This window comes from Mucilaginibacter sp. McL0603, from assembly GCF_049992945.1.
GTDB lineage: Bacteria > Bacteroidota > Bacteroidia > Sphingobacteriales > Sphingobacteriaceae > Mucilaginibacter.
Window position 1 is genome coordinate 4,665,781 of the sequence record NZ_CP188251.1, and the last position, 57,671, is coordinate 4,723,451.

At 40.4% G+C, this 57,671-nt stretch carries 56 protein-coding genes and 1 riboswitch (2 of these 57 only partly in view); of the genes, 26 read left to right on the plus strand and 30 right to left on the minus strand.

Annotation, left to right across the window (positions count from 1 at the left end; all coding sequences use genetic code 11):
• The 9 genes from carA to ACPPVU_RS21400 form a co-directional block, all read left to right on the plus strand.
• Positions 1–959, plus strand: partial view of a glutamine-hydrolyzing carbamoyl-phosphate synthase small subunit gene (gene carA / locus ACPPVU_RS21360; protein WP_426668768.1) — the 3' portion only. It extends 151 nt beyond the left edge of the window; the window shows 959 of its 1,110 coding nt (coding positions 152–1,110); the start codon falls outside the window, past its left edge; the stop codon is at positions 957–959.
• 17 nt (positions 960–976) lie between these two features.
• Positions 977–1,774 (plus strand): carbon-nitrogen hydrolase family protein, encoded by a 798-nt coding sequence (locus tag ACPPVU_RS21365; protein WP_426668769.1) that lies wholly within the window; start codon positions 977–979, stop codon positions 1,772–1,774.
• Positions 1,775–2,350: 576 nt separating this feature from the next.
• Positions 2,351–3,115, plus strand: a complete 765-nt coding sequence (locus ACPPVU_RS21370) for an ABC transporter ATP-binding protein (RefSeq protein ID WP_426668770.1) — start codon at positions 2,351–2,353, stop codon at positions 3,113–3,115.
• Positions 3,116–3,195: 80 nt separating this feature from the next.
• On the plus strand, positions 3,196–4,350 hold the full coding sequence (locus ACPPVU_RS21375; RefSeq protein ID WP_426668771.1) for an ABC transporter permease: 1,155 nt from the start codon (positions 3,196–3,198) through the stop codon (positions 4,348–4,350).
• Between the two features lie 229 nt (positions 4,351–4,579).
• The gene (gene eno / locus ACPPVU_RS21380; RefSeq protein WP_426668772.1) at positions 4,580–5,875 is read left to right on the plus strand and encodes a phosphopyruvate hydratase; all 1,296 of its coding nucleotides are present in this window, start codon (positions 4,580–4,582) and stop codon (positions 5,873–5,875) included.
• A 121-nt stretch (positions 5,876–5,996) separates the two neighbouring features.
• On the plus strand, positions 5,997–6,308 hold the full coding sequence (locus ACPPVU_RS21385) for a hypothetical protein (protein WP_426668773.1): 312 nt from the start codon (positions 5,997–5,999) through the stop codon (positions 6,306–6,308).
• Positions 6,309–6,586: 278 nt separating this feature from the next.
• Positions 6,587–7,900, plus strand: a complete 1,314-nt coding sequence (locus ACPPVU_RS21390; RefSeq protein WP_426668774.1) for a DEAD/DEAH box helicase — start codon at positions 6,587–6,589, stop codon at positions 7,898–7,900.
• Between the two features lie 189 nt (positions 7,901–8,089).
• Positions 8,090–8,386 (plus strand): FtsB family cell division protein, encoded by a 297-nt coding sequence (locus tag ACPPVU_RS21395; RefSeq protein WP_426668775.1) that lies wholly within the window; start codon positions 8,090–8,092, stop codon positions 8,384–8,386.
• Positions 8,387–8,463: 77 nt separating this feature from the next.
• Positions 8,464–8,886: an endonuclease domain-containing protein gene (locus ACPPVU_RS21400; RefSeq protein WP_426668776.1), complete on the plus strand. Its 423-nt coding sequence runs from the start codon at positions 8,464–8,466 to the stop codon at positions 8,884–8,886.
• A gap of 86 nt (positions 8,887–8,972) precedes the next feature.
• Here the strand turns inward: ACPPVU_RS21400 and ACPPVU_RS21405 are convergent, their stop codons facing one another.
• From ACPPVU_RS21405 to ACPPVU_RS21440, 8 genes are all read right to left on the minus strand, one after another.
• Positions 8,973–10,151, minus strand: coding sequence for an acyltransferase family protein (locus ACPPVU_RS21405; protein WP_426668777.1), 1,179 nt, complete (start codon positions 10,149–10,151; stop codon positions 8,973–8,975).
• A 93-nt stretch (positions 10,152–10,244) separates the two neighbouring features.
• Positions 10,245–12,344 (minus strand): hypothetical protein, encoded by a 2,100-nt coding sequence (locus ACPPVU_RS21410; protein WP_426668778.1) that lies wholly within the window; start codon positions 12,342–12,344, stop codon positions 10,245–10,247.
• Positions 12,345–12,436: 92 nt separating this feature from the next.
• Positions 12,437–13,033, minus strand: a complete 597-nt coding sequence (locus tag ACPPVU_RS21415) for a hypothetical protein (protein WP_426668779.1) — start codon at positions 13,031–13,033, stop codon at positions 12,437–12,439.
• Between the two features lie 161 nt (positions 13,034–13,194).
• Complete coding sequence (fabG, locus tag ACPPVU_RS21420) at positions 13,195–13,938, minus strand: 3-oxoacyl-[acyl-carrier-protein] reductase (protein WP_426668780.1); 744 nt, start codon at positions 13,936–13,938, stop codon at positions 13,195–13,197.
• Positions 13,939–14,076: 138 nt separating this feature from the next.
• A complete protein-coding gene (locus ACPPVU_RS21425; protein ID WP_426668781.1) occupies positions 14,077–14,478 on the minus strand; it encodes a hypothetical protein in 402 nt (133 codons plus the stop codon).
• 101 nt (positions 14,479–14,579) lie between these two features.
• Positions 14,580–14,795 (minus strand): cysteine-rich CWC family protein, encoded by a 216-nt coding sequence (locus tag ACPPVU_RS21430; protein ID WP_426668782.1) that lies wholly within the window; start codon positions 14,793–14,795, stop codon positions 14,580–14,582.
• A gap of 97 nt (positions 14,796–14,892) precedes the next feature.
• Positions 14,893–17,271 (minus strand): ribonucleoside-diphosphate reductase subunit alpha, encoded by a 2,379-nt coding sequence (locus ACPPVU_RS21435; RefSeq protein WP_426668783.1) that lies wholly within the window; start codon positions 17,269–17,271, stop codon positions 14,893–14,895.
• A gap of 37 nt (positions 17,272–17,308) precedes the next feature.
• Complete coding sequence (locus ACPPVU_RS21440) at positions 17,309–18,283, minus strand: ribonucleoside-diphosphate reductase small subunit (RefSeq protein WP_426668784.1); 975 nt, start codon at positions 18,281–18,283, stop codon at positions 17,309–17,311.
• 101 nt (positions 18,284–18,384) lie between these two features.
• A riboswitch (cobalamin riboswitch) is annotated at positions 18,385–18,645 on the minus strand.
• Between the two features lie 207 nt (positions 18,646–18,852).
• Between ACPPVU_RS21440 and aqpZ the strand changes: the two genes are divergently transcribed.
• Positions 18,853–19,602: an aquaporin Z gene (gene aqpZ / locus ACPPVU_RS21445; RefSeq protein ID WP_426672215.1), complete on the plus strand. Its 750-nt coding sequence runs from the start codon at positions 18,853–18,855 to the stop codon at positions 19,600–19,602.
• 97 nt (positions 19,603–19,699) lie between these two features.
• On the opposite strand, the gene ACPPVU_RS21450 is transcribed toward aqpZ, so the two are convergent.
• The 6 genes from ACPPVU_RS21450 to ACPPVU_RS21475 form a co-directional block, all read right to left on the minus strand.
• Entirely contained in the window at positions 19,700–20,065 is a 366-nt protein-coding gene (locus ACPPVU_RS21450) for a methionine-R-sulfoxide reductase (RefSeq protein ID WP_426668785.1), read from the minus strand.
• A 315-nt stretch (positions 20,066–20,380) separates the two neighbouring features.
• Positions 20,381–20,788, minus strand: coding sequence for a hypothetical protein (locus ACPPVU_RS21455; RefSeq protein ID WP_426668786.1), 408 nt, complete (start codon positions 20,786–20,788; stop codon positions 20,381–20,383).
• Between the two features lie 399 nt (positions 20,789–21,187).
• Positions 21,188–22,075, minus strand: a complete 888-nt coding sequence (sucD, locus tag ACPPVU_RS21460; protein WP_426668787.1) for a succinate--CoA ligase subunit alpha — start codon at positions 22,073–22,075, stop codon at positions 21,188–21,190.
• A 99-nt stretch (positions 22,076–22,174) separates the two neighbouring features.
• Positions 22,175–22,753 carry a PPC domain-containing DNA-binding protein gene (locus tag ACPPVU_RS21465; RefSeq protein ID WP_426668788.1) on the minus strand — a complete coding sequence of 193 codons (579 nt, stop codon included), beginning with the start codon at positions 22,751–22,753 and terminating at the stop codon, positions 22,175–22,177.
• Between the two features lie 193 nt (positions 22,754–22,946).
• Positions 22,947–24,191: a C4-dicarboxylate transporter DctA gene (gene dctA / locus ACPPVU_RS21470; protein ID WP_426668789.1), complete on the minus strand. Its 1,245-nt coding sequence runs from the start codon at positions 24,189–24,191 to the stop codon at positions 22,947–22,949.
• Positions 24,192–24,285: 94 nt separating this feature from the next.
• A complete protein-coding gene (locus tag ACPPVU_RS21475; RefSeq protein ID WP_426668790.1) occupies positions 24,286–25,080 on the minus strand; it encodes a hypothetical protein in 795 nt (264 codons plus the stop codon).
• A gap of 241 nt (positions 25,081–25,321) precedes the next feature.
• Here ACPPVU_RS21475 and ACPPVU_RS21480 point away from each other — a divergent pair, with 241 nt between their 5' ends.
• The 3 genes from ACPPVU_RS21480 (at position 25,322) to ACPPVU_RS21490 (ending at position 31,775) form a co-directional block, all read left to right on the plus strand.
• The gene (locus ACPPVU_RS21480; protein WP_426668791.1) at positions 25,322–25,771 is read left to right on the plus strand and encodes a protein tyrosine phosphatase family protein; all 450 of its coding nucleotides are present in this window, start codon (positions 25,322–25,324) and stop codon (positions 25,769–25,771) included.
• A 295-nt stretch (positions 25,772–26,066) separates the two neighbouring features.
• The gene (gene leuS / locus ACPPVU_RS21485; RefSeq protein WP_426668792.1) at positions 26,067–28,952 is read left to right on the plus strand and encodes a leucine--tRNA ligase; all 2,886 of its coding nucleotides are present in this window, start codon (positions 26,067–26,069) and stop codon (positions 28,950–28,952) included.
• Positions 28,953–29,252: 300 nt separating this feature from the next.
• Entirely contained in the window at positions 29,253–31,775 is a 2,523-nt protein-coding gene (locus ACPPVU_RS21490) for a TonB-dependent receptor domain-containing protein (RefSeq protein ID WP_426668793.1), read from the plus strand.
• Positions 31,776–31,885: 110 nt separating this feature from the next.
• Here the strand turns inward: ACPPVU_RS21490 and ACPPVU_RS21495 are convergent, their stop codons facing one another.
• Positions 31,886–33,700: a MutS-related protein gene (locus tag ACPPVU_RS21495; RefSeq protein ID WP_426668794.1), complete on the minus strand. Its 1,815-nt coding sequence runs from the start codon at positions 33,698–33,700 to the stop codon at positions 31,886–31,888.
• A 75-nt stretch (positions 33,701–33,775) separates the two neighbouring features.
• Here ACPPVU_RS21495 and rlmH point away from each other — a divergent pair, with 75 nt between their 5' ends.
• From rlmH to ACPPVU_RS21510, 3 genes are all read left to right on the plus strand, one after another.
• On the plus strand, positions 33,776–34,249 hold the full coding sequence (rlmH, locus tag ACPPVU_RS21500) for a 23S rRNA (pseudouridine(1915)-N(3))-methyltransferase RlmH (RefSeq protein WP_426668795.1): 474 nt from the start codon (positions 33,776–33,778) through the stop codon (positions 34,247–34,249).
• A gap of 108 nt (positions 34,250–34,357) precedes the next feature.
• Complete coding sequence (locus tag ACPPVU_RS21505) at positions 34,358–35,314, plus strand: aspartyl/asparaginyl beta-hydroxylase domain-containing protein (RefSeq protein ID WP_426668796.1); 957 nt, start codon at positions 34,358–34,360, stop codon at positions 35,312–35,314.
• 9 nt (positions 35,315–35,323) lie between these two features.
• Positions 35,324–36,271, plus strand: coding sequence for a cation diffusion facilitator family transporter (locus ACPPVU_RS21510; protein WP_426668797.1), 948 nt, complete (start codon positions 35,324–35,326; stop codon positions 36,269–36,271).
• 71 nt (positions 36,272–36,342) lie between these two features.
• Here the strand turns inward: ACPPVU_RS21510 and ACPPVU_RS21515 are convergent, their stop codons facing one another.
• The gene (locus ACPPVU_RS21515; protein WP_426668798.1) at positions 36,343–36,879 is read right to left on the minus strand and encodes a DUF5606 domain-containing protein; all 537 of its coding nucleotides are present in this window, start codon (positions 36,877–36,879) and stop codon (positions 36,343–36,345) included.
• Between the two features lie 103 nt (positions 36,880–36,982).
• Entirely contained in the window at positions 36,983–37,420 is a 438-nt protein-coding gene (locus tag ACPPVU_RS21520) for a peptidylprolyl isomerase (RefSeq protein ID WP_426668799.1), read from the minus strand.
• A 153-nt stretch (positions 37,421–37,573) separates the two neighbouring features.
• Between ACPPVU_RS21520 and ACPPVU_RS21525 the strand changes: the two genes are divergently transcribed.
• Positions 37,574–38,320, plus strand: coding sequence for a hypothetical protein (locus ACPPVU_RS21525; protein ID WP_426668800.1), 747 nt, complete (start codon positions 37,574–37,576; stop codon positions 38,318–38,320).
• Between the two features lie 150 nt (positions 38,321–38,470).
• Positions 38,471–39,652 (plus strand): asparagine synthetase B, encoded by a 1,182-nt coding sequence (locus tag ACPPVU_RS21530; protein ID WP_426672216.1) that lies wholly within the window; start codon positions 38,471–38,473, stop codon positions 39,650–39,652.
• A gap of 85 nt (positions 39,653–39,737) precedes the next feature.
• Here the strand turns inward: ACPPVU_RS21530 and ACPPVU_RS21535 are convergent, their stop codons facing one another.
• Genes ACPPVU_RS21535 through ACPPVU_RS21555 form a run of 5 tightly spaced genes read right to left on the minus strand, consistent with a single transcriptional unit; the run spans position 39,738 to position 44,301 of the window.
• Positions 39,738–41,837, minus strand: coding sequence for a putative porin (locus tag ACPPVU_RS21535; RefSeq protein ID WP_426668801.1), 2,100 nt, complete (start codon positions 41,835–41,837; stop codon positions 39,738–39,740).
• Positions 41,837–42,652: a purine-nucleoside phosphorylase gene (locus ACPPVU_RS21540; protein ID WP_426668802.1), complete on the minus strand. Its 816-nt coding sequence runs from the start codon at positions 42,650–42,652 to the stop codon at positions 41,837–41,839. The genes ACPPVU_RS21535 and ACPPVU_RS21540 overlap by 1 nt, the downstream gene beginning before the upstream one ends.
• A complete protein-coding gene (gene lpxK, locus ACPPVU_RS21545; RefSeq protein ID WP_426668803.1) occupies positions 42,615–43,679 on the minus strand; it encodes a tetraacyldisaccharide 4'-kinase in 1,065 nt (354 codons plus the stop codon). Before lpxK ends, ACPPVU_RS21540 begins: the two co-directional genes overlap by 38 nt.
• Before the next feature lie 20 nt (positions 43,680–43,699).
• Positions 43,700–44,089, minus strand: a complete 390-nt coding sequence (locus tag ACPPVU_RS21550; protein WP_426668804.1) for a type II toxin-antitoxin system VapC family toxin — start codon at positions 44,087–44,089, stop codon at positions 43,700–43,702.
• The gene (locus ACPPVU_RS21555) at positions 44,074–44,301 is read right to left on the minus strand and encodes a hypothetical protein (protein ID WP_426668805.1); all 228 of its coding nucleotides are present in this window, start codon (positions 44,299–44,301) and stop codon (positions 44,074–44,076) included. Before ACPPVU_RS21555 ends, ACPPVU_RS21550 begins: the two co-directional genes overlap by 16 nt.
• Before the next feature lie 71 nt (positions 44,302–44,372).
• Here ACPPVU_RS21555 and ACPPVU_RS21560 point away from each other — a divergent pair, with 71 nt between their 5' ends.
• Positions 44,373–45,281: a serine hydrolase gene (locus tag ACPPVU_RS21560; RefSeq protein WP_426668806.1), complete on the plus strand. Its 909-nt coding sequence runs from the start codon at positions 44,373–44,375 to the stop codon at positions 45,279–45,281.
• Between the two features lie 110 nt (positions 45,282–45,391).
• Here the strand turns inward: ACPPVU_RS21560 and ACPPVU_RS21565 are convergent, their stop codons facing one another.
• The 4 genes from ACPPVU_RS21565 to ACPPVU_RS21580 form a co-directional block, all read right to left on the minus strand.
• Entirely contained in the window at positions 45,392–45,763 is a 372-nt protein-coding gene (locus tag ACPPVU_RS21565) for a glyoxalase superfamily protein (RefSeq protein WP_426668807.1), read from the minus strand.
• A 13-nt stretch (positions 45,764–45,776) separates the two neighbouring features.
• A complete protein-coding gene (locus tag ACPPVU_RS21570; protein ID WP_426668808.1) occupies positions 45,777–46,229 on the minus strand; it encodes a hypothetical protein in 453 nt (150 codons plus the stop codon).
• A gap of 105 nt (positions 46,230–46,334) precedes the next feature.
• Entirely contained in the window at positions 46,335–46,778 is a 444-nt protein-coding gene (locus ACPPVU_RS21575) for a hypothetical protein (protein WP_426668809.1), read from the minus strand.
• A 201-nt stretch (positions 46,779–46,979) separates the two neighbouring features.
• On the minus strand, positions 46,980–47,303 hold the full coding sequence (locus tag ACPPVU_RS21580) for a hypothetical protein (protein WP_426668810.1): 324 nt from the start codon (positions 47,301–47,303) through the stop codon (positions 46,980–46,982).
• A gap of 325 nt (positions 47,304–47,628) precedes the next feature.
• Here ACPPVU_RS21580 and ACPPVU_RS21585 point away from each other — a divergent pair, with 325 nt between their 5' ends.
• Positions 47,629–48,060: a hypothetical protein gene (locus tag ACPPVU_RS21585; protein WP_426668811.1), complete on the plus strand. Its 432-nt coding sequence runs from the start codon at positions 47,629–47,631 to the stop codon at positions 48,058–48,060.
• 60 nt (positions 48,061–48,120) lie between these two features.
• On the opposite strand, the gene ACPPVU_RS21590 is transcribed toward ACPPVU_RS21585, so the two are convergent.
• Complete coding sequence (locus ACPPVU_RS21590; RefSeq protein ID WP_426668812.1) at positions 48,121–48,477, minus strand: MmcQ/YjbR family DNA-binding protein; 357 nt, start codon at positions 48,475–48,477, stop codon at positions 48,121–48,123.
• A gap of 265 nt (positions 48,478–48,742) precedes the next feature.
• Between ACPPVU_RS21590 and pruA the strand changes: the two genes are divergently transcribed.
• Positions 48,743–50,380: an L-glutamate gamma-semialdehyde dehydrogenase gene (pruA, locus tag ACPPVU_RS21595; protein ID WP_426668813.1), complete on the plus strand. Its 1,638-nt coding sequence runs from the start codon at positions 48,743–48,745 to the stop codon at positions 50,378–50,380.
• 118 nt (positions 50,381–50,498) lie between these two features.
• Here pruA and can read toward each other — a convergent pair whose 3' ends face one another.
• A complete protein-coding gene (can, locus tag ACPPVU_RS21600) occupies positions 50,499–51,164 on the minus strand; it encodes a carbonate dehydratase (RefSeq protein WP_426668814.1) in 666 nt (221 codons plus the stop codon).
• 39 nt (positions 51,165–51,203) lie between these two features.
• Positions 51,204–51,944, minus strand: coding sequence for a YoaK family protein (locus ACPPVU_RS21605; protein WP_426668815.1), 741 nt, complete (start codon positions 51,942–51,944; stop codon positions 51,204–51,206).
• 141 nt (positions 51,945–52,085) lie between these two features.
• Between ACPPVU_RS21605 and ACPPVU_RS21610 the strand changes: the two genes are divergently transcribed.
• From ACPPVU_RS21610 to ACPPVU_RS21625, 4 genes are all read left to right on the plus strand, one after another.
• Positions 52,086–53,627, plus strand: coding sequence for an acyl-CoA carboxylase subunit beta (locus tag ACPPVU_RS21610; RefSeq protein ID WP_426668816.1), 1,542 nt, complete (start codon positions 52,086–52,088; stop codon positions 53,625–53,627).
• A 42-nt stretch (positions 53,628–53,669) separates the two neighbouring features.
• Positions 53,670–54,092 (plus strand): GNAT family N-acetyltransferase, encoded by a 423-nt coding sequence (locus ACPPVU_RS21615; RefSeq protein WP_426668817.1) that lies wholly within the window; start codon positions 53,670–53,672, stop codon positions 54,090–54,092.
• A 200-nt stretch (positions 54,093–54,292) separates the two neighbouring features.
• Positions 54,293–55,405: a M42 family metallopeptidase gene (locus ACPPVU_RS21620; RefSeq protein ID WP_426668818.1), complete on the plus strand. Its 1,113-nt coding sequence runs from the start codon at positions 54,293–54,295 to the stop codon at positions 55,403–55,405.
• Positions 55,406–55,512: 107 nt separating this feature from the next.
• On the plus strand, positions 55,513–56,415 hold the full coding sequence (locus ACPPVU_RS21625) for a nucleotidyltransferase family protein (RefSeq protein WP_426668819.1): 903 nt from the start codon (positions 55,513–55,515) through the stop codon (positions 56,413–56,415).
• A gap of 63 nt (positions 56,416–56,478) precedes the next feature.
• Here the strand turns inward: ACPPVU_RS21625 and ACPPVU_RS21630 are convergent, their stop codons facing one another.
• Positions 56,479–57,396 (minus strand): carboxypeptidase-like regulatory domain-containing protein, encoded by a 918-nt coding sequence (locus tag ACPPVU_RS21630; RefSeq protein WP_426668820.1) that lies wholly within the window; start codon positions 57,394–57,396, stop codon positions 56,479–56,481.
• A 48-nt stretch (positions 57,397–57,444) separates the two neighbouring features.
• Here ACPPVU_RS21630 and tnpA point away from each other — a divergent pair, with 48 nt between their 5' ends.
• Positions 57,445–57,671 carry the start of an IS200/IS605 family transposase gene (gene tnpA, locus ACPPVU_RS21635; protein WP_426668821.1) on the plus strand. The gene runs 235 nt beyond the window's last position, so 227 of the gene's 462 nt are visible here — the first part of the coding sequence; it begins with the start codon at positions 57,445–57,447; the stop codon falls past the right edge of the window.

Here is a 57,671-nt window from a genome sequence, read left to right on the forward strand (position 1 = left end):
CATCCTATTTCGGGCAGATCATGGTAACCACTAATGCGCATATCGGTAATTACGGTATTGCTAAAGAAGAAGTTGAATCAGGAAATATACAGATAGCCGGTTTGGTTTGTAAAAACTATAACATCTATTATACCCGCAAACAGGCACAAGAATCTATACAGGATTATTTCCAGGAGCAAAACATCGTATCTATTTCTGATATCGATACCCGTCAGCTGGTAAGGCATATTCGCGACAAAGGTGCGATGAATGCGATCATTTCATCCGAGATATTAGATATTGATGCTTTGAAAAAGCAACTGGACCAGGTTCCTTCTATGGATGGACTGGAGCTTTCATCAAAGGTTTCTACTACCGAGACTTATACTTTCGGAGAAGAAAATGCGACCTACCGTGTAGCAGTGCTTGACCTTGGTGTAAAGAAAAATATCCTCCGCAATTTCCACGACAGGGACGTATATGCTAAAGTTTATCCAGCCAAAACCTCTTTTGCAGAAATGGAAAAGGATTTTGCGCCGAATGGTTACTTCATCTCAAACGGCCCTGGTGATCCTTCGGCTATGCCTTATGCGGTTGAAACTGTAAAAGATATTTTGAAAGCAAATAAGCCGATGTTTGGCATTTGTCTGGGTCATCAGTTACTGGCACTGGCCAACGATATCCCTACTATAAAAATGTTCAATGGTCACCGCGGGTTAAATCACCCGGTAAAAAATGTGATCATCGACCATTGCGAGGTAACTTCTCAAAATCATGGTTTTGGTGTGGTGCCGGAAGCAGTAAGAGCATCTGACAAAGTAGAGATCACTCACGTCAACCTGAATGATAAATCAATCGAAGGTATCCGCGTAAAAGGTAAAAAAGCATTTTCAGTACAATATCACCCGGAATCATCACCAGGTCCGCACGACTCAAGGTATCTGTTTGATGACTTTGTGAAGATGATGCAAAAGAATTAAGTTTTCAAGGTTCCGTTATGAAAATAGCTTTAGCCTCGCCCCCGTTTCCAAAATCAATAGAAGATGGTTTATACTGGTTTGAGAAATTGCTAAAGGAAGCCGCGGCTCAAAAGGCGGAGATCGTCTGCTTTCCCGAATCCTATATCCCCGGTTTGCGTGGGATGGGATTTGAGGTTGAGGTGCATTCTCCTCAAAAATTGGAAGCTGCATTGCAAAAGGTTTGCACAATGGCAAAAGAAAATTCCATCGCAGTTATTTTACCAATGGATTGGGACCATCCTGATGGTGTATTAAATGTAGCCTACGTAATTTCAAATACAGGTGAAGTATTAGGCCGTCAAACCAAAAACCAGTTATCCCCCCCAACTGAAGACGAGCTATTTATCCCCGGTACCGAGAGAAGTATATTTGAAGTAAATGGGATTAAGTTTGGTATCACTATTTGCCACGAAGGCTTCCGGTATCCCGAATCGGTAAGATGGGCCGCCCGCAGGGATGCTAAAATTGTATTCCACCCACACTGCACAGGTAGCGATACCGAAGGTAAAAAGCTTACTGAATGGGGGCATAAGGACAGTCCTTATTACGAAAAGGCCATCATGATGCGGGCGATAGAAAACACCATTTACTTTGCAAGCTGCAATTATACCATGAAATACCCTGAATCAGCCACTTCTATTATAGATCCTGAGGGTAATTGCATAGCGCATCAGCCATATTCTGAAGTTGGCGTACTGGTTGCAGATATTGATCCTGGTAAGGCTACCGGTCTATTAGCCAAAAGGTTCAGGGCTGATCTTTATACTGATTATTAAAAACTTACGAAGTTTTGAAAACTTCGTAAGTTTCCTGCTCAAAGCACCCGGAAAATTCACCGATTCATCCAATTGCCCCCCTCATTCACCGAGAATTTACCGATGTTCGCCTAAAAGCAATAACGGTTTTTTGTGGGCGAGTACATATTTGTGGTATTAAAACGAAACAATATCATGAAAACCATTCTTCTAATCCACATTATTCACCTGGCTGCAAACGCTGCTCAACACATCAGTGCGGTTATACATTCAATAGGCCACTTGATAAAATAAAACTTAACATAAATAAACAATTATTTAACACAAACAGGTATTCCACTTAATACCTGTTTTGTTTTTTTGCATAATTAGTATACAATGAAAACATTAGTACAATTTCATAATTTCCTGTTCGAAAGACTGGAGACATTTACCCGTTCATTTGCTAATCTATTAAGTTAGCATAAAAGTTTTCTCAATAGCAAAAACGTAATACGTAAAACGTCACACGTATAACGTATCCCCCTTCACCGTAAAAATTCTGCCATTTACCGAGAATCTCATTGAAATATCAGTAATCTGCTGCACTTTTACAGCATGGCAAGACAACCGATCATCACTGTAAAAAACCTGGTTAAAAATTACGGCGATTTTACAGCCGTTAAGGATATCAGTTTTGAAGTATACGAGGGTGAAATATTCGGCTTACTCGGCCCGAATGGTGCAGGCAAAACAACTACTCTCGAAATCATTGAAACGCTACGGGATAAAACCTCGGGCGAGATCATGGTGGATGGCTTCTCTATAGATAAAGATGCCGACAGTATTAAAAAACGCATCGGTGTGCAGTTACAAGCGGCAGGCTATTACCCCAACCTGAATTTATCAGAATTGATCGTACTGTTCTCCGGCTTATACGGTATCGACAAAAAGCCCATGGAAATGCTCGAAAAAGTAGCATTAACAGATAAGGCCAAGGCCAAATACAAAGATCTTTCGGGTGGACAAAAGCAGCGTTTTTCTATTGCCACTACCCTTATTAATGATCCCCGTATCATTTTCCTGGATGAACCTACTACAGGCCTCGACCCGCAGGCGCGCCGTAACCTCTGGGACCTGATCCGTGAGATACGTAATAATGGAACTACCGTTGTAATTACAACACATTATATGGACGAAGCCGAAGTACTTTGCGACCGTGTCGCATTTATTGATGGCGGGCGCATTATAGACATTGATACTCCCGACAATTTTATTGACAAGCTGGTATCAAGCGGTTTCGAACGACCGAAACAAGTTAAGCTTGCCAATCTGGAAGATGTTTTCATCAACATGACCGGGAAGGAATGGCGGGAAGAGTAGTTTGCAGTTTCGGGTTTGCAGTTAGCAAATTTCCAATACTTACCACTCACTATTCACCAATGACTAATGACAATTGACCAATGACAAATAATAATAAACCTTACAGCAATACACGAGCCACTCTTGCCATAGCGAAAGCCAGTTTCAGATCGATATTACGCAGCCCTTCGGCGGTGGTGTTCAGCCTGGTTTTTCCGTTGATATTTATTGTGGTGTTTGCCAATATCGGGGGCAGCGGCGTTACGGTGGATGTAGGCGTTGCCAAAACTTGTGATACCACCAACGCGATCTATAAGATTTTGCAGAAGGACAAAATGATGAACCTCATCAAAGATCAATCGGCTGATGAGATGAATAAAAACCTCTCAAAAGGGTCTATCGATGCTATTTTGGACATAAAGGCAAATCACACAGGTGGCTGGACCATCTATCCCCCATTATCTGCTTTACGAAACAAAATACCGCAAAAACCCCCTTTTACGGTTGATGTGCAATACACCAAGGCATCATCCAAAGGCGCTATTCTGAAATCAGCTTTAAATAATATCCTGTTTCAAATAAACGCTGCACTCAATAAGGATCAGCCTAAACTGGCAGAGGTTAACGAAACTACCATACAAGGCCGCGAATATAAATACATCGACTTTATATTACCCGGCATGCTCGGCTTTTCGCTACTAAGCAGCGGAGTTTTTGGTACGGCATTCGTATTCCTTAGTCTGCGGTTAACCCTGGTGATCAAACGCTTTTTTGCCACGCCGGTAAAACGTTTCAGCATTGTTTTGGGCGAGGCATTGGCACGTATCGTATTTGCTTTGTTAGGGGCATTGTTTATCATTTGTGTTGGGCATTTCGTATTTAGCTTCACGCTGATACATGGTTTTATCACGGTATTAAATATGCTGCTGCTATCGGCTATCGGTCTCATTATATTTATGGGCTTTGGTTTTATTATCTCAGGCGTAGCCAAAAACGAAAGTTCAGTGCCACCGTTTTCGAACATCATTACACTGCCGCAATTCCTGTTATCAGGTACATTCTTTTCAACTACGGCATTCCCCAAATGGCTGCAAACCATCAGCAGGGTATTACCGCTAACCCACCTCAACGAAGCCATGCGAAAAGTAGCATTTGAAGGCGCTTCGCTTGTAGATGTGTCACATCAATTGCTGATACTGAGCATTTGGTTTGTCGGTATTTATGTAGTAGCGGTGAAGACGTTTAAGTGGGAGTGATTTTGTCGTACGTTTGACGTTATACGTTATACGTGTTGTATGGAAATAGAAAAACGTACTACGTAAAACTTATCACGTACAACCCTCCCCAATGTAATCCCAACATTAAATCGTCGTAATCATTAATTTTATTTTACCCGAAGTTAATATGATTTGTATATTTGAAAAATATATGTTTATAGTGTACCTTTGACACTAAGTAAATTCGAATACCTAAAAATCATACAAGATGAGCTTAATTATTGATGTTCACGCCCGCCAGATACTCGACTCGCGTGGTAACCCTACTATCGAAGTAGATGTTTTAACCGAAAATGGTGCTTTAGGCCGTGCGGCTGTACCGTCGGGTGCTTCAACCGGTGCGCATGAAGCTGTTGAACTTCGTGATAACGACAAATCCGTATACATGGGCAAAGGCGTTTTAAAAGCCGTGGCCAATGTAAATGACATTATAGCCAAAGAACTGCAGGGTGTTGATGTGTTTGAGCAAAATTCGATCGATGCTTTAATGATCGAACTTGACGGCACAGAAAACAAAGGCAAATTAGGTGCTAACGCTATCTTGGGCGTTTCTTTAGCTGTTGCTAAAGCTGCGGCACAGGAAAGCCGTCAGCCATTATACCGCTACATTGGTGGTGTTAATGCAAATACATTGCCTATCCCGATGATGAATATCATTAACGGTGGCTCTCACTCTGATGCACCTATCGCATTCCAGGAGTTTATGATCATGCCGGTTGGTGCTCCTTCTTTTTCTGAGGCATTGCGTTGGGGAAGCGAAGTATTCCACAACCTGAAAAAAATATTACACGACCGCGGTCTTTCAACTGCTGTAGGTGACGAGGGCGGTTTTGCCCCAACTTTTGACGGTACCGAAGATGCTGCCGAAACTATTTTGAAAGCAATAGCAAAAGCAGGTTACAAAGCAGGCGAACAAATATGCCTTGCGCTTGATTGTGCTGCGTCTGAGTTCTACGTAAACGGCAAATACGATTACACCAAATTTGAAGGCGAAAAAGGTGCTATCCGTACCAGTGCCCAACAGGCAGATTACCTTGCTGAATTAGCGGCAAAATACCCTATCATTTCTATCGAAGATGGTATGGCAGAAGATGATTGGGATGGATGGAAATTGCTGACCGATAAAATTGGCGACAAAATTCAATTAGTTGGTGATGATTTGTTTGTAACCAACGTAAAACGTTTACAAAGAGGCATCGACGAGCATATTGGCAACTCTATCCTGGTAAAAGTAAACCAGATCGGTTCATTAACAGAAACCATCAACGCGGTATCGTTGGCACAAACTAATGGCTATACTTCGGTAATGAGCCACCGCTCTGGCGAAACTGAAGATTCTACCATTGCTGATTTGGCAGTAGCATTGAATTGCGGTCAGATCAAAACCGGTTCAGCTTCCCGTTCAGACAGGATCGCTAAATATAACCAGTTACTACGCATTGAAGAAGAACTGGGCGAAAGCGCTAAGTTTATCGGTAAGAATTTTAAATACGCTAAGAAATAAGGTAAAAGGTTAAAGGCGAAAGCTGAAAGGTAAAAGCTTTTATAATTATTGGTAAAGCCTCGATTATGTCGGGGCTTTTTGTTTATTGGAAATTGAAGTATCTTGCTTTAAACTGTATAAAATGAAAGGATCTATTTACATAGATGAAAATATAATTGGAGGAGCTGATTTTCAAATAATTGATGAAAGTATGGGAGTAATTGGTGGGGTACTGATTCCTAACGCTTCTTATATGAAATACGAGAATCTAATACAAGGTCATTACCAGCAAAAAGGAGTTGCCAATTCAGAAGATTTCAATTTTAAGATTGTTTTGAATGACGCCATTCTTGAACCTGAAGGGGGTATCAGTATAACTGATTCAGATGAATTCGATGAGGTATACGTTGAGGCGGCCGGATTAAGTTTAGAGATTCTCAATAACTTAAAATGAAATTGCTTTTGTGCGTTACCCTTTGGGCTGGGCTTTCATTCATTCGGCATAAAGCATTAGCCACAGGCCAGTATCCGTTGCATCCAAAACGCTATTAACCCACTGATTACTTTATCATTACAGCATCCTATTTTTTTGATAAGCATATCCTCAATATTACTTACCAATAAAAAGAGTACCTTTGCAAAATAATTACCCGTTCGCTTAAGGTTGATCGCCGAAAAACACTACAGATCTGCTTATGCATTCGCGTTGGCACTATACATTAGATACATTACATGTCATTCGAAAATTTAAAACTGATTGAGCCCATCCTCAGGGCCTTAAAAACAGAGGGCTATACCACCCCTACTCCTATACAGGAACAAGCCATCCCTATTATACTAGAACATAAAGACCTTTTAGGCTGCGCCCAAACCGGCACCGGTAAAACGGCGGCCTTCGCTATACCTATTCTACAGCTTTTATACCAGGACAGGCTGCAGCACAAAGAGCAGAAGACCATAAAAGCCATTATATTAACCCCAACCCGCGAACTGGCTATCCAGATTGGCGAAAGCTTTGCCGCTTATGGCAAACATACAGGTTTAAAACACCTGGTGATATTTGGTGGTGTATCGCAAAATCCACAAACTGATGCTTTGCGTCGTGGTGTGGATATTCTGGTAGCAACGCCAGGCAGGTTACTTGATTTGATGAACCAGCGCTTTGTTCACCTGGAGCATATTAAAATGCTGGTGTTAGATGAAGCCGACCGTATGCTGGATATGGGTTTTGTGCATGATGTAAAAAAGGTCATCGCCAAAGTTCCTGCTAAAAGGCAGACGCTGTTCTTCTCGGCTACCATGCCAAATGAAATTCAGCAATTAGCCAATTCTATATTAAGAAATCCGGAGAAAGTAGAAGTTACCCCGGTATCGTCTACTGCGGATACTATACAGCAGTCATTGTTTTATGTAGAAAAATCGGATAAGCGCTCATTGCTGATCCACCTGTTAAAAGACAGAACCATAAAAACAGCCCTGGTATTTACCCGCACCAAACACGGTGCTGATAAAGTGGTTAAAGACCTTACCCGCGTTGGCATCACTGCTGAAGCGATACATGGCAACAAATCGCAAAATGCCAGGCAGCGTGCGCTAACCAATTTCAAGAACCGTACTACAAGGGTACTCATCGCTACAGACATTGCAGCTCGCGGTATTGATATAGACGAGTTGACCCACGTGATCAATTACGAATTACCAAATATACCTGAGACTTATGTACACAGGATCGGTCGTACCGGTCGTGCAGGTGCAAGCGGTATCGCTTTCTCGTTTTGTGATGAGGAAGAAATTGACTTTCTGAAAGATATTCATAAACTGATAGCCAAAGCTATCCCGGTGAATGAGGAACATCCTTACCCAATGAGCCCTACCCTTGTGGCTAAAAAGATGGAACCGGGAAAAAATGGTTCAGCTCAGCAACGCCCTCCACGGTCATCCGGCCACAGAGATGGTAAAAGGCGTTTCGGTGGGAATAGAACTGGCGGAAACCCATCCGGTGGCAATAGATCCGGTGGAAATAGATCTGATGGGAATAGGCGGTAGTTTTTAAGTTGATTAGGTTGATTGAGTTAAGTAGTTGATTAGGTTATCAACTGCATAACATAGAAGTTAATCCAACCCCATCAACTTAATAAAACCCAATCAACCTAGTCAACCCAATCAACCTAATCAACCAACACTTGCACCATTCAAAATAATTAGATAGCTTTAGCCTAAAATTACTAATCGGCAATGATGCGCCTGCTTAACCTTTTCAAGAACAAATATTTTTTAGTTAGCACTGCCTTTTTAGTATGGATGGTATTCTTTGACAGGAACGACCTGTTCTCGCAATACGAATACCATCAGCAGGTTAGCAAATTAGAGCAGGAACGCGATTTCTACCAAAAAGAAAATGCCAAAGTTCACCAGGACCTGGATGAACTAACCACCAACAAAGAAAAACTCGAAAAATTCGCCCGCGAAAAGTACCTCATGAAAAAAGATAATGAGGATGTTTTTGTTATAGTCAAGGAGAAGAAGGATTGACTTTCTTAGAGAAATAGCAGTGGCCTCGCGCGATTCCCTCCTCGGGGAGGGTAGGGAGGGGTTAACAGATTTTGTTCATGCCCAAAATAATTCCATATAACAAAAATTTAAAAGCCTTAGCACGAAAACTTCGTAAAGATATGACTTTCGGAGAGGTACTATTATGGAATGAATTGAAGGATGATCAATTCTGGGGTTTTGATTTTGACAGACAACGGTGTATAGATAATTACATCGTTGATTTTTATTGCAAAGATTTGATGCTGGCTATAGAAATTGATGGCATGAGCCATAATTATGAGGAAGCCTTTGTGAAAGATGAAATAAGACAGCGTAGACTAGAAAGCCTGGGTGTAGGCTTTATTCGTTTTACTGAAACGGAGATGAAGAAAGATATGCAAAACGTAATCAGAGCCTTAGAAAGTAAAATTATTGAAATTGTTAAATCTGATAAAACCATTAGGTTACCAAAGGAATTTGATCTGAGTTTGTTGGATTGAATAATTAATATATTGTTCTTAACTTGAATAGTTCAAGAAACCCCTCCCTACCCTCCCCAAGGAGGGAATCGCACGGCCCTTATTTTCTAAATCTTGATAGGAACTCTCTCCTCTGATTTCTGACTTCTGATATCTGACTTCAAAAGTCTATCCCGCGCGTACATAGCTGGTTTTTCAATTAAATATCTTGATAACAAAGCACCCGCTATAATCCCCACTAGACATATAAGCATAGTAAGATTACTGTTTTTATCCATGCCTGCTTTTTCTATAAGGTTTTGAACTACATGAATAACTATCTTATGCGTAAGGTACATGGAATAGGAAAGTGTGGCGATCTGCGCTGTGACATATGATTTGAAACGATAAACCGGGCTTGCAGGACAAACAACTGCCGCAAGGATCAGTCCATAAGATACTGCTATTAAAGGGAAGCCCCACATGGTTGTATTATAGGTAGAATACCCCCTGCAAACCAGGTAGCTTATCACCCACAAAATAATACCAAAAAGCATCACCAGGTTACAATACTTATTCACCATTGCTTTTACTGATGGATAAAAAGTGTAAAGGCCAGCTATGCTTACGCCAACCAACAAGCTATCGAGCCGGTTATAGGTTGGGTAGTAGATATATTCATTCCAGCATGCACCATAATTGTCTGTTGACAGGACAGGTTCTATAAAATGGTTCCAACTCCAAAACCGGATAATAAATCCGCCAATGAATAATGCTACCAGCAGGTAAATCGCTTTACTACCTATCTTAAAATAGCTGAACAATACAAATAAAAGCGGCAGGAAAAAGTAGAATTGTTCTTCCACACACAAAGACCAGGCGTGTGAGAAGGTTCCGTATCTTCTTAAGTCAAGCCCGAAGTTCAGGGTGAAAGTGAGATATCTCCAGATAGGTGACAGATGCCCCCATTCGCGCAAAGCCGGGAATGAGGCATATAAGATAACGACAAATAGGAAAGGCGGAATTATTCTGAAAAACCTTTTTATAAAGAATTCACTTAAGGATATCTGTTTGCCTTTTGCAATTGTTCCAAACAATTGTCCGGATATCAGAAAGCCGCTTAATACGAAAAATAGATCAACCCCTGACCAGCCAAAGCCGGCGATTGTTTTTACCCAGGCAGGGTGTCCAAAAAATTGGTAGTGGAACAGTATAACATATAATATCGCGAATGCCCTCAGATGATCTAACCCTAATAATTTATGATGTTCCTTATCTCCAATACTGGGGACCTTAGCAATGGGCATTAATCAATTCGATTTAAAATGTGTCCCGTAATTTACTTCAAATTGAAAATACGGGTGAATTTATTTGGTAATAAATTCGTTATGAAATGAGAATTAAATCTCACCCTCCCGTTTACGAATAAACCACTCAAGGCTTAGTAATCCCAGTATCAACACAAATATCCATTTCAAATCTATCAGATCGCTATAGTGTTTATCTTCATAAACCACTGTTTTGATATTCTCATTTTTACGGATCAGGTCAGCAAGCTGGTTTATTTGTGAAGGCTGCAACATCTGTCCGCCCGATTGTTTAGCCAGATCAAAAAGCAAACGGTGATCGGCTGCGCTTTGGCGTGTTTCCAGGTTCAACGGCTTAATGGTTAGTTGCCCCGTTGCAGTAAATGCCTGTTCTCCTAATTTTGTGGATGCAGTATAGCTATATTCATCAACAGGTAGAGCACCGGCATCCAACTGGTAACTTTGCCCATTCCTTGTAAACAGAAAACTATAGTTTTTACCCGACCTGCTTTTTAATTCGATCCTGATATCAGGTGTGTTGACTAGTTCCAATGCCTCATTATACAATTCTGCATTCAATATCACGTTTTCTCCTTCATCAAATACATTCTTAGCCGGATATACCCTGAAGCGCTGATGATTGTTATTTGCTGTAAGGTATTGTACACTTTGACCTAACAATTCTTCTAAAGCGTTATGATTGCCGTAAGTATTATATTCGGCCAAAGACCAACGCCATAAACCTTCGCCTGTTAAGACAGCTATCCGGCTACCATTCTCATCAGCGAATGCTAACAAATTGTAAGGTGTAGTCACCTCTCCTATTTTTTGCTTGAACAATACCTGTCCCGCGCCATTACTACTGTAATTGCCAAAAGGAGTTAGCAAAGGTGGTAGCCTACTTAATTTTGTACGGGTCGAATCGGATAAGGTAAATAATGAAAATTCTGCTACCGGCTGCGCAAAAACCTCCTGCATATCGCTTCTGGCCGAATTGATCTGCACCAGCTTTTGCTCGCTATTTAACCTCGGCAGATCTGTTTGTGCACCAACCATATACCAAACCGGCAACTTGCTTTTCGTAATAAAACTTTGCAATGTACCAGAACTACCCGCCGAAACCTGGTATAAAATAACAAGGCTGTAATCACTTAACTTTAACTGAGGCAGATCACTAAGCAGGCTTGTTTTTACTTCATAATTACGGTTACTTTCTATTGATTGTTTAATGACACTGATATCCGGATGCGGACTATTGTAGAGCAATAATATCTTTTGCCTGGCATCCAACACCTCTACATAAATAGTTTCTGTATTATTTTGTACCGATAATTCGTTTTTAACCGGGGCTATGTTGAACACAAACTTGCGTACACCCTTTTTATCCGCATTTAATTTGAGGGGAATAACTTTTCTGAAATTATCTGATGTAGCCTGATTGATTTGTGTAAATACTTGTTTGCCATCTTCAGAAACCGTCAGGCGCAGATTCTCACCTTTGGATTGGTAAGCCTCTGCCAAAACTTCCACCTCAAAATCATTGCCTAAATAGGCTGTTTTATTATAGTTGACATTACCTATCAGCAGATCACGTTTTGCAACTGTATCACCTAAAGCGATAGTGTAAATGCTGGTTTTTAGATTTTTCGCTTCATACCTTGGATCACTCCCCTGGTTATACAAGCCATCAGTGGCCAGTACCAGTGCGCCGATATTCTGATTTACAAAACGCTCGTTTAACTGACGTATAGCTGATGAGATATTGGTCTGCTTACCATTAAATTTATTAGACAGACCCTCTTTGAGATCACCACTAAAGTTGAACTCCCGTACATCGTACTGGTCGCCTAATTGTTGTTTTAATTGGGAAAGATCAGCTTTTAAGTTCCTCTCCTTTGGAGAGGGGTTTGGGGTGAGGCCAAATAGCCTAATAGATTCTGAATTATCCTGCGCGATCAGTATCAATGGCTTCTGCGGATTATAAGCCACAGACCTGATGAGAGGAGCAATCAGTAAAAATGAAAGGATAAATACAGCTACAGCTCTTGCAGCAAATAATGCATAACAGGCAGTCTTACCCAGGTTGACAGGCTGACGATACATCAACCACCCATACAGTAAACCAAGCAACAGGCAAACAGGTGTCCACCACCCCGAAACTGTTCCCCATGTTACTGAAAATAAAAGCTGCATATTTTTTACGTTGTACGTATTACGTGATACGTTTTACGTTTACTCGCAAAATGCGAAATTATTGTGAGATGTCGCAAATTCTGTTGATAAACCTATTCTTCACGTTCTGGAAGTATTGTTCCGTATTTGATACCTTGCATCAGGAAAAAGCTTTTAAGCAAATCGTATTTTTGTTCGCAGTATACGGTATATTTTATCTTTTTTGAACTCAGGTAATAGCCATGGCAGGTAAAACACAGTTCAATATATTGTGTAACCTTTCCATCACCATCCATAAACAATATGGCATTCCTGGGTTCATAACACATTGCAACTCCCAAAGGTAGTTTTCCCTTAATAGGTGTAAAACCTACATTGTATAAGAGATCGGTTAGCGAGTCGATACCAGCACCTGATAATATTTTAGTCTCACGTACTTTATTGTAATCGATTAAAAAATTATTCACGGCGATAGGAGTATATACAACATCCCTATAAGTAAATGATATTAGTTTAACAGTCGTTGCAGCATTAAACGGGAAAAATGCACGTCGCTGCTTAGCATTATACTGGCCACTATTTAAACATTGATTAGGCTTTTCTGCTATTTTTGTATCCTCCTGCGTTGGAGGTGGTGGAGGAAGCTCCTTTTTCTTTTGTCCAAAAACAATACAAGGAATTAGAATAAGCAAAAAGGTTAGGTTTTTCATGCCATTAAGTTAGGTTATTATTCGGAATTTGTATTTGTTCCGAAATAAATTCTTCCTTCATGAAAAAACATCGCCCAGTTCAGATTTTGATCCTCCAAAATCAAAATTCCACATTATAAGAAATAAAAAAATCCGAAATCGAACTTCCGAAATCCGAAATCCTACAACATTCCCCCATCAACAGGAATTACCTGCCCAGTAATATAAGACGCCATATCTGATGCCAGAAAAACACAAGCATTGGCTACATCCTCAGTTTCGCCGCCACGTTTAAGCGGAATAGCAGCAGCCCAGCCCTCAACTACTTTAGGATCTAACACTTCAGTCATTTCAGTCTTGATAAAACCCGGGGCTACTACGTTAGTACGTATGTTTCTTGAGCCTAATTCCTTTGCTATAGATTTGGAAAAACCAATGATACCAGCCTTGGAAGCCGCATAATTGGCCTGCCCGGCATTACCTTGTACGCCCACTACCGAGCTCATGTTAATAAACACGCCAAAGCGGTTTTTCATCATAATTTTTGAAGCAGCTTTGGTCACATTAAAGATCGATTTCAGGTTCACGTCCAGCACCTCATCCCAATTCTCTTCGGTCATGCGCATTAACAGGCCGTCTTTGGTGATGCCCGCGTTATTCACTACAATATGCAGTGTACCGAAATCAGCAACTATATCATTTATTAGTTTTTCGGCCTCATCAAATTTAGAAGCATCAGAGCGGTAGCCCTTTACCTTAGTGCCAAAGCTTTGCAATTCCTGCTCTAAAGCCTGTCCTTTTTCAACAGACGACAGATAAGTAAATGCCACATTGGCGCCATGTTCAGCAAATTTTTCAGCTATTTTACGACCTATACCTTTTGATGCACCAGTAATGAGTGCGGTTTTTCCTTCTAATAATTTCATTTGAGTTCAGAATGATTTCGGGGGTCGAAGATAGGTATTTAGTCGGAAAGTCGGAAAAGTCCGGAAGCTGGAAAGAAACAATTAATGGCTTCGAATCTATTTCGATTATATAGCATGAGATGTACTGCTTTTGTTTAATTAATAGATCAATGCCAGCGGGCCATCTTTTACCACCAATACCGACCAACCAGGCTTGGAACCCGATGTGATAGAAGCGATAAATTTGTCGTGGATGTAAATACCAACCTCTATCAATCCATCATCTTTGGATTCAGTCCATTCACACCTTACTTCATTTTCATTTATTATGGGCTTTATGGCAGCATCTTGAGTTAGGTATTCCGTTGGATTTAAAAAGGGCATATCTTCTGCTCGCCAGAAAGAAGTAGTGGGTGCTTGCTGCTGGTTATAGAGCCAAACATCCCCTATGATGTCCTCCCCCTCATATAAATAAGCGTAAGAAACACGACCATCATCTTCTATCACGGTAGAATAATAGTTATCAAACTCGCAATGTATTTGTAAAAAAAATGTCGACATATTATTACGTAAAAGGATGTTAATGCTGAAACTCTCGAAGTATGAGAGCGGTCTTTATGCTCACTCTTCGACAGGCTCTGAATTATGCTCTGATTTGTTGTTTACCCATTTATCCCCATCTCTTTACTATATTCCCTTTGCAATTCCAGCAAACACCCTGCACACAAACATCCATCATACATTTCGCTGATGTATTGCGTTTCATTCAGTGTCAGCTGCACTTTTGTGCACTGGCATTTGGTGAATGAATTGGCTTTACATTCAAATGGCGACTGGCAGCGTTCGCAACGAACTATTTCGTGCTTTGTATGAGTCATTTCATTAGTCAATAGTCCATGGTCGATAGTCCATAGTGTTACAGGCAAAATTACGTATTACCATCGACTATGGTCTATCGACAATCGACTAAAAAATTTATGCTGAACAAGTAACACAGCCTTCGTCCATTGAACAACTTGGGCCAACTGGTATCTCATCGGCCATTTGTTGTACATGTTCTGGGATTACTGGCTCCATATTCTTGCCACCCTGATTCTCTACCGTAAACTTAACCGCCTGCGATGCTGCTTGTGTACGCAGGTAATACATACCCGTTTTCAGGCCTTTCTTCCAGGCATAAAAATGCATAGATGTCAGTTTGGATGCATTAGGTGAATTGATGAACAGATTTAGTGACTGCGACTGGCAGATATAAGCGCCCCTATCGGCAGCCATATCGATGATATTACGCATCTTGATCTCCCATACAGTTTTGTACAGGCCCTTCAGTTCTTGTGGTATCTCAGCAATATCTTGTATAGAACCATTTGCAGTGATGATCTTATCCTTCATTCCATTATTCCATAAACCCAGGTTCACCAGGTCACGTAACAAGAATTTATTAACGATAATAAACTCACCGCTTAATACACGGCGGGTGTAGATATTAGAAGTATAAGGCTCAAAACACTCATTATTACCTAATATCTGCGAGGTAGATGCAGTTGGCATTGGGGCAACAAGCAACGAATTACGTACGCCATGATTCATCACATCCAAACGAAGGTTTTCCCAATCCCATCTGCCGCTGTCTGGTTTTACGCCCCACATATCAAATTGGAATTTACCTTTTGATAACGGTGAACCTTTGAAGGTTTCATAAGCCCCTTCTTGTATTGCAAGGTCTTTTGAAGCAGTCATGGCAGCGAAATAAATAGTCTCGAATATTTCTTTATTCAGTTGTTTGGCTTCGTCACTTTCAAATGGCAAACGCAACAGGATGAAGGCATCAGCCAAACCCTGTACTCCTAAACCAATCGGGCGATGACGCAGGTTGGAGTAACGCGCTTCTTCAACCGGGTAATAATTATTATCGATAATCCGATTCAGGTTCAAGGTAACCTGGTAAGTCACTTCATATAATCTCTGATGATCAAAAATCCCGTTAATCACATATCTTGGTAGAGCCAGGGATGCCAGGTTACAAACCGCTACTTCCTTATCGGATGTATATTCCATGATCTCGGTACATAGGTTGGAGCTTTTGATCGTACCTAAATTCTGCTGGTTCGATTTACTATTGGCGGCATCTTTATATAGCAGATAAGGCGTACCTGTTTCAACTTGTGCATCCAGTACAGCAAACCACAGATCCTGCGCTTTTACAGTTTTACGGGCACGGCCTTCACTTTCATATCTGGTATATAAAGCTTCAAACTCAGCTCCCCAGCAATCAGCCAATCCTGGTGCCTCGTGCGGGCAAAATAAGCTCCATTCCTCATTAGCCTCTACCCGCTGCATAAACAGGTCGGATACCCAAAGTGCGTAGAATAAATCACGGGCACGCATTTCTTCTTTACCATGATTCTTACGCAGATCTAAAAAATCAAAAATATCCGCATGCCATGGCTCTAAATAAATGGCGAATGCTCCTTTGCGCTTACCGCCGCCCTGGTCTACATAACGCGCAGTATCATTAAATACCTTCAGCATCGGGATAATACCGTTACTGGTGCCATTGGTACCACTGATATAGGAACCTGTAGCCCTCACATTATGAATACTTAAACCTATCCCACCTGCGCTTTGTGATATTTTGGCAGTTTGTTTTAGCGTGTCATAAATACCGTCGATGCTATCATCCTTCATCGTTAACAAAAAGCAGGATGACATTTGAGGTTTCGGTGTGCCCGCATTAAATAATGTAGGTGTAGCATGCGTGAACCAACGCTCGCTCATGAGGTTGTAGGTTTTGATGACGCTATCGATATCACCTTTATGGATACCTACCGATACCCTCATAAATAAATGCTGCGGCCGTTCAGCTATCTGACCATCAATTTTCAGCAAATATGATTTTTCTAATGTTTTAAATCCGAAGTAATCAAAGCCAAAATCACGGTCGTAAATAATAGTGCTATCCAGTAACTCAGCATTTTCTCTAATTACCTGCCAAACATCATCTGCTATCAGTGATGCCCTTTTACCGGCTTTTAGATCAATATAATCATGCAGCCTGCGCATGGTTTCCGAAAATGATTTAATGGTGTTTTTATGTAAGTTAGATACTGCGATTCTAGATGCCAGCAAGGCATAATCCGGATGTTTTGTGGTTAACGAAGCCGCTGTTTCTGCTGCCAGGTTATCCAGTTCAGAAGTGGTTACTCCATCATATAAACCCTCGATCACCTTTTTGGCAACATCAATCGGATCAACTAATGCTGGGTTTAAACCATAGCACAGCTTCTCGATGCGTGCTGTTATTTTATCAAACTTTACAGTTTCTTTTTTACCGTCTCTTTTTATTACGAACATGGGGGATAGTGATTAGTGAACAGAGATTAGTGATTAGTTAAAAGTCCTCATCGAGGGTGAATGATTTGGTTTCAGTAGCTGTATTTAAGATTCCGCTTTTCTGATAATCGCCTACGCGTTTTTCGAAAAAGTTAGTTTTTCCCTGCAGGGATATCATCTCCATAAAATCAAATGGATTGGTGGTATTATACACCCGGTCATAGCCTAATTCTACCAGCCATCTATCGGCCACGAATTCAATATACTGGCTCATTAGTTTCGCATTCATTCCGATTAGGTTGACAGGCAAGGCATCGGTCACAAATTCTTTTTCTATTTCTACTGCGTCGGTAATGATCTTTGTGGCTTCTTCCTTAGATAGTTTCTCGCTCAGCATACCGTACAGCAGACATGCAAATTCGCAGTGCATACCTTCATCACGCGAGATCAATTCATTACTAAATGTTAAACCCGGCATCAGACCACGTTTTTTAAGCCAGAAAATAGAGCAAAAACTACCCGAAAAGAAAATACCCTCAACCGCTGCAAAGGCAACCAAACGTTGTGCAAATGTTCCATTATTAATCCACTTGAGCGCCCATTCTGCTTTTTTCTGTACGGCAGGCACGGTATCAACAGCATGGAATAAGCGATCTTTTTCAGCCGGATCTTTTACATAAGTATCGATCAGTAAAGCATAAGTTTCAGAGTGAATATTCTCCATCATGATCTGGAAACCATAGAAACATCTTGCCTCCGGAACCTGCACCTCACTCATAAAATTTACTGCTAGGTTCTCATTCACAATACCATCGCTTGCGGCAAAAAAAGCCAGTATGTGCGATATAAAATGCCTTTCCCCATCGTTCAGATTTTCCCAATGTTTCAGGTCGTCAGACAGATCGATCTCTTCGGCAGTCCAGAAACTGGCCTCGTGTTTTTTGTACATTTCCCAGATGCGGGGATAATTGATGGGGAGGATCACAAACCGATCCTTGTTCTCCCGGAGTAATACTTCGTTTTCCTGTTTCATGCCTCGTCGTTTTATTTTTTAGGAGTCGACAAAAGACAATGAACCGGGTACTTATGGAAGTACTGGAGACAGGGCTTTCGCCAAAACCTTATTCGTGAAAGTTTTGACAAGCTATCCTGGCAGGTGTCTGGCTTTTTTAGTTTCGAGTGGTAAGTTGTAAGTTTTGAGTAGAAATACACATAACTTAATTAATAAAACCCCACTATTTCTGAGTAGTAAGTATCCGATTATGATGAAAAACTCATAACTCAATACTCAAAACTCATAACTAAATCCACAGTTGCACGTCAGCCCATGATTTACACATGGTTCCCTTTTAATGCCGGCTTTTAACCCGGCAACCTTTGATAGCGTTTGTTAAAGAACTTGTACTTCCAAAGATAGCGGATGATGATATTACGATGTTAGTCTTAGTTTTTAACATCATGTTTAGTTATGAACAACCATATTTAAAGTTTCAGATTTTAATGTGCAACTTCTATTCTGCAAGAAAAATAGAATCATTTAAAAAATCCAGTAAACTTTGTTTGTAATTTCATATCTGATAGCATTTTAACAAAATAAAAGCCATTCATAAACATTCAAAATCATCCACTATGAAAAAGTATTTAGCTGAACTTATCGGAACATTTGCCTTAGTGTTATTTGGTTGCGGTGCGGCGGTTGTCAACGGAAAAACAATCCCTGCTGAAATTCTTTCTGATGCCCCAAATGGCATTGGTATGTTAGGTATTGCGCTTGCATTCGGCTTGGCTGTTGTTGCAATGGCTTATGCCATCGGTCCAATTTCCGGCTGCCATATTAATCCTGCTATTACCATAGCTATGCTGGTAGCCGGCAAAATAAGCGGAAAAGATACCGTTGGATATATTGTGGCCCAACTTGTTGGCGCTACAATCGCATCAGCAATATTATATGCACTTATGAAAGGCAGTCCCGGATTTACTGCTGTTCCTGAATGGGGCCTTGGAGCAAACGGATGGGGGCCCGGGTATCTTGGAGGCTATTCCACAGCATCAGCATTCCTGGCCGAAGCGGTGCTTACTTTTCTATTCCTCTTCGTGATTTTCGGTACCAACTCACGCTTTGGTAATTCCTCAATGGCTGGATTAGCTATCGGACTTACCCTGGTACTTATACATTTGGTTGCTATACCAATTACAGGCACGTCAGTAAATCCGGCACGTAGCTTTGGTCCTGCAATATTTGCCGGTGGTAAAGCATTGGATCAGCTATGGCTTTTCATAGTTGCACCGATTGTTGGGGGGATATTATCTGCACTGGTGTGGATGAATGTGTTTGAAAAGGAAGCGAAATAAAATTGAATGGTTGATTAAGTTAGATTAGGTTGATTGAGTTAAATAGTTGCTAAAAAAACAACTTGATTAACTCAGTCAACCTAATCAACTACTTAACTTAATCTTCCAAAGGCACAAACTTCAGCGAAACTGAGTTTACACAGTGCCTGGTATTTTTGGGAGTCATGTATTCTCCTTCAAAAACGTGACCGAGGTGCGCACCGCAATTGGCACATACTATTTCTACACGGTGTCCGTCCGCATCCGGAACACGTTTTACTGCACCCGGTATCTCATCATCAAAACTTGGCCAGCCGCAATGTGATTCAAATTTGGTTTCTGAAGTATATAAAGGTGTATCGCATCTTTTACACACGTATAAGCCATGTGCATGATTATCTAATAAAGATCCGGTAAATGGTCTTTCAGTCCCTTTGTATAGTATTACCCGTTCTTCTTCGGGCGTTAATTTATTGTATTCCATGAATTTTAATTATTGAATTTTTCGTTAGTGATTTGTTTTTTTAAGGCACTCAAGAAGGCTTCGCCGTTATTGATTGAGTGAATTAGTGTTTGACTTTTCACTGATTATAACAAATATACGGCAGGAATGGCGTTTTGATTTGGAGGTAAGCGCTTGTTTACATAGGGTTGACGAAGGGTTGTTTTGTCCGTCCGTAACGGAGTAACTGTGCCATGAAACACTTGCGGACAATTTCTTTAACGCGTCTTTGCGAGGAACGAAGCAATCCCCGAATTATGCAAGTCAATGGATCGGGAAGGTTAATCAGGCTAATCTCTAGCCTTTTTTCTTATAAAATAAATTGTAAATGGTACTTTGATAAGTGCAGTATTCCCGCCAGTATTCCACACTGTCTAAATTTTTCTCGAGAAAATGCCCGTTCTCAGGTGTGTAGGATGTCCAGCCATTAACCTCACACAATTTCAAAACTAGTTTTATTGGGTCATCGCCGCCTGTTATTCTGAAATAAATAGCTTTCCTGTTATTGTCAAATAACAACTGTCCCTGGTGGCCTGAAGTATAAATCTGCCCAGTTTTTGCATCTAACCATTTAATGCCGGGAACTTGTTCTTCTACTTTTTTCTTTAAAATATCAAGATCAGGGAAGTCAGGTAGAGTCGCCTCATCGTAAATTTGTTCTTCAGTCACAATAGGCGCATTAAACACATATACTTCTAGGTACATAACAAAGATTAAAGTCCGTTAGCAAATATAATGGATCTAACCTCATTGTTTTATTTAAATGATATCGTATTTGCCCGGCATTAGTTTTCACGGGGGGCATATTGTCCGAATCATGATTCGCTTGATTATATGATTCCCATGATTTTTTGCAATCGTCTTTGCGAGGAACGAAGCAATCTCTACATAGGACATTCATGAACCATGGAGTACAAACTATACGTTCCTTAAGAAATCCGTTCTCCCTGATCTGCATAGTTTAGAGATTGCTTCGTTCCTCGCAAAGACGTAAAAATTGAGGCTCTGACACAAATAAAAAAATCCCGGCAATTTCTTACCGGGATTTAAATATTTATGAAGATAAAAACCTTTCGCCTTTTACCTTTAAGCTTTAACCTCTAATTATGCTTTCACTTTCAGCTTAGCTAATTCCTCAGCCATGGCAGCGCCTATATCAGCAGGTGATTTTACCACGCGGATACCGCACTCTTCCATGATCTTCATTTTAGCAGCAGCAGTATCATCAGCGCCACCAACAATTGCACCAGCGTGACCCATACGGCGTCCCGGAGGAGCTGTTTGGCCGGCGATAAAACCAACAACAGGCTTAGTACCATTTTCTTTTATCCAGCGTGCAGCTTCAGCTTCCATGCCTCCGCCTATCTCACCTATCATAATGATGCCGTGTGTATCAGGATCATTCATCAGCAATTCAACCGCTTCTTTGGTTGGTGTGCCGATAATCGGGTCGCCACCGATACCGATAGCTGTAGTAATACCCATACCTGCTTTCACTACCTGATCAACCGCTTCATAAGTTAAGGTACCTGATTTAGAAACCACACCTACATGACCTTTTCTGAAAATAAAGCCCGGCATAATACCGATCTTGCTTTCATCAGCAGTAATAATACCCGGACAGTTTGGCCCGATCAGGCGGGTATCCCTGCCTTTAATATATTCCTTCACCTGGATCATATCCTTTGTCGGGATACCTTCGGTGATACAAACAATCACTTTGATACCAGCCTCTGCTGCTTCCATAATCGCGTCAGCTGCAAATGGGGGTGGTACAAAGATGATGGATACGTCAGCGCCGGTTTTGGCAACTGCATCTGCTACTGTATTAAATACAGGCCTGTCAAGATGGGTCTGACCGCCTTTACCAGGGGTAACACCACCAACAAGCTGCGTTCCGTACTCGATCATTTGCGATGCGTGGTAGCTGCCTTCGTTGCCGGTAAAACCCTGAACTATAACTTTAGAATCTTTATTTACGAGAACGCTCATAGATTTTATTATGTAGGCGCAAAGCTAAAGTTATTGCACTTAATCTCAAATTAAATTTTGCTCAATCACTATGTTCTTTACAGTAGGCTTGCACTATAGTTATTGTTCTAAACCGGGATCTATAAGAGAGAGGTTAAATTCGGTACTCATCTGCTTATTAAGCTGCACAGGTTCAACTGTCATCATCACCTCCAGCGTGGGTGATATAAACGCTTCCAGCAGATGGCCGCCATGCACGGAGCCATCTTCTGCAGCAAGGTTGATATGGCCATGCACTACGGGGTTTCCATTAAAAATAGCAATATCACCTATTAATGAGGTGATCTCTGATGGATAATCAATGTTTATCACTTTAAACATTTTTCTTGACCTATCGTACCATCCGATTTTGGCCCTTTGCGCATCGCCAATAGCTGTGAAATGCGCACTTTTAACATTGTATTTCATGGCAAATTCTTTCAGTCCCGACATCACCTCGTCACCCGGCGCAAATATCAGCACATAGGTCCGTGTTGATCCGGCATTGCTGATCAGTTTTACTTTTACTCCCTGCGACCTGCCTGTTTCAGGCGGTTTTGTTGGCGCAACATATTCCTGCGCACTTGCTTTTATACCAAAGGTTATTAAACCTAAAAATACAATTAACCGAATTATTTTTTTTGAAAGTTCTGTTTTCATAATAGTGTGTTTTATATGATTTCGAACGTTTAAAACAACTATTTAATTACGATTGCGCCCGGCTTTTATCATGATCAGATTGTAAAAATGATATGCAGATTACCAGATTCACAATATCTAATGAGGGAATCTAAATTATGAATACCGAAGTTCAACTTCATCATTCGAAATTCAACATCCGATTTTCGATATTTCAACTCCCTTTAAGAATTTCTGCACTAACCGGATGAAACTCCTTCTCACTTTTTGCGATCACGATACAAGCTATACCATTACCAATCATATTGGTTAGCGCCCTTGCTGTCGACATAAACCTGTCGACCCCCAGCAATAGTGCCACCCCCTCCACCGGGATCACTTTAATGGCGGTTAATGTTGATGTTAGCACAATAAAACCGCTTCCTGTTACGCCTGCTGCACCTTTGGAGGTGACCATTAAGATGCCTATGATGACCAGTTGCTGTTCCAACGACAAGGGGATATTAAACACCTGCGCCAAAAATATCACCGACATAGAAAGGTAGATTGTAGTGCCATCCAGATTAAACGAATAGCCAGCCGGAATAACCAAACCTACTACCGACCTTGAACAGCCAAATTTTTCCATCTTCTCCATCATACTGGGCAGTACGGTTTCGGATGAGGCAGTGCCACCCACGATCAATATTTCCTCCTTGATGAACTTGAGGTATTTCCATAAGCTGAATTTGTAAATAAAGCTGATCACATTCAGCACAATAAAAATGAACAGCAGCATAGCTAAAAACACCGCGCCCAACAGCTTTAATAGTGGACCAAGCGTATCAATACCATAAGTAGCTACGGTATAAGCCATGCCCCCGAATGCACCAATAGGTGCCAGCCGCATCACAAAGCCCATGATATTAAAAAGCACCTTGTTCAGCTTCTCAAAAAGATCGACCACCGGCTTGCCCGTTTCCTTTAATAAGCTGAGACCATAGCCGAATAAGATAGCAAAGAATAATATTTGTAAAATATCGCCTTTGGCAAATGCATCAACTATGTTGGATGGGATGATATGAGCAAAAAACTCGCCCCATTTCATTTCGGCGGCAGCTTTTTGGTACACCTGTAGTTTGGCATTAGTCGCGCCATGCGGCGCAGGCAGCCCGCTACCCGGCTTAATGATATTAGCCAAAGCAACCCCCATAATAAGTGCAAAGGTGGTCACTATCTCAAAGTATAATATCGCTTTACCACCAACCCTACCCACTTTCTTCATATCGCCCATGCCGGCTATTCCCAAAACAATGGTGAAGAAGATGATAAATGGTATCAGCATCTTGATCATATCAATAAACTTATTGCTAATCAGCTGCGCTGTCGGGCCAAATTGTTTAAAATAAAGCCCCACAATAACGCCCAGCAATATGGCCACAATTACCTGGAAGGTAAGGTTGGATAGTAGTTTCTTCATGCGTTAACAATTATAAGAATTTGGATGACTAAAGCACAAATAAAAAAGCTCCCTTCCGCTAAGAAGAGAGCTCCTGATTAATGTTTTTATTTAATTAACTTCCCATTCCTGTTAACAGGTTGATGGTATGAGCTTCACCATTAATAGTGATTTTCACCACATGCTGGCCCAGGAAAACAACTGTACCAGTGTAATTCCATGTACCAGAAGAGTTAGTGCCTTTGGTTGAGAACGTAGCAGTACCGCTGGTAATATCACCCAAAGTTGGATCAAGCATAATCGATGTAAGCGTGTAATTGTACGACTCATTGGTTGTAGCTTTTGATCCTGTTTTATATTGCAGGTTATCACTCAGGCTCATTGTGCCGTTCAATGAGATCGGAGCATTGTCGTTACCTGGTTGTGTAGTTTGCACAGTAAAGTTTTCTGCAAAAATATAAGAACCCGATAGGTCTGGGGTTGATTCTGTAATGTTCAGGTTATCTGTGATATTAAAGCCTGATGCTACACCATTGGTACAGGTAAAAGTAAATTTGATATTACCCTTAATTGAAGCTGTGGTGTTATCTACAGTGGTAGTATAGTCCAGGGTAGTATCTGCAACTAAACCGCAAGTAGGGTCTTCAGTAACGGTATTGATGCCCATACGGCCCCTGGTCATGTTCAGCCTGATCTGGTTACGGCTCACGCCAACAGTTAAAGGTGCATTTAAACCTTGGGTAACATCAAATGCACCAAAACCACCATATAAGGTTTGGGCCAGATTTAAAGCCACCTGGGTGCTCACCGTTTGTGCACTTAAAGTAGGTGTAGTGCTTGATTTTTTACATGATGTGTAGCTCAAAGCTGCACAGGCTAACACCACGATCGAGATACGTTTTAATTTCATGATAAGGAATTGATTTTCTGGGTTTTTAAATTAAATGAATATCTGTTGTACGAAAAAAATATAAAATAGTTTCTTTATAAGCGAAAATATCAGCGTGTTTTTAATTTGATATATCTTAAGTAATAAATTATCTATCAGCACATTATGTCAAATTATCATTTCTTAAAAAGAAAAACCGGATACCTTAATTGATGCAGATAGTTGACTGGATGATACCGGCTTAAATAACTAATTTTGCTATATGAGTTCTATATATAATTTCCACCAGGTGTCAGATCGCCTGGCTTGTTCCGGACAGCCGGGAGAAGGGCAGTTACAATCCATTGCCGATGATGGTTACCAGGTAGTAGTCAATCTTGGTTTATCAAATGGCAAATATGCTTTGGCGGATGAAGCTTTGTCAGTAAAGAATCTGGGACTAGCTTACCATCATATCCCTGTAATATTTGAGAACCCACAGGTAGAGGAACTGGCAGAATTTATTGGGGTTATGAATAATCATAGTAAAGAAAAATTACTGGTTCACTGCGCAGCCAATTATCGTGCATCTGTATTTACAGGCTTATACTTATTTGCTATAAATGAATTAACCGAAACATCAATGCAGGATTTCATTGAAGATGTATGGCAACCAGATGGTATTTGGCAGCAATTTATTGAAGAAGGTGTTAAGTTTTTACGCGAAAGTTGATTGGTTGATTGAGTTAGATTAGGTTGATTGAGTTGATTTTGACGGATTTGATGCCGAGAGTCCTGGTCGGTTGGTGAATCATTATTCAAATCGTTTCTGTGTTATTTCAGCCTCTTTTCTAAAGGCAACAATTCTTTCATCCATAATAATATCCAATACAAAACAAAACTTTGCTCATAACCTAATCAACTCAATCAACCTAATCTAACCTAATCAACCACTTAACTCTATCAACTTACTCAACTAATCCGTCATTTTTCTTAATTTCGCAACCTCATACGCGGAAATTACGACAATGGATTACCAATTTAAAGATATAGAGCAAAAGTGGCAGCAGTTTTGGGCCGAGAATCAAACATTTAAGGCTGATAATAACTCTTCCAAACCCAAGTATTATGTGATGGATATGTTTCCCTATCCCTCAGGTGCGGGACTGCATGTCGGCCACCCGCTGGGTTATATTGCTTCTGATATTTTCGCGCGCTATAAACGTTTAAAAGGTTTTAACGTACTGCACCCAATGGGGTACGACAGCTTTGGCTTACCGGCTGAGCAATATGCCATACAAACCGGTCAGCATCCTGCTATTACTACCGAGGCTAATATCACTACCTATCGTCGTCAACTGGACCAGATCGGCTTTTCATTCGATTGGAGCCGCGAGGTACGCACCAGCTCTCCTGATTTTTATAAGTGGACACAGTGGATTTTCATGCAACTGTTCAACTCGTGGTATAATAAAGCTGCAGACAAGGCTGAATCAATTGAGAGGCTGGTTGCGCATTTTGAGCAGAACGGATCGACAGGCATAGATGCTGTATGCGATGAAGAAGTACTGACCTTTACCGCTAATGAATGGAAAGCATTTACTAAAGAAGAACAGCAAGCCGAGCTATTAAAATACCGCATTACCTACCTGCGCGAAAGCACCGTTAACTGGTGTGCCGCTTTAGGAACCGTATTGGCAAATGATGAAGTAAAAGACGGCTTTAGCGAGCGTGGCGGATACCCTGTTGAGCAAAAGAAAATGATGCAGTGGAGCATGCGCATCACCGCCTATGCCGAACGCTTATTGCAGGGACTTGACACCATAGATTGGCCGGAACCTTTAAAAGAAATGCAAAGGAACTGGATAGGCAAAAGTGTGGGCGCAAGTGTGAAGTTTCCGATTGAAGCCTCACCTAAATCCTCTCCAAAGGAGAGGACTTCAAATGAAGGAGGAGCCCCCCCCCTCTCCTTTGGAGAGGGTCGGGGTGAGGCTATCGAAGTATTTACTACGAGGGTAGATACCATCTTCGGAGTTACATTCATAGTATTGGCTCCTGAACATGAACTAGTACCTGCATTAACTACGCCCAAACAAAAAGCGGAAATTGATGCCTACATAGCACAAAGCAAAAAGAAATCTGAGCTTGACCGTATGGCAGATACCAAAACGGTATCGGGCGCATTTACGGGCAGCTATGTGATCAACCCGGCGAATAATAAAAAAGTGCCAATTTACATTGCTGATTATGTTTTGGCAGGATACGGTACAGGTGCTGTAATGGCCGTACCATCAGGCGACCAGCGTGATTACCTTTTTGCCAAACATTTTAATTTGCCCATAATCCCGATCATCGATATACAAAACATCGAAACTGAAGCCGACCCGACTAAGGAAGGAAAATACATCAATTCGGATTTCATGAATGGACTTGGTTATAAAGAAGCTACCGCCAAATTAATCGCCTTTTTAGAAGAAAAAGGTGCAGGCAAAGCCAAAGTAAACTTCAGAATGCGGGATGCTATATTTGGTCGCCAGCGTTATTGGGGTGAACCTGTACCTGTTTACTTTAAAGGCGACCTGCCTTATTTGATCGATGAAAAAGATCTGCCTTTAATATTACCGGAAGTTGATAAATATCTGCCTACTGAAACTGGTGAACCGCCACTGGCAAGGGCTAAGGATTGGAAATACGGAAGTCAGAAGACAAAAGATTTAGAGGGTGGCGAAAGTTATCCATACGAGCATTCAACCATGCCAGGCTGGGCTGGCTCAAGCTGGTACTGGTATCGTTATATGGATGCCCACAACGATAAAGAATTTGCATCGCCAAAAGCTATTGAATACTGGAAGAATGTGGATTTGTATATCGGTGGCTCAGAACATGCTACTGGTCACCTGCTGTACAGCCGTTTCTGGAACAAGTTTTTAAAGGATATGGGATTAGTGATTGAGGAAGAGCCATTTAAGAAACTAATCAACCAGGGGATGATCCAAGGGCGGTCGAGCTTTGTATATCGTTTAATTGATGAAATGGGACGCGGTACAAATACTTTTGTTTCCAAAGGACTAACAAAAGAATACAGCACTTCTCCATTGCACGTAGATGTGAATATTGTAGAGAATGATATACTTGATATAACCAAATTCAAAAAATGGCGGGATGATTTCGCTGATGCTGATTTCATTTTAGAAAATGGCAAATACGTCTGTGGTATTGAAGTCGAGAAGATGTCAAAATCCAAATTCAACGTCGTTAATCCCGATGACCTGATCGAGCGTTACGGAGCTGATACCTTGCGTATGTATGAAATGTTCTTGGGCCCATTGGAACAGAGCAAACCGTGGAACACGAACGGCATCGAGGGGGTATTTAAATTCCTGCGTAAATTCTGGAAGCTTTTCCATGATGAGCAATTTAATTTCCGTGTATCAGAAGATGCGGCTACCAAAGCCGAACTGAAGTCTTTACATAAGATTATTCGCAAGGTAGAGGAAGATGTTGAACGTTTTTCATTCAACACCTCTGTATCCAGTTTCATGATCGCAGTAAATGAGTTGACGGACCTGAAATGTAACAAACGAGCCATCTTGCAGGAGCTGGTAGTAGTACTATCATCCTATGCGCCGCATATTTGCGAGGAATTATGGGTATTATTAGGTAATCAGCCTGGCACCTTATCGTATGCACCTTATCCAAAATTCAATGCCGAATATTTGATCGAGGACGAGTTTGCCTACCCTATTTCTATAAACGGCAAAACAAAAATGAACCTCAATATATCCTTAAGTCTTGACCCGGCAGCTATTGAAAGTACTGTGGTTACCAATGCCGACGTACAAAAATATCTGGATGGAAGAACACCCAAAAAGGTAATCGTGGTAAAAGGCAGGATAGTGAATATTGTGCTTTAGAAAATGTAATAACATGGGCAAAGATACTTTCTGTCTTTGCCCATTTTTTTTGTTTATCCAAAACCTGCATCAGGGCCAATCAACAATTCTATAGATGTCCAATTCTGATCTGGTGAATTGTTATGTTTCCAAATTAAGATTTTAATTAACTAAATAACGGAGAGCGAATTAGGCGATATTGTACTTTAAACACTAAGCCGAGGTAACGAATAAGTGACAAACGGGCTTAATTGCAAAAAAAAGAGCTTTTGGCTGTAACATTTAATCTAATTTCACCTCCAATTACGAAAATGATTTAAAATGAAGCGTATACTTTTACTTTTAATAATATTCTGTTCAGTTCTTTCAGCCAGGGCGCAGCTTGGAGTTGGAGGTGGATCATCCATAGTAGGGAAAATCTCCGGTACTCTGGTTGACTCTATCAACAAACAACCGCTCAACTATGCTTCTGTCAGTGTTTTCAGGAGCACAGGAAAAGCCCCGATTAATGGTGTTTTGACTGACGAAAAAGGTAATTTTAAGATTGAGGGCCTCCACCCGGGTGCTTATAAGCTCAGGATAGCTTATGTTGGTTACCCTGATAAATTTGTTGACGGCATAGTCACCACTGATTCAAAACCAGACAAAAACGTAGGCATAATAAGGGTTGCGCCAAGTCAAAAATCATTAAAGGAAGTACAAATAACCGGTACAGCTGCCCTTGTTGAAAATAAGATTGATAGAATAGTCTATAACGCCGAAAAAGACCTAACGGCAGCAGGCGGCAACGCTTCGGACGTACTTCAGAAAGTGCCGTTGGTGTCTGTTGACATCAATGGTAACGTAGCAATAAGAGGCGACCAGAATGTACGTGTACTGATCAACGGAAAACCTACAGGAGCTTCATCAGCAAGCTTATCAGATGTATTGAAAACCATCCCTGCGGATCAGATCAAAACTATCGAAGTAATTACTTCACCATCGGCTAAATATGATGCAGAGGGTTCAGCAGGTATTATCAACATCATTACCAAGCAAAAGAATATGACTGGCATCAGCGGCTCGGTTAGCGGCGGTATCGGTACACGTCAAAACAACGGTAACTTTAACCTGAATTACAATAAAAACCGTTTTAGCTTAAGTATGAACGCAGGCGGCAACTTAACATGGCCACAAACTTCGCTGACAAGTTTTAATAACGATATTAAGGGATACAATGCAGCAGGGGACACACTTATTCGTCATACTGCTTCTGAATCAAATGGCACAACTTATTTAAAAAGGCATGGTGCTATCGGCAACGTATCGGCAACCTATGATTTCAACGCATTCAATAGTATACATAGTAACATACGTTTGAACCAGGGTGGGTTTGACCCAAATAGTACTACAAAATCTTCGCTGATAGATTCTATTCACCCTGCCTCTAGCTATGCCTATCAGAGCCATAACATAGGGCACAATACGTTTGGTGGGTTTGACTGGAACCTTGATTATACGCGTAAGTTTAAAAAAGAAGGTGAAGAACTGGATATCTCTACTCAATGGAGTCACAGCAAGATTGTAACAGACTATACAACGTTTTATACTTCACAGTATGCTAATCAAAAGAATAATATCGATGGTTTAAATAATGAATATACCTTGCAAATTGATTATACTTTACCCATTAATAAGGTATTTAAATTAGAGGCGGGCGGTAAAGAAATTATAAGGAAACTAAGCAGTAACTCAGATCTTTTTGCTCCGGACCCTGCAAATCCGGATGACTTTATATTCGATAATCTTAACTCAAGCACTTACGATTATAACCAGTATGTAACCGCAGGGTATTCAGTACTAACCATTACCCTGCCTAAAGGCTATTCAATACTTGCCGGGGCAAGAGACGAAATTACAAATATACATGGGGTACCACAGTCAGCTGGACAAACTGATTTGCAAGCTTTTAACAATGATTACAACACATTTATTCCAAGTTTAACAATCCAAAGACAGATCAGCTCAACGCAAACGATTAAATTATCGTACAGCAAACGTATTACCCGGCCAAGCTTGCAGTTTCTTAACCCGTATGTTAATACCAGCAATGTCCTGGCGCAAACACAAGGTAACCCACACTTAGCGCCGGAAATATCTCAAACTGTTGAGTTAGGCTACAATACTTTCATCAAGTCATCTGTTATCAATCTTTCGGTTTATTACAAGCATACAGGTAATATGATAGAAAGCATTGCTACGCCACTAGCCGACGAACCAGGTACAATAAGCACTTTTCAAAATGCTGCACTAAACAACTCATTTGGTGCAAGCTTCTTTGGATCGATCAACCCGATCAATATCCTGACCATACGCGGAAGCATCAATGCTTATACTTATAACCCAACTCCGTACCCTCAATATGTCGATGACTTTACACAAACCGGTACATATGTACAGTACAATGCCTTTTTAATGGCCGAAGTGGCTTTGAAAAGCGGCTTTATAGCCCAGGTTTTTGCAGTTGAAAATTCACCGCGCCGTACCATACAAGGTACCAATCCGTCATTCAGTATATTGGGTGCTGGTGTGCGTAAACAATTCCTCAAGAAAAAAGCGTCTTTGGGTATCAATACACTAGAACCGTTTAATAAATATAAACATTTCAACACCAATATTTCAAGTCCGGGCCTTTCTCAGAGCAGTACATTCGCATTTCCATTCCGTTCGGTTGGTTTAACGTTTAGCTACAGCTTTGGTAAAACAACCTTCAGTAACCCGCAACAGAAAAAAGGTGTTAATAATGATGATATGAAACAAGGAGACTCAAGTTCGCCTGGCAGCGGCGGCCCTGGTGGAAGATAATATTTGATTGTCAACCTATATTTGGATGTGCAGATGAGTGATCGTCTGCACATTTTTTGTTATATAATTACACCGATTTTTAATTGATTGCACTGATTGATGCCAATCTATTATGAGTTGACATCAATACCGATCTGTTTGAGTAATAATGAAGCGTTAAAGGTTTTACATTCGCCGTGTTTGATTTTATAGTCAAACAACATTTCGCCTTCCTTAACCTGTATATCGAAATAAAAGTTACGGATATAATCAGGATGCTTTTGTTCTAATTCGGCTATCTGCAGATCGTGCGTGGCAACCATCCCCACTCCTTTTTTGCTGATCAATTGCTCTATTACTGCTTTCGATCCTAAATACTTGTCAACTGAATTGGTTCCGCGCAGCATTTCATCTATCAGAAAGAAAATTTTGGTATCGCTGTCAACGGCAGCTAACAGCATTTGCAATCGATCGAGTTCGGCTTTAAAAGTAGATGTGCTTTCGTTCAGGGAATCCTTAATCCGCATGTAGCTTAAAATCGTAACTACAGATAACCGCATGGTATCTGCACAAACTGGCGCCCCACACAATGCCAATACAGTATTGATACCAATAGTGCGTAAAAAAGTACTTTTCCCGGCCATATTAGAGCCGGTGATGATATCGATATTAAAAGTATTCGTTAATTCATAATCATTGGCTACACGGCTGTTTATGTTAATTAGAGGGTGAGCAATCTGATTAGCTGTTAAAGTATAATTTCCTCCTTCTATGATCTCAGGTAAACACCAGTCCGGGTAGTTAATACGTAAACCCGCCATGCTGATGAGCGCCTCATATTCTGCGATCACATCAAACGCTTCTTCCAAACTTTGCTGATTATTACGCTTCCAGTCTTCAATGGCAATAACCTGGCGAATATCCCAAAGTAAAAAGGTGTTCAGAATAAAGCCAACAACCAGATTTAAACGGGCATTAAGCTTATTGATCAAACTGGAAAGCTCTGCTATTTTGTCAGAAACAGCCACGCTTTCTTCGCCTTTAATTCTCATTGATACTTTCTGCAAGTATTCCGACTGCCATTCTTCATTTTCAATACTCTTGAAAGCAAATACAAAATGAGCCAGTGTTGTTCCTATTCTTCCTGCGATCAAGTCAGTTTTCTTTACACTGTCTGACTTTGATGAAACAATGCGGTAATTGCTCAAAATAATTAGTCCAACAAAATACCGTGCCGGAGTATAAAAGACTGCTGCTATAATGGCTGACAATAATAAATAAGGAGCAACTTTACTATAGATGTTCAGCCATTTCTGATCTTCTAATTCAACTGGAATTTTTAAATATTCAAGTAAATTTTTTATCTGTTCTTTCTGTTGTTTCAGGGAGAATAAGAGGTGGGCCTGAAAATCGATCTTCCAATCATTTTTTTTAGCAATTTCCTCAACTGCTTGTTGGCGCAGTAAGATAACACTTTTAGACGCAGGTGCATTTAGCCATGTAGCCAGCTTAATCTCCCCCGGTAAAGTTGTCGCCCGGTTCATCAACTGAAATAAAGAACCCTTTCCAAATATGTCCAAATCAGATGTATAATAATGCTTATCATCAATAAACCATGAACCATTAGGGTAAATGTTTGATTTGCTGACAATACTATTTATCTCATTTTCATTTACTTTTTTAACATCCAGAAAGTAATTCTTTAATGCCTCAAAACGGTTTTGCCTTTTGATCAGCCAGCTAAACCATATGCTTAATATTAATGTGGCTATGACTATAATAATGATCTCATCAAAACTGATCGCTAAACAAACTGACAATATAAATACCCCAAATACGACCAATCTGTAAAGCGAATAAGTATTAGCCAGCTTCTGATATTTGCTCGCTTCTGTCTCCGCTATTACTGCTCTTTGCCTATAGTCATTAATGATATTCTGTTCCACTGATTTATTTTTAATTTTGGGATTGAATGTGCTAAACTTTGCAATAGTTCAACTTTACAACTTTACAACAAAAAAATGAAAATAACCCTTCTGATAGTTGGCAAAACCGAAGATGCTTATTTAAAGGAGGGGATTGATAAGTATCTGAAAAGATTGAAGCATTATACTAAAATAGAGGTTGCCGAAATAACAGAACTAAAGAACACCAAAGCACTTACCCAGGAACAACAAAAGGCCAAAGAAGCTGAGTTTATACTAAAAAAACTATCGGCTGTTGATTATGTAATTTTATTGGATGAGAAAGGCATGGAATTGTCCTCTTCCCAATTTGCAGCTTATATTGATAAAAAGGCAGTCGGTTCGGTTACTAACCTGGTTTTTATTGTCGGAGGCCCGTATGGCTTTGACCCATCCGTTTACCAACGAGCCAATGATAAATTATCACTTTCGCGGATGACATTTTCACACCAAATGGTACGTTTATTTTTTGCAGAACAGCTATATCGGGCATTTACTATCATTAAAGGAGAGCCCTATCATCACCCCTAGTCGTTTAACATAAATCGTCAGCATTCTGTAAAATAGCCTTTTAAATAGACAAATAAATGCATTTTAAGATTTGGACTTTCCTAACTTTGGGTGATACTCCCTGTCCATATGCATCAAATATTTACAGAACTGGTCTCAGTAAAATTCATCATCCTCTACATTTTGATCATCTCGACCATTATTGTACACTATAGAGGAAAGGTAAGATATAAGTTTTTCAGACAGCTTACAGATCATTCTACGTTCATGGCACCCATCAATATGCCGATGTATGCCTTGTCTGCAGTGGAAAATAAACCATACATCAGCTCTGCCAATTTTCCGCAGCTTAAGGTGTTAAAAGATAAATGGCAAATCATACGCGATGAAGCATTGCAGTTGGAACGTGAAGAACTGATAAAAGGATCGAATAAATATAATGATGTTGGTTTCAACTCATTCTTCAGGCGGGGATGGAAACGCTTTTATCTGAAATGGTATGATGATTTTCACGAATCAGCAAAAAAACATTGTCCGCAAACTATAGAATTGATAAAGGGTATTCCATCCATCAAAGCAGCCATGTTTGCTGTTTTGCCAGCCGGAAGTCAGCTGCTACAACACCGGGACCCTTATGCAGGTTCGTTGCGGTATCATTTAGGATTGATAACCCCAAACTCTGAAGATTGCTATATTGTAGTCGACGGGCAAAGCTATTTTTGGAAAGATGGTGACGATGTGATCTTTGATGAAACTTACATCCATCATGCTGAAAATAAAACAGATGTAGACCGCATTATACTGTTTTGTGATATTGAGCGACCAGTAAAAACCATGTTCGGGCGTGGATGGAACAAGTTTTTCGGGTGGTTCATAATGGCTGCCGCTGCATCGCCCAATATGGGTAATGATAAAACAGGCAATATCAATAAGGTATTCAAATATATCTATTCTATCAGGCTGCTTGGCAAACGCATCAAAGCGTATAACATCAAGCTGTATTATGCTGTAAAATATTTGTTATTACTTATCATATTATACTTCGCTTTTTTCAGGTGGATCATAAATCTGATTTTTAAACATTAAATTTGCTGAATGTCAGCAACACACGATCATGGTCATTCGCATGGCCACTCACATTCGCATGGTCATCACCACCATGATCATGCCCCTAAGCTTGATCATTTAAATACCGCATTTATTGTTGGTATTATTTTAAACTCCGCATTTGTTGTACTCGAGGTAGTGGCTGGTTTGTGGAGCCACTCGCTATCACTATTAACCGATGCAGGACATAACCTGAGTGATGTTGCTGGCCTTGCCCTTGCTTTATTAGCTTTTAAACTAACCAAAGTAAGCTCAAACAGTGAATATACTTATGGCTATAAAAGATCAACCATTATTGTATCCTTTTTTAACGCTTTAGTACTTTTTATAGCTGTAGGTTTTATCGGTTACGAAGCCGTAATGCGGTTTATACATCCGGAAGTTATTGCTGGCGGCACTATGGCCTGGGTTGCTTTTGCAGGTATTGGCATCAATGCTGTTACTGCATGGCTTTTTGTTAAGGATAAAGACAAAGACCTGAATGTGAAAGGTGCTTACCTGCACATGGCAGTAGATGCCATTGTATCATTTGGTGTAGTAGTATCCGGACTGATCATTTACTTTACCCACATATACTGGATTGACAGTGCTGTAAGTTTGATTGTAGCCATAGTAATATTGAAAGGTACCTGGAGTTTATTAAGCGACAGCCTACGTTTGGAGATGGACGGTGTGCCTAAGGAAATGGATCTTGATAAGATAAAACAAGAACTAATGAAATGCAAAGGCGTGGTTGATGTACATCATATCCACGTTTGGGCATTAAGTACTACCGAAAATGCACTAACTGCACACCTGGTGATCGATCAGAATGCAGTAACTTCATTCGATAATATAAAACATGATCTTAGGCACCGCCTGGAGCATCTATCCATCAGTCACAGTACGTTTGAGCCGGAGTTTGCCGACGAGAAATGCGTACATGTGGATTGCTAAAAAACAAATATAACGAATAAGGCCGAAACAAATTCGGCCTTATTCGTTAAGTGACATTATCCAGAAATTTATTATTTCTTTTTCGCTTTTGCTGCTTTGGGAGCTGCAGGTTCTTCTATGTTTTTAGCATTAGCCGGAGCTTTTGCTTTCTTAGCTGGTTTAGCTTCTTCAACGGCTTCAACCGGTTCTGGTTCGGCAATTGGTTCTTCTACAGCTTCAGTTGGTGCAGCTTCGCTGAATAAAGGTAACTCTTTCATGATATGATACCACGAAACTACCTTTTTCATATCAGAGGCATACACTTTTTCCTCGTCATGACCCGGTGCCACTTCTCTGAAAAGCTCTCTCAACTGTTTACCATCAGCTTTAGCCTCAGGAACATTTTTGATCGCTTTCATGCGCTCAAGCACATCAAGCAAGCGGATATCCTCGTCTTCCCCAAAAATGGTAATCTCATCTAAAGCTGCTATTTTAGCGGTAGACAGGTTAGCTACTAACTTTGTTTTTTGAGCATCAAGGCTTTCTAAGATAAACCCGGTTTTATTTTGCGCGAGTGCTTTCCACAAACCCGGTTTTCCTGCTACCGATACTATTCCACGTAAATTCATTGTTTATTGTTATAATGGTTGTAATAGTTATAAAGGTTATAAGAGTTAAAAAGGTCAACAGTCTTTCAACTACTACAACCACTCTAACATTTTCAACTTTTATTTAATCTTCTATCACCTCAATTCCTAAAATCTTATCACCCTGGCGTATAGCATCCACCACATCAACATTTTCAATCACTTTACCAAATACGGTATGATTCCTGTCTAAATGTGATGTATTAGCACGGCTATGGCAGATAAAAAATTGCGATCCGCCGGTATTGCGGCCTGCATGTGCCATCGACAATACGCCACGATCATGATATTGGTTGTCTCCCGTCAGTTCACAATCAATTTTATAACCCGGGCCACCTGCACCTGTGCCTGTTGGGTCACCGCCCTGTATCATAAAATTAGGTATTACTCTATGAAAAGTTACATTGTTGTAAAATCCTGATGTAGCCAGTTTTTTAAAATTCGCTACAGTATTTGGAGCGTCCTTGTCGTAGAATTCTACGGTCATATCGCCCTTTTCGGTTTTAATTATTGCTTTACTCATTTCAATATTTAATAGGGTGCAAAGTTAGTAAAAAAGGAGAAAGGTTAAAGGCGAAAGCAGAAAGGTGACAATTATGATATACCAATTTTCTTATTTATTCGTTATTTCGCAATAAATCTTTTATTATAATACCCCTGCGTTATATTAGTCTTTATGTTGTTACGTTCGTTCCTATTTCTATTAGGGTTTCTGTTTCTTGTCACTATAAGTTATGCTCAGGGTAATTTGACAGGCCGGGTATATGAGAATAAAACCCGCATACCTATTGCCGGGGTAAGCATTCAGAATTTAAGCACTCATGTTTTTACGGTAACTGATAAAAACGGTCTGTTTGCCATTCGTGCCCATGTAGGCGACCTGGTCACTTTTTCTTCATTTGCATATGAAGCCGATACATTATATGTGAAGGATCTCAGCTCGACTGAAATCCTGATGGACCTGAAAGGTACTAATCTAAAAGGCGTTACAATAAACGACCAACAAACAAAGCTTGGCAGCCTGACTGCCCCTCCTACTTTATCTCCGTTCGGCGGTCAAACTGTTGTTTATTCAAAAGATGCAAATGGCGATTTAAAGGGTGGGCTTACCATGAATTTGTTTGACTCACATTCCGATGCCAAAAAGAAACGAAAAGACATACAGTTAGGAAAAGACGAAGAGCTAAAACAAAAAATCGCCAGAGAATTCAGTCCTGATAACCTGAAGGATTATGTTCCGTTTAAAGGACAAGAAATGAGCAATTTCATCATTTTGTATACTCCTACCGTCGATACATATACCAGTCCGGAGTTTAATTTTGCCGGTTACGTCAATTCAAGCTATCAAGAGTTCATGAAAATTCCAAAAGAACAAAGGGAGTCAAAGGATCTCACAAACCTGAATGCCAAACCAAGTGAGTAACGATTCCGTTAAAATCATAATAGCCTCAATAATTATTCGTTATTTTTGAGAATGAAGTCATTTCAAAAAAATCTTCCTGTTTTATGCTTTGTGTTTTTGGCATTTACATTTTTGCCAATGCTTTGTAAAGCGGCTTCAATTCTTATCCCAATGGATGAGGAGCAAAAAGATCATTTAAAATCGTACGGTATAGCTTTCTGGACATTAAAAAATGGCGAAGAGGTAGATTGGCTGCTTAATTATCGTGGTGGGAGCTTTATGTTGAAATACAATAAGGCTGTTGAAGATGAATGCAAAATACGCGGTGTAAGTTACGAGGTATTGCCAGACGCCAAAGTGAGTGAGATCCTTACCCAGGTAAGTGACCCTTCTGTGAATATGGACCTGGTAAAACTGGAAAAAGCTCCCAAAATGGCTGTTTATTCACCAAAAAATAAATTACCCTGGGATGATGCCGTTACGCTGGTATTAAAATATGCCGAGATACCTTATGATGTAGTTTATGATGAGGAAGTAATAAGAGGTGACCTGCCCAAATACGACTGGCTGCATTTGCACCACGAGGACTTTACAGGGCAATACAGCAAGTTTTATGGCTCGTTCAGGTATGCGCAATGGTACAATGATGATGTAAAGTTTCAGGAAGCTACAGCCCATAAACTTGGTTTTAAAAAAGTATCCCAGATGAAACTGGCTGTGGCAGAGCACATACGTGATTTCTGCTCGGGTGGTGGTTTCCTGTTTGCAATGTGCTCAGGAACAGATACTTTTGATATTGCACTGGCTGCATCAAATACCGACATCTGCGAGAGCATGTTTGATGGCGATGCTGCCGAGCCTGATGCACAATCCAAACTGGATTTTACTCAAACTTTTGCTTTTCAGAACTTTAATCTGGATATGAACCCGATGTCACATCAATTCAGCAATATTGATGTGACCACTACCCGCCAGGTAGACAGAACGAAAGATTTTTTCACTCTGTTTGATTTTTCAGCAAAATGGGATGTGGTACCGAGCATGCTTACTCAAAATCATGATAAAGTGATCAAAGGCTTTATGGGACTGACCACTGCCTTTAATGAAAAATTGCTCAAGCCCGGCGTTACTATTATGGGCGAAATGAAGACCGGCAATGAGGCCCGATATATTCATGGTGAATACGGCAAAGGTCAGTGGACTTTCTATGGAGGTCATGACCCTGAAGATTATCAGCATGTAGTTGGCGATCCCCCTACTGATCTTAAACTGCATCCCAACTCTCCCGGTTACCGGCTGATATTGAACAACGTTTTATTTCCCGCCGCGAAGAAAAAGAAGCAGAAAACCTGATTGCAGTTAGCACTTGGCAGTTTGCAGTTAGCATAGTGCCCTATATCCATAAATAAATGCAAACTGGATACTGCCAACCGCACACTTAATTATAGAACGACCACGAAATCCCTATCTTAACCAAACTGTTGGGACCGGGATAACGGTTGACCATATAATATCCCTTGCTAAATAATCCCTGGTTGGCATAATCATACATTATAAATATGTTGGTGCGTAGCAATGTGGCTTTAAAAAACACCGAAGCTACAGGATATGAGGAGAATGTAAGGTTTGGACTGCTATTGTAAAACTGACCCAGGCCTACTGCATATGAAGGCGCCACATAAGGTGTGTTATAACGTACATTAATACCAAAACTACTATTTAGCACACCAAATAAAAGATGGGAATAATATAAACTATTATAGGTATACAGTTCTGGAGTTCGTAATGTATTCTGATAATCGGTTTTTTGATATACTATATAATTATCCAGGTGCCATCTGCGCCAGGTAAAACTTTTACCTAAACTCAATTTCAACAAATTGATAGGGCTATGCAACTGGGTTGGTGTAGCATCAATACCATTAGGCTGGGCTTCGAAATACAGGTAATCAGAAATTAAGAAGTACTCGACCTTAAGGTCAAGTTGCAGGGGATCATTAATGTAGTTGAATGATACGCTGGTTGTTTTCTGATTACTAAAACTGTTATGGAAAATATAATGATTAGATATCCAGTCGGTATAAACGAGCGGCGGCGAACTATTTTGCGAATAGGCTCCTAAAATGATCCTGCCGGCTTTTTTGCCCCCGGATAATGTCAGTTTTGCTTCGTACAGAAAATCGCCGAAATCACGCCCCACAGCTATCTGCTGTAAATCTACATCCAGCAATATCCTGTCGCTAAAACGATAGCCTGCTTTTGCCTTGAGTGTAATATCCTGGAAAGAATTATCCTGTTTACGTTCATTCAGCACCATCCGCGAAAAATTAGCGTTTGTAACTGTATCAGTTACAAATTGCTGATAGTGATAATAATCCTGCGCTAAACCTACGTCAAGCTTTAACTCATTTTTTATTACACCTGTAGATTTGCCCCTCAGGTAGAAACTATAGGAAAAGGCATTTTGTATATGAGATACCGTAAGGGAATCCCGTGAAAAAGATGAACTGTAATAATAATCAGGAAACACATTGTAAATATCCGGCTCATTCTGCAAGAATTTGTAGTTCTCCTTGTTATAGTTTAAGGTATAAGAAACACGCTGCGTGGGCAATATCTTTGATTTGTCAGCGCCTTTTAATGTGGTATCTATCTTACCTATATAGTAAAACTGTTTAATGTAAAATCCATTTTTGCGTATATTATCGCTTGAGTTATATAAACGTACAGGTGCATTCTGTGCTGTAGCATAAGTGTGCTGAGGAGTAGTAAAGATCGAATCATTTTGTACCGAACCATTCTCAGGTGCCTTCAGATTATTAAAGGTGTAATTGGCCAGCAAGTTATAACGTTTACTTTTTGATTCATACCAGCTAAATAGTCCTCCGGTAAAATCACTGCCGGCTTGCCTTGGATAGAAACCGTTAGATCCTATGAAATTAAGATTAAACCCAACATTCAGTTGCGGGTTGATATTTTGGGTATGAATTGCTTTAAAATACTGCTCCTTAGCGCCCCACCAAAATAAGGATAGATTGGTATAAGGTACACGGGCTTTATAATACTGCACATCCTCCGGGGTAAAAAGATAGGCGTCCAAAAAATGTTCCCCTACATCAAAGCCAATAGTTTTACTTGGTTCAAATAACAAATTACGCTCGGCAAGGCCCAGATTGCCCAAGCCTATTTTAGGGCTGCGGACCTGATATAATGGGCTATAATTTTCAAAATTAACAATGCCTGTATCTATGGGGAACACCTGGGTGCTATCGCTCAATAAGCGCTCGTTGGTTACTCTTATAAATTTTGATGTAAAAATTACCGAATCCTGCTTCTTCTCTTCCTTTTTTCTTTGAGCATCAATCTCCTGGTCACCTGTAAGAGCCTTCTTATTAGTATTGGACGATGTATCCCTCGGAAAACCATTATTCCTTGGCTGATTGTTGTAACCCGGCGGAGGTACCGTCTGTGCAAAAGAAAAACATGCCGACAGGCACATCAGCATCGTTAAAAGGATATATCTTGATCTGTTATGCATTAAAGGCCGGCAATCAGGTTTTTAAGTATCAATGTCATTTTTGGTTCAGCCTCATGTGCAACGGCCAATATTTCCTCAAGCGAAACAGGATGCAAAACTTCCGGGAAACCCTCATCAGTTAATACTGATATGGCAAATACCGGCAATCCCATATGGTTGGCTACAATTACCTCTGGTACTGTGCTCATCCCTACTGCATCACCGCCGATTATCCGCAGGTACTTATATTCGGCTCTGGTTTCAAGGTTTGGGCCTGTCACAGCTACATAAACACCTTTATGGCAGGTAATATTGTTGTCGGCTGCAATATTAAGTGCTTTGTCTATCAGATCGCGCCTGTAAGCCTGGCTCATATCCGGGAAACGCGGACCAAGCTCCTCCTCATTTCTACCGATCAGTGGATTATGTGGCTGCAGGTTGATATGGTCTTCAATGATCATCAGATCACCCTTTTTAAAATCAGGATTAAGTGATCCGCTGGCGTTGGATACAAATAGCGTTTTAATACCCAGCATTTTCATCACCCTAACCGGGAAAGTGATCTGCTGCATGGTATAACCTTCATAATAATGCAGCCTTCCTTGCATGGCTACCACTTTTTTGCCTGCAAGTGTGCCAAATATCAATTTACCCGAATGGAACTCTAATGTCGATATAGGGAAATCCGGGATATTTGAGTACATCAGTTGTTTTTCAACTTCAATACCGCTAACTAATTCTCCAAGTCCTGTTCCTAATATAATACCTACTTCAGGCTCAAAATCGCCGATGCGGCTTTTAATGTATGAGGTGGTTTGTTGTATGTTCTCTAACATATTCTGTAACTAATTGATCAAACTGTTGCCCGCCATTATCTAAAAAACGAATACCTATAGGCAACACCTGTACCGGCAGGTATTTTATAACCGGCTGCAGTTCGTGTTCAAATAAACGTTGTGCATCCTTTTCTGTTGTAATGATCACCTTTTTTTGTGTAGTACAGGCAGAAAATTCATCGGCAAGTTTACTGATATTTTTTAAGCTAAAACGGTGATGATCGGGATAATTGTGATGAACCACTTTTGAAGTATATTTTTTGATATGCTGCACTAATGGCTTAGGGCCTGCAATACCTGTCAGCAAAAACACAGTGGTATCCTCATCTATTATGGTGTCCGTCCGGTTTCCGGCAAGGTCTTGCGTGGACAGGTATGAGACAGATGTAAAAAATAATGATTGGTAAGGCAAAGGGCTTATTCGTTCTTCGATATAGGCCTGTGCTTTAGCCGTTAACTCTTCCGGACATTTACTTACCACGATGACATCGGCACGCCAGCGCCCGCTAATCGGTTCGCGCATATTACCTGCAGGTATCAGGAAACGGGGTTTATTTATCCGGTTATAATCAAACAACAAAATACTGAATCCCGGTTTAACAGCGCGATGCTGATAGGCATCATCTAAAATGATGAGGTTATGATTTGGCAACAAATGTTGTATCCCCTCCACCCTTTTCTCACAAACTGCCACAGTTATTTCCGGGAATTTATGTTTGAACTGTGCAGGTTCGTCACCTATCTGGGCAGGCGTACTATCTGCATCAGCAAGTAGGTATCCTTTTGTTTCCCGTCCATATCCCCGGCTTAGAGTAGCCAACTTATATTTTCCTTTAAATAAGCGCACCAGGTACTCTGTCATGGGCGATTTACCTGCGCCACCAATATCCAGGTTGCCAACGGATATCACCGGAATTTTAAAGCTTTGGCTTTTTATTATACCGCCATCATAGCACCAGTTGCGGATCGTTACCACAAGGCCATACAATATGGAAAAAGGGAATAAAAGCCAGCGCAGGATATTCATACTACAGCAAAGTGAGTAAACTATTCAACCAAAAGCAAACTTTCAACCCTTGTAAAATGCTTTTTGTTTAAGGTCGCAACAGGGAGATTGTTGCTCACAGCTATTGCTGCTATAAAAAGATCAGCAAGATCAATTTGTTTTCTTTTAGTTTTTAATTGATTATTAATATTAACTGCTTCTTTAACAGCAGCCTGATCTAAATTAATAACAGTTATTTTTTTAAGAAATTCCTGCCAGTATTCTAATTGCTGTTCTGTGGCACCTGAATAAATTTCATATTCAGTAATTACACAAATACAAAATGTATAACCTTTTCTTATTAAGGATACCAATTGTGATTTTGATTTATCTGATTTTCTAAAAAAATCAATAAGAAGTGAGGTATCGGCTAAAACTATTTTTTCCGCCATTGATTAATAGCTTTTCTCGTCTGCCCAATTTCTTCCAGCTGTTTATCTGAAAAAGTTGGAGCCGTAAGCAAAAAAGATTCTAAATCCTGTAATTGTGTATCGTTGGTATTCTGCTTTTCAAGTTCCTTTTTAAATTTCAATAGCTGTTCTTTAGGAAGTTCCTTCACTATCCTTATCAAATCATCAAAACCAATATCCACCTGAATTTGCATACTCAAATTTACGAAATTTATTTAATTTAGTATGCCCATAATGCCAATACCTTAATACGTATAATTCAGATATGAAAAATAAATTACTTTTTCTTCTTTTAATAATCTCTACTACCACCATTGCTCAAACTGATAACAAATTGACCGCCCAGCTGCAAAATGCAGTTAAAGGTTTTAATGGACAAATAGGTATCTACGTTAAAAATTTAAAGACCGGCAAAACCGCTGCTATTAATGCCGATACGCTATTCCCGACGGCAAGTATGATCAAAGTAAGCATTCAATGCGGGGTGATGGATAAGATAGAAAAAGGTGAGCTGGCCTATAATCAAAAGCTGATCTACCGCGATTCGCTGCTGTATCCGGGCGAGGATATATTAGGTTCCTTTAAGGATAAGGATACCATTGAAGTAAGTAAAGTTGCCATGCTGATGATCACGATGAGCGATAATACGGCGAGCACCTGGCTGCAGAAGATCGTCACCGGTGAGTATATCAATAACTGGCTGGATCAACACGGCTTTAAAGTGATGCGGGTAAACTCAAGGGTAAAAGGACGTGAGGCTATTCGTGCTAAATACGGCTGGGGAGTAACTACGCCTTTTGAGATGTGCCGCTTGTTTACAATGATAAGAAATGGTGAAGCAGTGAGCCCGGCTGCCAGCGAAAGGATGTACCGAAATCTCGGTCGTATTTATTGGGATGATAAGGCATTATCGCAAATACCACCCTATGTACATACTATAAGCAAGCAAGGCGCTGTAGATGAATCAAAATCAGAAACCGTACTGGTAAATGCCCCGCATGGCGATTATGTATTTTCCATCATCACCAATAATGATAAAGACCAGCGATGGGTGCCGGATAACGAGGCCGATATATTGATAAGAAAAGTATCAGCCCTGATATGGCATTACTATGAGCCCAAAAGCGACTGGAAACCTGCTGATGGTGTGGCTAAATTTATGCTGAATGAATGATTTTTGATGTGCAGACGTGAGGATATGCAGATGTGCAAATGATTGATTTAGTTAAGTGGGTTGATTTAGTTAGGTAGTTAACCCATTCAACTTAATCCAACCTAATCTAACTAATCAACTTCCTCATTAAAAGTGATCCTGTTACCGAAGGGGTCATGAACTGTCATATAAATGGCTTTTTGATTCCATTCGGGAACCTCTATGTCCGGACGGCCATATTTGTATTTCTTGTCGTTCAGTTCTTTATTGTAGGCTTTAAGTCCTTCAAAATCATTTATCCTTGTGTGCGTACCCGGACTTGCATCGCCATGATGTTCTGAAAGATGCAATACAAGGTCCCGTAATGAGACCTGTATATATTTAGGTGTAGTGCCTGGCTCAAATTCATGCTCCCAATCTACCTTAAAGCCGAGCCAGTTTACATAAAACTCAATGGCCTTATCGTAATCAAAAATGCGAAAGATGGGAGTTATCGTACTCATTACAAATGAATTATTATTTATTCTCTTTCAGTTGATCAACAGTTGCTGCGCTGGTCAGTTCCTCATCCATATTGGTGTTAAACTGGAAAGTGTATATCTTCCAGGCATCCTTTGGGCGATAGTAAATAAAAATAAAACGTACTGGCTGCTTGTCGTACTTCACCATGTAGCTCTGTAGCTTAAAGTTATTGCCAATATTTTTTTCGGTGATCAGCTCATAACCATTATTAACGCCACCCTGGTCGATGGTCATTTTAAGGTTCTTCTTTATTGCGGTGATATCGTCATTTACCTGTCTGATTTTTTTCACATCTGAAAAGAGATAGTCAATAGCATCCATTGGTTTGGCGGCATATATTTCAAAGAATTTCTTAGAGAGGTCCGTCGGGTTTTGCTCCTGCACCTGGGCTTTAGCAACACATATAAACAGTAATAGGGGGCACAGTGTTAAAAGTATTTTTTTCATAACCGGGTTAAAAAATTAAACCACTAAAATAAGAACATTTTAGTGGTTTTGGTTATGTAACTGCAAATCAATCGCCGATTGCAGTATAAGAGAATGTCTTTTTTATTAATTCGACGCCAGCGTATTTTCTCTGAAATTGGTGGCTACCGTAGGATTGTAAACAATACTAAAAAAGTTTTGGCCTGTAGTTGGTGGTACTAATGTTACCGCAAATGAACCCTCTTCAGATACCCATTTGGTATTTTGCAACTTGCAGAACTGACTGTCAAAACGGCTTACTACGTCTTTCATGTCCTGACGGTCATAAGTAACCACATATTCTGTGCAGATACCATTATAATCAAAGTAGAAAGTATAATCACCTACCACCCTTACTTTCGTAAAGCAAATTGCATCACCTTTTGCAGCCTTAAATGTTTGAGCCGAAGCATAAGGGATATTTTGAGCAAAATAAGCTTTTATCTTTTGCACATTGCTTCCCAGCGGGAACTGTGCAAATGCTGACATTGAAAGTGTTACTAGTAGCGAAAGTAGGGCGATCTTTTTCATGCCTAAGATAAGGCAACAATTACACCAGCCCCACCCAAATGTTAGGTTAGGTTCAAAATGTTCTGATTATCAGCAAAGTAAAAATTAAATAAAAAAGAGACTCATACCCACACTGGGTAACGGATGTAGAAATTAATCCGTTAACGATGTGTATTTGTCTCTACAAGTAAGTTTTTGAAATGGTAAAAAGCTATTTACTTTTTACTTCATATCCAGCTTGTGGCCGGTCAAAAATACTTTGCCGCTGTTAGGTTCACGCACAATGGTACTTTCGCCTTTATCTATTTTTAAGGTTTGTGTAATATAAAAGCCTTTATAATCCATCAAAATATTCAACCCATCATTATTTACACTCAGCTTAAATGAACCACCGATCATATCCTTGGTTTCATTGTTGGTAAGGGTAAAAGTACCCTCCTTGTCTGACGTAAAAGTAAATGAGAATCTCTGCCCGTTGATCTCGTCCTGGGCCTTTTTTAACACAAGTTCCCTGTACTCTTTGTAAATATCTTCTACATTAGGCATAACGCATATTGATTTTTAAGTCCAAAACTATTTTTTCATAGGTGGCTTTTACACCCGGACTTTTATACGGAAACAGCAGAAAAAAGATGCAAAAAAATTAAAGTTTGGATAAGATGCCCCACAGGCCATTTGAACAGGGATTTGGAGGCGTTCGTACGGTTTTTAGGTTGAGCCACCGCGAAACAAAGTGGAACAGTTTATGCAAGTGTTTCATGCTGTTTCGTTCCGTTGTGGCTCAGAAAACGAACGAACACTTTAACAATAGCGCTTATCCTTTGTAGCACTCTTTATGTCTTTAACGTATTGTGATATAAAGCTTTATATTATGAAAAATCCACCCCTGTTTATTGCTGCCTTATTTGTGTTATCAGGTTTGTTTTCCTGTAAAAAAAGCAATCAATCGCCTGCGGTCCCTACCTCAATCGTTGGCAAATGGCAACTGGTGAATGATTCGCTTGTTTCGGGTGTAGGTCCTATTGTAACCGGCTCCAATTATATCGGCAAAAACGGCGATTATTTTGATTTCGGTACGAATAATAAAGTCTACATAAAAGAAGGGGCAAATTTGGATAGTTCGGCGTACCAGGTAATGTCAGACAGTACCGTTGTTCTTAACGTCTATGCCGAGCGATATAATGCCATATCGCCTGTCAGCAAGATGACCTTTGTCCCGGATGGTGTCACCCTGCGTAGTCCCAGCGTTTTTGTAGCAAACCCGGGATCATATTATCTGCGTATCATTAATTTGAGAAAGTAATGAGTGAGTTGATTGGGTTGGATTAGGTTAGATTGAGTTGACTAGGTTGAGCTGACTTAATCAACCACTTAACTTAATTAACTTAGCCCTAATCTTCAAAGGCAATTTAGCAGCGATCAGGTCATAAGATTGCCGGATGTAATACTCCCACTCTTTTGCAGCGAGGCTATTGATATCCCGAACAAGTACCCATTTATATCGTGCAATATAAGGATGTGGATCCAGTCCCTCTTTTGAACTCACTTCTTCAAAATCCTCATCAGGCACTTTAAATGAAGCCGAAGGCGGTACACCATCCGGATGAGTGAACAGGAACGACTTGCCACCGACATTAAAGCATAAATGCACATCCAGTTTAATGCTCTCGGTTACTCCGGGCAATTTATGGCAGATGGTTTGGATGACTTCGATGGTCATAGTATAAAATTAGGTAAAAATTGGGATTGAATAACTGTTTCATGCTGTTTCAAGGTGGTGTGGTTTAGAAAACGAACGAACACCGACCGTTGATTAATATGATTAGACGATCGCGTTGATTATTTTTTTATAAATCAGCGAAATCCTGAAATCAAAAAAATCAGCGGTCGCACATCCACCTTTTGTCACAAAACACATTTGCACATCTGCATATTCGCACATCTGCACATTTACCGTTATCTTTGCGCACTCAATAATTAACCCTATGCTTAAAGGATTTTTCAACGTTCCGCCACCGCAAAATGAGCCTGTTTTAAACTATGGCCCGCGCAGTGTGGAGCGTGCAGCTCTGAAAGCCGCTTTGGACGAAGCGCGCTCAAAACAAATTGATATACCTATGTATATTGGTGGTAAGGAAGTACGTACCAGCAAAAAACTGGAGATACGCCCGCCACATGATCATAAACATTTACTGGCTACTTTTTCTGAGGGTGATGCCACGCATGTTACTAAAGCTATTGAAGCTGCCTTAGCTGCAAAAGCCGACTGGGAAGACCTGGCATGGGAGCAACGCGCTGCCATTTTCCTTAAAGCTGCCGACCTGATCGCAGGCCCATACCGTGCCGAGATCAATGCAGCTACGATGCTGGGCCAGTCTAAAAATGCTTACCAGGCCGAGATTGACGCTGCTTGTGAACTGATAGACTTTTTAAGGTTCAATGTATCTTACATGACGGAGATTTACCAGCAGCAACCACCCATCTCTGGCAAAGGAGTTTGGAACCGTTTAGAACAACGCCCGCTGGAAGGATTTATATTTGCTTTAACTCCTTTCAACTTTACAGCTATCGCAGGTAATTTACCGTCGTCAGCAGCTATGATGGGCAACGTGGTGGTTTGGAAACCTGCTTATCCGCAGATATACGCCGCTAACGTGATCATGAAAGTATTTAAAGCAGCCGGTTTACCTGATGGTGTGATCAACTTAATTTATGTTGACGGTCCGGTTGCGGGTGAGGTGATATTTAACCATCCTGATTTTGCAGGCATCCACTTTACAGGATCAACCAAAGTATTCCAGAACATCTGGCAAACTATTGGTACCAACATCCATAAATACAAAACATATCCACGCATTGTAGGCGAAACAGGTGGTAAAGACTTTGTGCTTGCCCACCCAAGCGCTGATGCCGATGTAGTAAGCACTGCACTGGTACGTGGCGCATTTGAATACCAGGGACAAAAATGCTCTGCTGCTTCAAGGGCCTATATCCCTAAATCATTATGGCCGGCTGTTAAAGAAAATGTTCAGCGCGATGTGGCCAGCTTTAAAGTTGGTCCGGTTGAGGATTTCGAGAACTTTGTTAACGCCGTTATCACCGAAGTATCCTTCGATAAACTGGCAAAATATATTGATGCTGCCAAAAATGACAAGAGTGTTGAGGTAGTAACCGGTGGTAATTACGATAAAAGCAAAGGCTGGTTTATTGATCCAACCATTATCCGTGTGGATGACCCGTACTATGTAACCATGTGCGAAGAGCTATTTGGCCCGGTACTGACCGTTTACGTGTATGAGGATAAGGATTTTGATAAGGTGATAGATATTGTGGATAACACTTCTATCTATGCGCTTACAGGTTCAATCATATCACAAGACCGTTACGCTATTGCCGAAGCTACACACCGCTTACGCAATGCAGCAGGTAACTTTTATATCAATGATAAACCTACGGGAGCAGTAGTTGGTCAGCAGCCATTTGGCGGTGCAAGAGGATCAGGCACAAATGACAAAGCCGGATCAATGATCAACCTGTTACGCTGGGTATCACCACGTACCATCAAAGAAACATTTGATCCGCCTAGGGATTACAGGTATCCGTTTTTGAGTAAAGAAATATAAAGTTAGAATCAAGAATTAAGAGTCAGGAATCAAGAGATTAAAATTTTGAACTTCTGACTCTTTGTTCTTGATTCTATATTCTTGACTCTTGATTCTATACTCTTGACTCTCTCAAATCCTACTTGAACTTAAACACATCATCCAGCTTATCATTATTGCTGGTACTTACATTCATATCTGTTATTTTACCTGTGCTGATGCTGTATACCCAACCGTGAACGCTTAGCTCCTGCCCGTTCTTCCAGGCATTTTGCACGATAGAAGTCTTGCAAAGATTGTAGACATTCTCAACCACATTTAGCTCAACCAGGCGATTGGTACGCTCATTCTCATCTTTTATAGCATCAAGTTCATCGGCATGTATGCGATATACATCCTTTATGTGTCGTAACCAGTTGTCTATCAGGCCAAATTCTTTATTGCTCATAGCAGCAACAACGCCACCACAACCATAATGCCCGGTTACTATTACGTGTTCTACCCGCAATACATTTACCGCGTAATCTAATACTGATAGCATATTCATATCTGTATGTATCACCATATTGGCAATGTTACGGTGTACAAATATCTCGCCCGGGTTAGTATTGGTGATCTGGTTGGCAGGTACACGACTATCAGCACAACCTATCCATAAAACCGGAGGGTTCTGGATAGCTAGCTTTTTAAAAAAATCCGGGTCGGAGTTTAGGGCATGTTTTATAAATTCCTCATTACCGTCGAGCAGGCTCTGGTAAGTGATATGACTTGTATCATGAACTGGGTTCTTTTCTTGGGCGCACATAGGGATTGATGTTAAAATAATTATATTTCGGCTACGAATTTATGTTTTTGCTGAGGATGAAAATACACGCATCAGCTTATGTAATGCAACTGTTGAAAGATCGTAATATAATATTGCAAGTAAAATCAAGGGGATAAAATAAAATATCACAAATCCATAAGCATTAAAAAAGTATCCACCCGCAATTCCGCCAAAAAAATAAAAAGCCAATACTGTTAGCCGGACGTAAATACGGTTCCTTACTACGCTCGTCTTTTTTGATCGTGGATGCAGCCACTCAGATACATCACCGCCTAAATCGGTAAACAGTCCCGTCAAGTGTGATGATTTGATCAATCCGCCCGATATGGTGGAGACCATACTATTCTGTAAGCCCGTCGAAAATATAAGCACACTGATGATAATTTCGCGCTCGGTTTGTGATTCGGCATAAAACCTGGCGCCATACACAGCAACAAATAAAAGGATGATGATCTCAATAATGATCGGCCTCGAGTGCGCCCGGTAATTACTTTTATCATGACCAGATCGTATTAAAAAGTTAGCAAGAAAAGCACCCAAAAAAAATAACAGCAGCCAAATAGAAAACAGGATTATCTCGTGCCAGTTATTTTCGGCCCAATGCCGTGCAAGGCTAGCCACGTGACCAGTGATATTGCTGGAAAATGCCAGGAAAGCAATAACACCGATCACATTGGTAGCACCAGATACAAAGGCGGTGGATGACGCCAGTAACAGATTTTCTTTAAGCGTACGTTCGTCTTTTGATCGTCTTAGCATATGCAGGTATTGGGATAAATTTAGTAAATAACGAGTATATCACATTATTTACATCAACATAAATACATACAACAGCGTATATTGAAGGTTTTAGCTTGATAATTACTATTTTTAACGAATTCATTATTATAAACCTGGGTTGTGAATAAGAAACTTAAAGCACTAAAACATAAACGCGAACAAGCATTGTTAGGCGGCGGCCATGCACGGATAGAAAGTCAGCATAAAAAAGGGAAGTTAACAGCACGTGAGCGCCTTCATTTCTTATTGGACGAAGGCTCATTCCAGGAGATCGGGATGCTGGTAGCACACCGCTCCACCGATTTCGGGATGGAAAAAGAAAAGTACCCTGGCGACGGTGTAATAACAGGCTATGGAACTATCAACGGTCGACTGGTTTATGTATTCTCGCAGGACTTTACAGTTTTCGGCGGTTCACTCTCAGAAACCCATGCAGAGAAGATCTGCAAGATTATGGACCTTGCTATGAAAAACGGAGCACCGGTTGTAGGGTTAAATGACTCAGGCGGTGCACGTATACAGGAAGGTGTGGTATCCTTAGGTGGTTATGCTGATATCTTTTATCGCAATACAATGGCATCTGGAGTAGTACCACAGATTTCTGCTATTATGGGGCCATGTGCAGGGGGAGCTGTTTACTCACCTGCTATTACAGATTTTATATTGATGGTGGAGAATACTTCTTACATGTTTGTAACCGGACCTAATGTAGTGAAGACTGTTACGCATGAGGTAGTAACTTCTGAGGAATTGGGCGGAGCAACAACTCACGCTACCAAATCAGGCGTCACTCATTTTGCCTGTGTTAATGAGATCGAAGCTATACAGCATGTGAAAAAGTTATTGAGCTACATGCCTCAGAATTGTGAGGATAGGGCACCTGCATTACCATACGAAAGCAGCAACGAATTACGCCCTAAACTTTCCGACCTTATGCCGGAGAATGCCTCACAGCCTTATGATATGCGTGATGTAATTAACCAGGTGATAGATACGGATTCGTTTTTAGAGGTACACAAGGATTTTGCAGAAAATATAGTGGTAGGCTTCGCACGACTGGCAGGCAGAAGCATCGGAATAGTAGCTAATCAGCCTGCTTTTTTAGCCGGTGTACTGGATATTCATTCGTCAACTAAAGGAGCACGTTTTGTACGTTTTTGTGATAGCTTTAATATCCCTCTGTTGGTATTTGAAGATGTACCGGGCTTTTTACCGGGAACGGACCAGGAATGGAATGCTATTATTACTAACGGAGCAAAACTTCTTTACGCTTTCTGTGAGGCTACGGTACCACGTATCACAGTAATCACCCGTAAGGCTTACGGAGGCGCTTATGACGTGATGAACTCCAAACACATAGGCGCTGATATGAACTTTGCCTGGCCATCAGCAGAGATAGCCGTAATGGGTGCCAAAGGCGCTGCTGAAATTATTTTTAAGCGGGAAATCACCACAGCCGATGATAAAGAAGCCAAATGGCGCGAAAAGGAATTAATGTATTCTGACATATTTGCCAACCCCTACCGTGCTGCTGAACGTGGTTTTATTGATGAAGTGATAGAACCATCAGAAACCCGTATCAAGCTGATCCATGCCTTCAAAATGCTGGAGAATAAGGTGGTAAATAATCCGAGGAAGAAGCATGGGAATATTCCTTTATGATGTCGGATTTCGGATTTTCGATTTCGGATTTTGAAGTAGTCTATGAATATTCATATTGAACAAATACGTCCTGAATTAACCTGGCGATTACGGCAGCAAGTTTTGTACCCTGCCCAAAAGCTGTATGAGATGGAGTTGGATGAGGATAATGATGGCGTACACTTCGGGGCTTTTACAGATAATGCATTGGTGGGTATCATTTCTCTTTTTCAAACAGGAACCATATTTCAATTTCGCAAGCTGGCTGTATTACATGAGTTTCAAAAGATGGAGATCGGTAATAGTTTGTTAAACCGCGTTGAAGAATTTGCAAAGTCAGAAAATGGTACATCTATCTGGTGTAATGCGCGGGTATCGGCAATAGGCTTTTATATGAAAGCCGGATATAATCATACTGGTAAGTTATTCTCAAAAAATGGCTTTGATTATGAGATACTGGAGAAGGTTTTAAAAGAACCAGTTTGATCTCCGAATCAAACTGGTCTCAATCAACTAAACTAATCTTGAAAAAAATTTACTCGTGCAAAGAAACTAAGGTCAGATAAACCTTGTGTTAAATCAATAACAATAAATATACAATAGCTCTAAAGTTTGTTAACACACCGCTTTACGCCAAGCTTTATTATATTTGCCGTTAACTACTAAGAACAGTTCATTTAAAAGTTATGTCTAAAAAGAAAGATGAAAAAAAGCAGCACGTTGCTGTGGTAAATAAATCCTCGTTGGCTTTTTTCGAAGAATATATCAACAACCCCTCACCTACCGGTTTTGAATCAAAAGGTCAGAAATTATGGCTGGATTACATTAAGCCTTACATCGACGAGCATTATGTAGATAACTATGGCACGGCTGTAGGCATCATCAACCCAAAAGCTAAATACAAAGTTGTAATTGAGGCGCATGCCGATGAGATATCATGGTTTGTAAATTACATCACCAGTGACGGTTTGATCTACGTGATACGCAATGGTGGTTCGGATCACCAGATAGCGCCTTCCAAAAGGGTAAATATCCATACAGACAATGGTATAGTTAAAGCAGTATTTGGCTGGCCTGCTATCCATACACGCTCGGGTGAAAAAGAAGAAGCACCTACATTAAAAAACATCTTTCTTGATTGCGGGTGTACCACAAAAGAGGAGGTCGAAAAACTGGGCATTCACGTAGGCTGCGTAATTACCTATGAAGATGAATTTATGATCCTTAACGACCGTTACTATGTCGGTCGCGCATTGGACAACCGTGCCGGTGGTTTTATGATTGCCGAAGTAGCTCGTTTACTTAAAGAGAATAAAAAGAAATTACCATTTGGTTTATACATCGTCAACGCTGTTCAGGAAGAGATTGGTTTACGTGGAGCAGAGATGATCGCGCATCATATTAAACCTAACCTGGCCATCGTAACTGATGTTACTCATGATACCCAGACACCGATGATCAGTAAGATCACCCAGGGTGATTTGGCTTGTGGTAAAGGTCCGGTAGTGTCATACGCTCCTGCGGTACAAAACAACGTTAACAAGTTATTGATCGAATCGGCACAAAAAGCAGATATTCCTTTCCAGCGCCAGGCTTCATCACGCTCAACAGGTACTGATACCGACGCTTTTGCTTATTCAAATGATGGCGTGCCATCGGCCTTAATATCTTTGCCATTGCGCTATATGCATACTACGGTTGAGATGATACATAAAGAAGACGTAGACAATGTGATACGTCTGATATATGAAGTTCTTTTAAATGTTAAGGATGGGCAGGATTTCCGGTATATTAAATAATTAATATACCTCAACTTTCTTAAAACATTTTAAGTATAAGTGCTATTTGATATTAAACATAATAAACACCTATAAGATACGTGCTAAACTGGCACCCTTAAACAACTATGAAACCCACTCTACTGATACTGGCCGCAGGTATGGCCAGCCGCTATGGAAGCATGAAACAAATTGATGGTTTTGGCCCAAATGGCGAAACTATTATAGATTACTCTATTTACGACGCGATCAACGCCGGATTTGGCAAGATCAGCTTCATCATCCGCGAAGAGTTTGCTGAGAACTTTAAGGCGATCTTCGAACCAAAACTAAAAGGCCGTGTGGAAACTGATTATGTTTTCCAAAGCTATGATCTAAAACCTTTTGGCATCAATAAAGAGATCGAAAGATCAAAACCATGGGGAACACAGCATGCAGTATTAGCTGCACGTAACCAGGTTAAAGAACCTTTTTGCGTGATCAACGCTGATGATTATTACGGTAAAGACGCTTTTGAAAAAATGGCAAAATTCCTGACTACCGAAGTAGCAGATGACAAATATGCCATCATTGGTTACCAGGTTGATAAAACATTATCTGATTACGGTTCTGTATCTCGCGGAGTATGTAAGGTTGATGAGAAAGGTAACATGGTAGAGATCAACGAGCGTACCGAAGTATACTTTAAAGAAGATGGCACCGTAGCTTATAAAGATGCAACAGGCGAACACTCATTACCAAATGATACCCGTGTGTCCATGAACTTCTGGGGGTTTACACCTGCCATATTCAAACAAAGCGAGCCGATGTTCAAGAAGTTTGTTGAGGCAAATGAGACCAATCCAAAAGCTGAATTCTTTATCCCATTGGCTGCTGATGAACTGATCAAAACCAAAACAGCCTCTTTCAAAGTGATCCCAACTGCCTCAAAATGGTTTGGCGTTACTTATAAGGAAGATAAACCGATCGTACAGAAAAGCATTTCTGAATTGGTTAACAACGGAACATATCCATCCAAACTTTGGACTTAATCAATACCTAAAATATTTATTAAATCCTGCCCTAAAGGCGGGATTTTTTGTTTTAAGACCCTTTTAATCCGGCGCAATTGCTGCCCGGATCATATAGCTATTGTTAAAAGTGTCTTTTAACCATTGCCAGCCCCAATAGGTATTATCACCAAGGTAGGATTGTCCTTCTTCCTTAAGTTCATTCTTAGTTATGCCTAAACGTGGCGTAATAACATCTCCACTATAGTTTGTCCCTTGAGGAGACCCGCTTTCATAACCTTTTTTTATTTTATAAAATTCCCAGTCAAGTAAGCAGAATGCTACAAAAAATCCGCTGTCAGGGTTTTCTATATGGTAACTTGATATATCTATATCAAACCATGCATTATTTTTTTTAGCGGATACAATTATGACATCTTTTGTTAATTCTTTGCCTGGTACGCCACCAGTATCCACTCCATATAACCTTACCCTAAATGGCGCAGTAACGTCCCCACCCTTATTAGCGTCAAATATCCCCCCATTTCCCAAATAAAACCCAACTGACTGTATAATTCCCTTTTCATTTTTAGAACCAGACATAAACCTTGCTTGTTCCATTAACGGAAAGAAGGCAGACCAAAGCCTCTTAGATGTCATTTTGCTGCCACACTTAATAAGCGCAGGCGGATTGATTCCAATTTTCACCTCCTGTAACGCTTTTACTAAAAGAGTTAATTTAATGATACTACCAGGTTGCAAATTGTTAACTCTTACCATTTGAGTTTTATAACCTATACAGGATATATTAATAGAATCTGTTTGCGTTATTTTATCATCATTGATATTGTATTTCCCTTCGTTATCAGTTGGATAAAATAGATTTTTATATGGAATACTGACCGTTGCACTGGGAATAGGTAAGCCAGATTGTGCATCAACAATACTACCTTGTAAATGTATTTGTTGTGCGTGGACTATGTTTATATTTAAGAATAAGATAAGGAGGCATTTAACTTTCATTGCCCTAAATATAGGTTTAGTTTTTAATTTTAATACTTTTAAGCAACCATGGCCAATACCTTTTCACAAATCTATCTTCAGTTTGTTTTTGCAGTTCAGCACAGGCAAAATTTAATTCCCAAAGAGCATAAAGAGGAGTTGCATAAGTATATTACAGGTCTTGTGCAAAATCGGAAGGCTAAAATGCTTGCCATTAATTGTATGCCAGACCATGTACATCTATTTGTAGGTTTTAAGCCAACCGTTTTAATTTCAGACTTTGTAAAAGAGATTAA

What these genes read in the sequence shown, in the direction of transcription:
- ACPPVU_RS21440 (WP_426668784.1), bottom strand. Translation starts at nt 18,283, where the DNA reads ATGAAACAGGAAAACGAAGTATTACTCCGGGAGAACAAGGATCGGTTT.
- ACPPVU_RS21480 (WP_426668791.1), top strand. Translation starts at nt 25,322, where the DNA reads ATGAGTTCTATATATAATTTCCACCAGGTGTCAGATCGCCTGGCTTGT.
- ACPPVU_RS21510 (WP_426668797.1), top strand. Translation starts at nt 35,324, where the DNA reads ATGTCAGCAACACACGATCATGGTCATTCGCATGGCCACTCACATTCG.
- ACPPVU_RS21405 (WP_426668777.1), bottom strand. Translation starts at nt 10,151, where the DNA reads ATGCCCATTGCTAAGGTCCCCAGTATTGGAGATAAGGAACATCATAAA.
- ACPPVU_RS21475 (WP_426668790.1), bottom strand. Translation starts at nt 25,080, where the DNA reads ATGAAATTAAAACGTATCTCGATCGTGGTGTTAGCCTGTGCAGCTTTG.
- ACPPVU_RS21565 (WP_426668807.1), bottom strand. Translation starts at nt 45,763, where the DNA reads ATGAGTACGATAACTCCCATCTTTCGCATTTTTGATTACGATAAGGCC.
- ACPPVU_RS21415 (WP_426668779.1), bottom strand. Translation starts at nt 13,033, where the DNA reads ATGAAAAACCTAACCTTTTTGCTTATTCTAATTCCTTGTATTGTTTTT.
- ACPPVU_RS21465 (WP_426668788.1), bottom strand. Translation starts at nt 22,753, where the DNA reads ATGAAAACAGAACTTTCAAAAAAAATAATTCGGTTAATTGTATTTTTA.
- sucD (WP_426668787.1), bottom strand. Translation starts at nt 22,075, where the DNA reads ATGAGCGTTCTCGTAAATAAAGATTCTAAAGTTATAGTTCAGGGTTTT.
- ACPPVU_RS21450 (WP_426668785.1), bottom strand. Translation starts at nt 20,065, where the DNA reads ATGGAATACAATAAATTAACGCCCGAAGAAGAACGGGTAATACTATAC.
- ACPPVU_RS21550 (WP_426668804.1), bottom strand. Translation starts at nt 44,089, where the DNA reads ATGGCGGAAAAAATAGTTTTAGCCGATACCTCACTTCTTATTGATTTT.
- ACPPVU_RS21620 (WP_426668818.1), top strand. Translation starts at nt 54,293, where the DNA reads ATGTCTAAAAAGAAAGATGAAAAAAAGCAGCACGTTGCTGTGGTAAAT.
- ACPPVU_RS21560 (WP_426668806.1), top strand. Translation starts at nt 44,373, where the DNA reads ATGAAAAATAAATTACTTTTTCTTCTTTTAATAATCTCTACTACCACC.
- ACPPVU_RS21490 (WP_426668793.1), top strand. Translation starts at nt 29,253, where the DNA reads ATGAAGCGTATACTTTTACTTTTAATAATATTCTGTTCAGTTCTTTCA.
- ACPPVU_RS21410 (WP_426668778.1), bottom strand. Translation starts at nt 12,344, where the DNA reads ATGCAGCTTTTATTTTCAGTAACATGGGGAACAGTTTCGGGGTGGTGG.
- eno (WP_426668772.1), top strand. Translation starts at nt 4,580, where the DNA reads ATGAGCTTAATTATTGATGTTCACGCCCGCCAGATACTCGACTCGCGT.
- ACPPVU_RS21575 (WP_426668809.1), bottom strand. Translation starts at nt 46,778, where the DNA reads ATGAAAAAGATCGCCCTACTTTCGCTACTAGTAACACTTTCAATGTCA.
- ACPPVU_RS21630 (WP_426668820.1), bottom strand. Translation starts at nt 57,396, where the DNA reads ATGAAAGTTAAATGCCTCCTTATCTTATTCTTAAATATAAACATAGTC.
- ACPPVU_RS21590 (WP_426668812.1), bottom strand. Translation starts at nt 48,477, where the DNA reads ATGACCATCGAAGTCATCCAAACCATCTGCCATAAATTGCCCGGAGTA.
- ACPPVU_RS21520 (WP_426668799.1), bottom strand. Translation starts at nt 37,420, where the DNA reads ATGAGTAAAGCAATAATTAAAACCGAAAAGGGCGATATGACCGTAGAA.
- ACPPVU_RS21530 (WP_426672216.1), top strand. Translation starts at nt 38,471, where the DNA reads ATGGATGAGGAGCAAAAAGATCATTTAAAATCGTACGGTATAGCTTTC.
- ACPPVU_RS21395 (WP_426668775.1), top strand. Translation starts at nt 8,090, where the DNA reads ATGATGCGCCTGCTTAACCTTTTCAAGAACAAATATTTTTTAGTTAGC.
- ACPPVU_RS21570 (WP_426668808.1), bottom strand. Translation starts at nt 46,229, where the DNA reads ATGAAAAAAATACTTTTAACACTGTGCCCCCTATTACTGTTTATATGT.
- leuS (WP_426668792.1), top strand. Translation starts at nt 26,067, where the DNA reads ATGGATTACCAATTTAAAGATATAGAGCAAAAGTGGCAGCAGTTTTGG.
- ACPPVU_RS21390 (WP_426668774.1), top strand. Translation starts at nt 6,587, where the DNA reads ATGTCATTCGAAAATTTAAAACTGATTGAGCCCATCCTCAGGGCCTTA.
- ACPPVU_RS21625 (WP_426668819.1), top strand. Translation starts at nt 55,513, where the DNA reads ATGAAACCCACTCTACTGATACTGGCCGCAGGTATGGCCAGCCGCTAT.
- ACPPVU_RS21400 (WP_426668776.1), top strand. Translation starts at nt 8,464, where the DNA reads ATGCCCAAAATAATTCCATATAACAAAAATTTAAAAGCCTTAGCACGA.
- dctA (WP_426668789.1), bottom strand. Translation starts at nt 24,191, where the DNA reads ATGAAGAAACTACTATCCAACCTTACCTTCCAGGTAATTGTGGCCATA.
- ACPPVU_RS21555 (WP_426668805.1), bottom strand. Translation starts at nt 44,301, where the DNA reads ATGCAAATTCAGGTGGATATTGGTTTTGATGATTTGATAAGGATAGTG.
- ACPPVU_RS21580 (WP_426668810.1), bottom strand. Translation starts at nt 47,303, where the DNA reads ATGCCTAATGTAGAAGATATTTACAAAGAGTACAGGGAACTTGTGTTA.
- rlmH (WP_426668795.1), top strand. Translation starts at nt 33,776, where the DNA reads ATGAAAATAACCCTTCTGATAGTTGGCAAAACCGAAGATGCTTATTTA.
- ACPPVU_RS21585 (WP_426668811.1), top strand. Translation starts at nt 47,629, where the DNA reads ATGAAAAATCCACCCCTGTTTATTGCTGCCTTATTTGTGTTATCAGGT.
- ACPPVU_RS21425 (WP_426668781.1), bottom strand. Translation starts at nt 14,478, where the DNA reads ATGTCGACATTTTTTTTACAAATACATTGCGAGTTTGATAACTATTAT.
- pruA (WP_426668813.1), top strand. Translation starts at nt 48,743, where the DNA reads ATGCTTAAAGGATTTTTCAACGTTCCGCCACCGCAAAATGAGCCTGTT.
- ACPPVU_RS21605 (WP_426668815.1), bottom strand. Translation starts at nt 51,944, where the DNA reads ATGCTAAGACGATCAAAAGACGAACGTACGCTTAAAGAAAATCTGTTA.
- ACPPVU_RS21615 (WP_426668817.1), top strand. Translation starts at nt 53,670, where the DNA reads ATGAATATTCATATTGAACAAATACGTCCTGAATTAACCTGGCGATTA.
- ACPPVU_RS21435 (WP_426668783.1), bottom strand. Translation starts at nt 17,271, where the DNA reads ATGTTCGTAATAAAAAGAGACGGTAAAAAAGAAACTGTAAAGTTTGAT.
- ACPPVU_RS21370 (WP_426668770.1), top strand. Translation starts at nt 2,351, where the DNA reads ATGGCAAGACAACCGATCATCACTGTAAAAAACCTGGTTAAAAATTAC.
- lpxK (WP_426668803.1), bottom strand. Translation starts at nt 43,679, where the DNA reads ATGAATATCCTGCGCTGGCTTTTATTCCCTTTTTCCATATTGTATGGC.
- can (WP_426668814.1), bottom strand. Translation starts at nt 51,164, where the DNA reads ATGTGCGCCCAAGAAAAGAACCCAGTTCATGATACAAGTCATATCACT.
- ACPPVU_RS21540 (WP_426668802.1), bottom strand. Translation starts at nt 42,652, where the DNA reads ATGTTAGAGAACATACAACAAACCACCTCATACATTAAAAGCCGCATC.
- ACPPVU_RS21365 (WP_426668769.1), top strand. Translation starts at nt 977, where the DNA reads ATGAAAATAGCTTTAGCCTCGCCCCCGTTTCCAAAATCAATAGAAGAT.
- ACPPVU_RS21375 (WP_426668771.1), top strand. Translation starts at nt 3,196, where the DNA reads ATGACAAATAATAATAAACCTTACAGCAATACACGAGCCACTCTTGCC.
- ACPPVU_RS21515 (WP_426668798.1), bottom strand. Translation starts at nt 36,879, where the DNA reads ATGAATTTACGTGGAATAGTATCGGTAGCAGGAAAACCGGGTTTGTGG.
- ACPPVU_RS21535 (WP_426668801.1), bottom strand. Translation starts at nt 41,837, where the DNA reads ATGCATAACAGATCAAGATATATCCTTTTAACGATGCTGATGTGCCTG.
- ACPPVU_RS21525 (WP_426668800.1), top strand. Translation starts at nt 37,574, where the DNA reads ATGTTGTTACGTTCGTTCCTATTTCTATTAGGGTTTCTGTTTCTTGTC.
- ACPPVU_RS21385 (WP_426668773.1), top strand. Translation starts at nt 5,997, where the DNA reads ATGAAAGGATCTATTTACATAGATGAAAATATAATTGGAGGAGCTGAT.
- ACPPVU_RS21455 (WP_426668786.1), bottom strand. Translation starts at nt 20,788, where the DNA reads ATGTACCTAGAAGTATATGTGTTTAATGCGCCTATTGTGACTGAAGAA.
- ACPPVU_RS21430 (WP_426668782.1), bottom strand. Translation starts at nt 14,795, where the DNA reads ATGACTCATACAAAGCACGAAATAGTTCGTTGCGAACGCTGCCAGTCG.
- ACPPVU_RS21505 (WP_426668796.1), top strand. Translation starts at nt 34,358, where the DNA reads ATGCATCAAATATTTACAGAACTGGTCTCAGTAAAATTCATCATCCTC.
- fabG (WP_426668780.1), bottom strand. Translation starts at nt 13,938, where the DNA reads ATGAAATTATTAGAAGGAAAAACCGCACTCATTACTGGTGCATCAAAA.